Origin of the sequence: Erwinia sp. PPS120, from assembly GCF_047918655.1 — a bacterium.
Classification (GTDB): Bacteria; Pseudomonadota; Gammaproteobacteria; order Enterobacterales; family Enterobacteriaceae; genus Erwinia; species Erwinia tasmaniensis_A.
In genome coordinates this window covers 1-42,460 of sequence record NZ_JBLREF010000015.1, presented here as the reverse complement: position 1 = coordinate 42,460, position 42,460 = coordinate 1, and the positions used below count along the sequence as shown (strand labels likewise).

41 protein-coding genes and 2 tRNA genes are annotated in these 42,460 nt (G+C 54.6%); 5 read left to right on the top strand and 38 right to left on the bottom strand.

The features are described from left to right. The 37 genes from ACLRGG_RS10065 to ACLRGG_RS09885 form a co-directional block, all read right to left on the bottom strand. On the bottom strand, positions 1 to 919 hold a 919-nt coding region (locus ACLRGG_RS10065), incomplete at its 3' end, for a type VI secretion system Vgr family protein (RefSeq protein WP_416249644.1). Between the two features lie 47 nt (positions 920 to 966). Continuing rightward, entirely contained in the window at positions 967 to 2,442 is a 1,476-nt protein-coding gene (locus ACLRGG_RS10060) for a serine/threonine protein kinase (protein ID WP_416249643.1), read from the bottom strand. A 29-nt stretch (positions 2,443 to 2,471) separates the two neighbouring features. Next, entirely contained in the window at positions 2,472 to 5,087 is a 2,616-nt protein-coding gene (tssH, locus tag ACLRGG_RS10055; protein WP_416249642.1) for a type VI secretion system ATPase TssH, read from the bottom strand. A gap of 62 nt (positions 5,088 to 5,149) precedes the next feature. Beyond that, a complete protein-coding gene (gene tssG / locus ACLRGG_RS10050) occupies positions 5,150 to 6,184 on the bottom strand; it encodes a type VI secretion system baseplate subunit TssG (protein ID WP_416249641.1) in 1,035 nt (344 codons plus the stop codon). Next, positions 6,181 to 8,058: a type VI secretion system baseplate subunit TssF gene (tssF, locus tag ACLRGG_RS10045; protein ID WP_416249640.1), complete on the bottom strand. Its 1,878-nt coding sequence runs from the start codon at positions 8,056 to 8,058 to the stop codon at positions 6,181 to 6,183. The genes tssG and tssF overlap by 4 nt, the downstream gene beginning before the upstream one ends. 2 nt (positions 8,059 to 8,060) lie before the next feature. Beyond that, positions 8,061 to 8,639, bottom strand: coding sequence for a type VI secretion system baseplate subunit TssE (tssE, locus tag ACLRGG_RS10040; RefSeq protein WP_416249639.1), 579 nt, complete (start codon positions 8,637 to 8,639; stop codon positions 8,061 to 8,063). Further along, complete coding sequence (locus ACLRGG_RS10035; protein ID WP_416249638.1) at positions 8,636 to 9,463, bottom strand: type VI secretion system accessory protein TagJ; 828 nt, start codon at positions 9,461 to 9,463, stop codon at positions 8,636 to 8,638. Before ACLRGG_RS10035 ends, tssE begins: the two co-directional genes overlap by 4 nt. Before the next feature lie 23 nt (positions 9,464 to 9,486). After that, the gene (locus ACLRGG_RS10030) at positions 9,487 to 10,596 is read right to left on the bottom strand and encodes a hypothetical protein (protein ID WP_416249637.1); all 1,110 of its coding nucleotides are present in this window, start codon (positions 10,594 to 10,596) and stop codon (positions 9,487 to 9,489) included. 22 nt (positions 10,597 to 10,618) lie between these two features. Then, complete coding sequence (locus ACLRGG_RS10025) at positions 10,619 to 11,413, bottom strand: PP2C family protein-serine/threonine phosphatase (protein WP_416249806.1); 795 nt, start codon at positions 11,411 to 11,413, stop codon at positions 10,619 to 10,621. After that, positions 11,413 to 13,542, bottom strand: coding sequence for a type VI secretion system-associated FHA domain protein TagH (gene tagH / locus ACLRGG_RS10020; protein WP_416249636.1), 2,130 nt, complete (start codon positions 13,540 to 13,542; stop codon positions 11,413 to 11,415). The genes ACLRGG_RS10025 and tagH overlap by 1 nt, the downstream gene beginning before the upstream one ends. Positions 13,543 to 13,753: 211 nt before the next feature. Next, positions 13,754 to 14,458 (bottom strand): hypothetical protein, encoded by a 705-nt coding sequence (locus tag ACLRGG_RS10015; RefSeq protein WP_416249635.1) that lies wholly within the window; start codon positions 14,456 to 14,458, stop codon positions 13,754 to 13,756. A 206-nt stretch (positions 14,459 to 14,664) separates the two neighbouring features. Then, positions 14,665 to 15,489, bottom strand: a complete 825-nt coding sequence (locus ACLRGG_RS10010; RefSeq protein WP_416249634.1) for a lysozyme inhibitor LprI family protein — start codon at positions 15,487 to 15,489, stop codon at positions 14,665 to 14,667. Between the two features lie 468 nt (positions 15,490 to 15,957). Next, positions 15,958 to 16,356, bottom strand: coding sequence for a lysozyme inhibitor LprI family protein (locus ACLRGG_RS10005; protein ID WP_416249633.1), 399 nt, complete (start codon positions 16,354 to 16,356; stop codon positions 15,958 to 15,960). Positions 16,357 to 16,509: 153 nt separating this feature from the next. Next, on the bottom strand, positions 16,510 to 16,995 hold the full coding sequence (locus tag ACLRGG_RS10000) for a hypothetical protein (protein ID WP_416249632.1): 486 nt from the start codon (positions 16,993 to 16,995) through the stop codon (positions 16,510 to 16,512). Then, entirely contained in the window at positions 16,992 to 17,231 is a 240-nt protein-coding gene (locus tag ACLRGG_RS09995) for a hypothetical protein (RefSeq protein ID WP_416249631.1), read from the bottom strand. The genes ACLRGG_RS10000 and ACLRGG_RS09995 overlap by 4 nt, the downstream gene beginning before the upstream one ends. 291 nt (positions 17,232 to 17,522) lie before the next feature. Further along, positions 17,523 to 17,900, bottom strand: a complete 378-nt coding sequence (locus ACLRGG_RS09990) for a T6SS amidase immunity protein Tai4 family protein (protein WP_416249630.1) — start codon at positions 17,898 to 17,900, stop codon at positions 17,523 to 17,525. 206 nt (positions 17,901 to 18,106) lie between these two features. Then, on the bottom strand, positions 18,107 to 18,436 hold the full coding sequence (locus tag ACLRGG_RS09985; RefSeq protein WP_416249629.1) for a hypothetical protein: 330 nt from the start codon (positions 18,434 to 18,436) through the stop codon (positions 18,107 to 18,109). A 322-nt stretch (positions 18,437 to 18,758) separates the two neighbouring features. After that, positions 18,759 to 19,313, bottom strand: coding sequence for a hypothetical protein (locus ACLRGG_RS09980; protein WP_416249628.1), 555 nt, complete (start codon positions 19,311 to 19,313; stop codon positions 18,759 to 18,761). Positions 19,314 to 19,375: 62 nt separating this feature from the next. Next, positions 19,376 to 20,167 carry a lysozyme inhibitor LprI family protein gene (locus ACLRGG_RS09975; protein WP_416249627.1) on the bottom strand — a complete coding sequence of 264 codons (792 nt, stop codon included), beginning with the start codon at positions 20,165 to 20,167 and terminating at the stop codon, positions 19,376 to 19,378. Positions 20,168 to 20,353: 186 nt separating this feature from the next. Then, the gene (locus ACLRGG_RS09970; RefSeq protein ID WP_067703786.1) at positions 20,354 to 20,770 is read right to left on the bottom strand and encodes a hypothetical protein; all 417 of its coding nucleotides are present in this window, start codon (positions 20,768 to 20,770) and stop codon (positions 20,354 to 20,356) included. Continuing rightward, entirely contained in the window at positions 20,767 to 21,765 is a 999-nt protein-coding gene (locus ACLRGG_RS09965; RefSeq protein ID WP_416249626.1) for a hypothetical protein, read from the bottom strand. The genes ACLRGG_RS09970 and ACLRGG_RS09965 overlap by 4 nt, the downstream gene beginning before the upstream one ends. A gap of 39 nt (positions 21,766 to 21,804) precedes the next feature. Beyond that, entirely contained in the window at positions 21,805 to 22,251 is a 447-nt protein-coding gene (locus tag ACLRGG_RS09960; RefSeq protein ID WP_416249624.1) for a lysozyme inhibitor LprI family protein, read from the bottom strand. Next, positions 22,223 to 23,092 carry a DUF8812 domain-containing protein gene (locus tag ACLRGG_RS09955; RefSeq protein ID WP_416249623.1) on the bottom strand — a complete coding sequence of 290 codons (870 nt, stop codon included), beginning with the start codon at positions 23,090 to 23,092 and terminating at the stop codon, positions 22,223 to 22,225. Before ACLRGG_RS09955 ends, ACLRGG_RS09960 begins: the two co-directional genes overlap by 29 nt. Positions 23,093 to 23,202: 110 nt before the next feature. After that, positions 23,203 to 23,685: an Hcp family type VI secretion system effector gene (locus ACLRGG_RS09950; protein WP_416249622.1), complete on the bottom strand. Its 483-nt coding sequence runs from the start codon at positions 23,683 to 23,685 to the stop codon at positions 23,203 to 23,205. Between the two features lie 157 nt (positions 23,686 to 23,842). Beyond that, complete coding sequence (locus ACLRGG_RS09945) at positions 23,843 to 24,067, bottom strand: hypothetical protein (protein WP_067703806.1); 225 nt, start codon at positions 24,065 to 24,067, stop codon at positions 23,843 to 23,845. A gap of 82 nt (positions 24,068 to 24,149) precedes the next feature. Then, on the bottom strand, positions 24,150 to 25,649 hold the full coding sequence (gene tssC / locus ACLRGG_RS09940; protein ID WP_067703809.1) for a type VI secretion system contractile sheath large subunit: 1,500 nt from the start codon (positions 25,647 to 25,649) through the stop codon (positions 24,150 to 24,152). Between the two features lie 3 nt (positions 25,650 to 25,652). Continuing rightward, positions 25,653 to 26,183, bottom strand: coding sequence for a type VI secretion system contractile sheath small subunit (gene tssB, locus ACLRGG_RS09935; RefSeq protein WP_067703812.1), 531 nt, complete (start codon positions 26,181 to 26,183; stop codon positions 25,653 to 25,655). A gap of 48 nt (positions 26,184 to 26,231) precedes the next feature. Next, entirely contained in the window at positions 26,232 to 27,251 is a 1,020-nt protein-coding gene (gene tssA / locus ACLRGG_RS09930; RefSeq protein ID WP_416249621.1) for a type VI secretion system protein TssA, read from the bottom strand. 16 nt (positions 27,252 to 27,267) lie between these two features. Continuing rightward, on the bottom strand, positions 27,268 to 27,978 hold the full coding sequence (gene tagF, locus ACLRGG_RS09925) for a type VI secretion system-associated protein TagF (RefSeq protein WP_416249620.1): 711 nt from the start codon (positions 27,976 to 27,978) through the stop codon (positions 27,268 to 27,270). 16 nt (positions 27,979 to 27,994) lie between these two features. Continuing rightward, positions 27,995 to 31,609 carry a type VI secretion system membrane subunit TssM gene (gene tssM, locus ACLRGG_RS09920; protein WP_416249619.1) on the bottom strand — a complete coding sequence of 1,205 codons (3,615 nt, stop codon included), beginning with the start codon at positions 31,607 to 31,609 and terminating at the stop codon, positions 27,995 to 27,997. A 3-nt stretch (positions 31,610 to 31,612) separates the two neighbouring features. Then, a complete protein-coding gene (locus tag ACLRGG_RS09915; RefSeq protein WP_416249618.1) occupies positions 31,613 to 32,851 on the bottom strand; it encodes a DotU family type VI secretion system protein in 1,239 nt (412 codons plus the stop codon). 17 nt (positions 32,852 to 32,868) lie between these two features. Beyond that, the gene (tssK, locus tag ACLRGG_RS09910; RefSeq protein ID WP_067703827.1) at positions 32,869 to 34,212 is read right to left on the bottom strand and encodes a type VI secretion system baseplate subunit TssK; all 1,344 of its coding nucleotides are present in this window, start codon (positions 34,210 to 34,212) and stop codon (positions 32,869 to 32,871) included. Between the two features lie 25 nt (positions 34,213 to 34,237). Next, positions 34,238 to 34,750 (bottom strand): type VI secretion system lipoprotein TssJ, encoded by a 513-nt coding sequence (gene tssJ, locus ACLRGG_RS09905; protein WP_416249617.1) that lies wholly within the window; start codon positions 34,748 to 34,750, stop codon positions 34,238 to 34,240. Positions 34,751 to 34,774: 24 nt separating this feature from the next. Next, the gene (locus ACLRGG_RS09900) at positions 34,775 to 35,272 is read right to left on the bottom strand and encodes an SH3 domain-containing protein (RefSeq protein ID WP_416249805.1); all 498 of its coding nucleotides are present in this window, start codon (positions 35,270 to 35,272) and stop codon (positions 34,775 to 34,777) included. An 880-nt stretch (positions 35,273 to 36,152) separates the two neighbouring features. Beyond that, a complete protein-coding gene (yjjG, locus tag ACLRGG_RS09895) occupies positions 36,153 to 36,833 on the bottom strand; it encodes a pyrimidine 5'-nucleotidase (RefSeq protein WP_416249616.1) in 681 nt (226 codons plus the stop codon). A gap of 46 nt (positions 36,834 to 36,879) precedes the next feature. Continuing rightward, the gene (gene rimI, locus ACLRGG_RS09890) at positions 36,880 to 37,320 is read right to left on the bottom strand and encodes a ribosomal protein S18-alanine N-acetyltransferase (protein WP_416249614.1); all 441 of its coding nucleotides are present in this window, start codon (positions 37,318 to 37,320) and stop codon (positions 36,880 to 36,882) included. After that, positions 37,283 to 37,702, bottom strand: coding sequence for a DNA polymerase III subunit psi (locus ACLRGG_RS09885; protein ID WP_416249613.1), 420 nt, complete (start codon positions 37,700 to 37,702; stop codon positions 37,283 to 37,285). Before ACLRGG_RS09885 ends, rimI begins: the two co-directional genes overlap by 38 nt. Before the next feature lie 131 nt (positions 37,703 to 37,833). Here ACLRGG_RS09885 and rsmC point away from each other — a divergent pair, with 131 nt between their 5' ends. The 3 genes from rsmC to ACLRGG_RS09870 all read left to right on the top strand — a co-directional run bounded on the left by rsmC (position 37,834) and on the right by ACLRGG_RS09870 (position 39,257). Continuing rightward, positions 37,834 to 38,868, top strand: coding sequence for a 16S rRNA (guanine(1207)-N(2))-methyltransferase RsmC (rsmC, locus tag ACLRGG_RS09880; protein WP_416249611.1), 1,035 nt, complete (start codon positions 37,834 to 37,836; stop codon positions 38,866 to 38,868). A gap of 184 nt (positions 38,869 to 39,052) precedes the next feature. Beyond that, positions 39,053 to 39,139 (top strand) — tRNA-Leu (locus ACLRGG_RS09875). Between the two features lie 31 nt (positions 39,140 to 39,170). Further along, positions 39,171 to 39,257, top strand: a tRNA-Leu gene (locus tag ACLRGG_RS09870). Positions 39,258 to 39,298: 41 nt separating this feature from the next. Here the strand turns inward: ACLRGG_RS09870 and ACLRGG_RS09865 are convergent. After that, on the bottom strand, positions 39,299 to 39,583 hold the full coding sequence (locus ACLRGG_RS09865) for a DUF1435 domain-containing protein (RefSeq protein ID WP_416249610.1): 285 nt from the start codon (positions 39,581 to 39,583) through the stop codon (positions 39,299 to 39,301). 264 nt (positions 39,584 to 39,847) lie between these two features. On the opposite strand from ACLRGG_RS09865, the gene ACLRGG_RS09860 reads away from it, so the two are divergent. Together ACLRGG_RS09860 and fhuF are read left to right on the top strand one after the other, a co-directional pair. Then, complete coding sequence (locus ACLRGG_RS09860) at positions 39,848 to 40,948, top strand: GGDEF domain-containing protein (protein WP_416249804.1); 1,101 nt, start codon at positions 39,848 to 39,850, stop codon at positions 40,946 to 40,948. 499 nt (positions 40,949 to 41,447) lie between these two features. After that, positions 41,448 to 42,242: a siderophore-iron reductase FhuF gene (gene fhuF, locus ACLRGG_RS09855; RefSeq protein ID WP_416249609.1), complete on the top strand. Its 795-nt coding sequence runs from the start codon at positions 41,448 to 41,450 to the stop codon at positions 42,240 to 42,242. Positions 42,243 to 42,460: the final 218 nt, after the last annotated feature.

The window sequence follows — 42,460 nt, the reverse complement described above, 5'->3', positions numbered from 1 at the left end:
CGTTCAGCAGGGTGAAGGTGTTGCCCGGCGCCAGCCCCAGCGCGGTGCCGCGGGCGGCGATCTGCTGGTGCTCCACCTGCCACCCCTCCTGACGGATGCGGGCGTAGAACTCGCCGTGGTCGTGGTCCACAAAGTGTCCCGGCCAGTCGTAGACATCTATCTGCCCCGGCGACGGCGAGGCCGGGTTCTGCCGCGCCTGGAACATCCACGCGTTTGGCTTGCGGAAGTCGTAGTCGTCGATGCTGTACAGCCCCGGCGTCACCTTATCCTCCAGGCTCCACTGGCTGATCCCCTCCTCACGGGTGCTGCCCCCGGAGGGCGTGACGTGATAGGGAATGGCCTCGTAGCCCGCAAACGGCTGGTGCTGCTGCGCGCTGTCCATCAGCACCAGGGTATGTTTGTCCGCTTCGTGGCGGAAGAAGTAATAGATGCCCTCCAGCTCCATCAGGCGGCTGATAAAATTAAAGCTGCTCTCCTGATACTGAACGCTGTACTCCCACACCCGGTAGCTGCCGGTCAGCCGGTCCTCGACGTTCACACCGTACTCGCGCAGCAGCGTTTTGATGCTCTCCGGCGCGGTCTGGTTCTGGAAGATACGCAGGTTGCGGTCGCGCTTCATCGGCCACAGGTCCGGCTCCATGGTCAGGCGGTAGACCGCGTAGCGGGTGCCGCTCAGCTCGGTGCTGCTGACCGCCATGCGGGTGATTTTGCCATTCAGATAGCGGGTGCCGCCCGTCAGCCCCCGGGTGGGGATGGAGACGGTAAGCGGCTGGCCGAGCAGCGCCTTGCGCTCAATGCGCGCATCGGTGCTCAGCAGCTCCACGGTTATCTCAAAGGCGTGCGAGAGGGCCTCTCTGCCGCTCAGTTTCCAGAACAGCAGGCCCGCGACGGGCAGCTGGACGGTGATACGATCAAACATAGTGATTTCCCTGACTGGCCGCGCCCACCGGTCGGGCGCGGTAGTGATTAACTTTGCGGATCCAGCAGCCATACGCCTGCACGATCGACAGTGATGCGCCGATCGCGGGTTTTACCCTCGTTGCTGATGCTGAAACGGTAGTCACCCGGCGGCAGTTGCAGCATGGCGAAGCCATTCGGCGAGGGGACCAGCGCCTGCGGGTTACCGTTCATCGCGACCTTGTCGCCCGGCAGCAGCTTAATGTAAACCTGGGCAACGGGCTCCGGCGGCGGTGGAGCCACCGGCGCTTCGGCAGGCTGGCTGGCCTGCTCAGCAGACGCCGCACTGCCTGCCAGTTCCGTCGGCTGCCGCGTCGCAGCGGGCGCCTGAGCGGTAGACGACGCGGTCTGCGCTTGTGAGGTTTGCGCCTGAGTGGTCTCAGCCTGAGACGGCCGATCGCTTCCCCCACCCCCGGCCATCATCGCCCCCACGCCGATCCCCACCAGCACCCCGGCGGCAATCAGTCCCGGTACGATAAAGCGTTTCAGCGTGGTCGCCTGCGGCGAGGCCTCCGCCGCTGCCTCGACCGGCACCAGCATGGTGCCCGGGCCGTTTACTTTGACCTCGTGGATCTCATTGATATCGGTAGGTGACAGCTCCATCAGCGCCGCCAGCGCATCCACAGTCTGCGGACGATCTTCCGGCTGTAGCGCCAGCGCACGGTCAATCGCGTTCAGCAGCGGCAGGGAGTAGCCCGCCGGACGCAGCTTCACCAGCGGCTGGTAGCTGTCCTCAATGCTGCGCACCACGCTCACCGGCGGCGGTGAGCCGACGATCAGCGTATGCAGCACCGCCCCCAGCGCGTAGATATCGGTCCAGGTGCCCTGCTCGCTTTCGTTATCGTCGCTGTACTGCTCAATCGGCGCGAAGCCGGGTTTAAGCATGGTTTCCGTTTCATCGGAGAGGTTACCGATCGCCTTACGCGCCGAGCCGAAGTCAAGCAGCACCGGTACGCCATTCTCCTGGATCTGGATGTTATCCAGTGAGATATCGCGGTGCAGATACCCCTCCTGATGAATGGTATTGATCGCCCCGAACAGCGGCGGCAGCAGGCTGCGGATCCAGGCTTCGCTGATCATCTCCGGCCGCCGGCTGTGCAGCTGAGAGAGCGTGGTGCCGGTATAGAACGCGGTGCCCATATAGGCGGTGTCGTTCTGCACCCAGAAGCGCAGGACGTGCAGCAGGTTCGGATGGTTGAAGCGGGCCAGCAGCCGGGCTTCCTGGATAAAGCTGTTCAGGCCAGCGTGGAAGGTTTTACTGAAGCGATCGCTGCGCAGAACCAGCGTCAGGTCATCGTTACGCACCGCCAGCGAGGCGGGCATAAACTCCTTGATGGCGATGGTGCGTTCAAGCTGATGATCCCAGGCGCGGTAGACAATGCCAAAGCCGCCACCGCCAATCACTTCCTTGATTTCAAACTCATTAAAGCGGTAGCCCACCGGCAAAGCGTTGGGGACCGCGTGCGGATTATCGTGTTCTGACATATTGGACAACTCTCTGAGTGTGATGGGCCTTAAGCCTCAAACTGGCACTGGAATTCGCCCTGCTGCAGCGTGACGCGCAGATGGCGATACTGTTGGTCCTGCGCGCTGGCGGTGAGCAATATCTGGCTCATCTGCGGCAGGAGAGTATTGGTCAGGATGGCATCGACCATGCGGCCGCCGGACTCCACCTCGGTGCAGCGCTGGACGATCTGCGCGATAACGCTGTCGTCGACCTCCGAGACAATGCCGTGATTCTGCTCCAGGCGGCGCTGAATGCGCTTCAGCTGCAGGCGCACAATGCTGGCCAGCATCTCGTCGCTTAGCGGGTAGTAGGGCACCACCAGCAGGCGACCGAGCAGCGCGGGCGGGAAGACCTCCAGCAGCGGCGGACGCAGGGCGGCGGCCAGCGCATCCGGCTCGGGCATCAGTTCCGGATCGGCACACATCGCGCTAATCAGCTGGGTGCCGACGTTGGAGGTCAGGATGATCAGGGTATTGCGGAAGTCGATATGGCGGCCTTCGCCATCCTCCATCCAGCCTTTGTCGAACACCTGGAAAAAGATCTCATGCACGTCCGGGTGCGCCTTTTCGATCTCATCGAGCAGTATCACGCTGTAGGGACGGCGGCGCACGGCCTCAGTCAGTACCCCTCCTTCGCCGTAGCCGACGTAGCCCGGAGGCGCGCCTTTCAGGGTGGATACGGTATGAGCTTCCTGGAACTCACTCATATTGATGGTGATAATATTCTGTTCACCGCCGTACAGCGTCTCGGCCAGCGCCAGCGCAGTTTCGGTTTTACCCACGCCGGACGGGCCGCACAGCATAAAGACCCCCACGGGCTTGTTCGGATCGTCAAGCCGCGCGCGCGAGGTGCGTACGCGTTTAGCAATCAGATCCAGACCGTGACGCTGGCCGATGACCCGCTCGTTGAGGGTGTCGGCCAGGTTAAGCACCGCCTCAATTTCGTTTTTCACCATGCGTCCCAGCGGGATCCCGGTCCAGTCCGACACCACCGCGGCAACCACGTTGGCATCCACGGCGGCAAACAGCAGCGGCGTTTCTCCCTGCAGGGCCTTCAATGCCTGCTGTCGTTCGGCCAGCGTCTGATGAAGCGTCTCTACCTCTTCCGCTTCGTCTGCGTGCAGCTGCGCGCGCAGCGCGATAATCTCATCCACCAGCCCCTGCTCCTGCTGCCAGCGGGCGGTCAGCTGGTCGCGCTGCGTCGCCAGCTCCGCCAGCTGCGCATCCAGCGATGCCACGCGCGTGGCATCGCCGATTGCCACTCTGGCTTCGCGCCCGGCGATCTCTTTTTCAATTTCCAGCGCGTGAATGCGGTGCAGGCAGTCTTCCAGCTGCGGCGGCTGCGCGCTCTGGCTGACCGCGACGCGGGCGCAGGCGGTGTCCAGCAGGGCGACCGCCTTATCCGGCAGCTGACGCGCGGGAATATAGCGATGGGAGAGCGTGACCGCTGCCGCCACCGCCTCATCCAGCAGCAGGACGCGATGGTGTTTCTCCAGCGCGCTGACGGTGCTGCGCAGCATCAGCAGCGCTTTCTGCTCGTCCGGCTCATGCACCTGTACGGTCTGGAAGCGGCGCGTCAGGGCCGGGTCCTTTTCGATATATTTTTTGTACTCGGCCCAGGTGGTCGCGCCGATGGTGCGCAGCTGACCGCGCGCCAGAGCGGGCTTCAGCAGGTTAGCCGCATCGCCCGTCCCCTGCTGTCCGCCCGCGCCGACCAGCGTGTGGATCTCGTCAATAAACAGCACAATCGGCGTCGGGCTGGACTGCACTTCATTAATCAGCGCCTGTAGCCGCGCCTCAAACTCGCCCTTCATTCCCGCGCCCGCCTGCAGCATACCGATATCCAGCAGCCACAGCTGCACCTCCTGCAGCGGCGCGGGTACGTCACCTGCGGCAATGCGCAGCGCCAGGCCTTCCACTACCGCCGTTTTACCCACGCCTGCCTCACCGGTCAGCAGCGGATTGTTCTGGCGGCGGCGCATCAGAATATCGACCATCTGGCGGATCTCTTCGTCTCGCCCGGCCACCGGATCGATTTTGCCCTCGCGCGCCCGGGCGGTGAGATCCTGCGCATACTGCGCCAGGGTGCCCTTCTGCGGCGGCACCGCCCCGGCACTCTCCGCCGGGGCCGCCGTAGCCAGCTGGGCCTCTTTGCTGTTGGCGAGGATGGTATCGAACTGCTCCAGCAGCGTGTCGGCACTGATGCGGCCAAACTGCGGGGAGATGCCTTTCAGCAGGTTTGCCAGGTTGAAGGTTTTCAACAGGCCGATAATCAGGTGGCCGCCGCGAATTTGCTGTACGCCAAACTTCAGCGAACCGTAAACCCAGGCGCGCTCAACGGCGCTGTCGATATGTTCTGACAGGTCCGAGACCGCGCTGGCCCCGCGCGGCAGGCGGTCGAGCGCGGCCACAACGTCACGCGTCAGCGCGTCTTCGTCCAGTGAAAAGTAACGGATGAGCTGCTGGAGATCGCCCTCCTGATGCTGCATCAGCTGATGCAGCCAGTGCACCAGCTCCACATAGGGGTTACCGCGCAGTTTACAAAAGGCGGTGGCGCTTTCCAGGGAGGTAAATAACAGCGTGTCCAGTTTGCCGAACAGTACGGCGCGGCTGATTTCTGACATGATTTTTCTCAGTGAGTTAGATGACTGACAGAATGAATGGCTTAAGTGCGCGTTATTCGCGATCAAACGCCCGCGCTTTCTGCGGGTTCCGGGCTGAAAAGCAGTTCGCTGCGCGGCTGGGGAACCGCGGCCTTTCCGAGCCAGCAGCTCAGCCCCAGCCGGGACGGACCGCCCAGCGTGGCCCCCTTCACGTCCTCAGCCTGCAAAATTAAGCGGACGTCCCAGACAAACTCGATGCCCAGGTACTGCCTGACCCAGTCGCGCAGCTGCTCTGCCCAGGGCTCACCGGGCAGAAAGCGGTTATAAACCGCCAGCGACATCGGTCCCAGCGCCAGGCGAAACTTATGCTGCACGTCGCGAACCGCCACGCCGAGAAAGGCCGACTCGCCGAGGCGCGGCATATGGCGTCCGGCGCTGAGCCTGGCGCGTTCGCGCTGACCGATGGGCAGCCAGTGGGGCACGTTTTCAGTCAGGGTGACCGGCACCTTAAAGTAGTGACGGAGGATTTTTACCAGCCCCCCGGCATCGCGACCGTTGCGCGTCAGGTGGCCCGCCACCGCATAGCGCGCATGTTCGCTCAGGCTGCCTTTGCTTAACTGCCCCGGCTGACCCATGCCAATCAGGCTGGCCAGGTAGCGCTCAAAGTGCCGGCCGTCGGCGCGATCCAGCGAAACGGTGGGCTGGGCATCCGCCCAGGCGCGATAAAACAGCAGCGTCAGGCGATGATGAAACAGGTCGGCAAAGGCCGACAGGCTGTGGTCCTGATGGTGACAGATGCGCTCGCGAGCATATTCGGTCAGATGCAGCGGCAGCGGACCGTTCGGGCCAAACAGGCCAAAGCTGAAGATGGTGACGTCGTGCAGCGGGCTGTTCTCGCGCGGCGCGGCGCTGGCCACCGTCGCAGGGGCAAAGGCCAGCGACGGCTCCTGACCGATGCGCAGCGGCTCATGGCGCGGCAGCGGCGCGCGGCCCAGCGGATAGCGCTCCCCGCTCTGCGCATCCATCCGGCGCAGGAGCTGAAAGAGATCGTAGCGCCAGGGGGTGCGCGTCACCCGCTGCCAGAAGTTATCCGGCAGGCGCTGGAGTGAATGGATCATATCAGCGCCCTTTTGCCGCTGCGCGGCGCCCAGTAGCCCACTTCGCCACGCTGCTGGCTGGTCAGCGTCAGTTCGGTAAAGCTGTTCATCGCCACCAGCCGCGAAAAGACGCGCTCCAGCACGCTACCCAGCAGCCATGCGCTTGCGCCGGAGAAAGCCTGCTCGTCAACGCTCAGCTCAATGCCAATGCCGCGCATAAAGACAATCGGGCCTGGCTCCGGCACCCGCCGACAGGCGGGTTTAAGCTGACAGTGGCGGATACCCTCGATCTGGCGGGCCACGGGCGCATCCGCCAGGTTGGCATAGAGGCTGAGCAGCTGACGCAGCGCCGACGCGCCCTGGCCGTCATCGCCGTCCATCAGGCTGAGGTAGTTCATTTGCAGGTGGCTGATCAGCCGCCACGTGGCCATGCCTTCCGCCAGCGCGGCGCGCGGCGGCGTCGGCCCCTTGCGCAGCGTCAGCTGGCCCACCGGGATAGAGTCCGGCATCATAAAGTTGCCCTGATCCTGTTGCAGCAGCATCAGCGGGATATCGCGGCTGGTGCACATCACCTCGGCGGTCAGGTGCCGCAGCGCATCACTCCAGGGGGCATGTCGCTCATCGACCAGCGACAAAAACACCTCGGAACCGACGTAGCCAGTGCGCGTACCGAAGCGCTGGGCGTGTTCGGACAGGGTGCGCTGTTCACGCCGCAGCGAGAAGTAGGCGCCATAGTCGCCTTCATCGCGGCTAAAGGTGCTCCAGAACGGGCGAAAGACCTGTTCGTCGCGCTGCTTCTCCCCGGTAGCGTAGAGCTTCTGCACCGAGAAAATCTCATAGTCCAGCGGGCGGATGTTATCGACCACCAGATGATACTCATGCACGCTGTCGCTGATTTTTTGCCGCTCGGCCGTTTTGGGAAACAGATTGACGACCGGGGTGCAGTGCAGCGCCAGATGGCTTTTATCAATCACCCGCTCCAGCGAGGCGTCGGCCTTATCCAGCAGCAGGACGATTTCAAACGCCCCCACGCCCGCGCCGCAGGCGGCCAGCAGCGGTTTAAGCTGGCTGATGCTGATAAACTGAAAGCGCGCGGGGAAGGCAAAGTACTCCTGTAGCAGCCGGTAGCCGTCAAAGTTGCGCAGGTCGTCAGGCAGCAGCGCCTGCTCGGGCGCAAAGCCCTCCTGCTTTAGCGCATCATCCCCCAGCACCACGCGCTTTGGCTTCACCTCTACGGTCTGGCAGAAGCTGCCCACGGTATGCTGCATAATCAGCTCCAGCAGCTGCTGGGCCTGAATATCCGGGCCGCTGAGAAAAAACATCAGATCGTCAAAGCTCAGCTGATTCAGCATCACCTGGTTATAGCAGGAGAGGCGGATCCGCAGCGCACTGACCGCCCCGCGCTGGCTGAGGCCCATCGCCGCCAGCGGGATATCGGCCGGCACGCCGCCCAGCTCGACGCGCTCAATGCGCAGCGGCTGGAGCATCACCTCATGGGCCGTCGAGTAGCTACAGGTCACGCCGCTCTTTTTCAGCGTCTGGCTCTCCATCATGGTGCCGCGCGGCACCCGGAAGCCGCCGCTGATATCACCCTTTTTGCCGTCGGGATGCAGTTCGGCGATGGCCATGGATGGCGTCGGCGCAAGAAAATTAGGGGCGATCATCTCCAGCATCCGCTGTGAGAAGCGCGGGAACTCTGCGTCCATTTTAAGCTGCACGCGTGAGGTGAGAAAGGCAAAGCCCTCCATCAGCCGCTCCACATAGGGGTCGGCCACCTCAATGCCGCGCATTCCAAGGCGGCCAGCCACCTTGGGGTAACGCCCGGCGAACTCCGCGCCCATTTCGCGCAGATAAGCCAGTTCACGGTTGTAATAGTCGAGCAGTTTGCTGTCCATGATTACCCTACGTCTTTAAGCTCAAAATGACCGTTTTCCAGATCGACATCGGTGCGGAACAGGAACTCCAGCGGATAAGGCACGCACCACAGCCGCCCTTTGATCTCAATCGACAGCACGTTATGCAGATTCAGCGAACGGGTGTCCGACACGCAGCGCACCTGAAGCCCGGCGGGCAGGATGCGCGGCTCAAAGTCGAGGATGGAACGGGTCAGCTTGCGCTGAATGTCGCCCCACTCAATATCTGACATGCGCTGCCCGGCCAGGGGTGAAACACCGAAGTTCCATGTAGAGCGCTGAACCTGAGGGAACGGGGTCAGATCCTGCTGGGCCTCGTTGTTGATGCAGTTAAACAGCCACTGCAGATCCCGCAGGACGTTGCGCCGCAGCGCGCTGTGGGAGATAACCGTGCTGCTGGCCGCCTCCTGCTGCTTATCCGGCGCGTCATCGGTCAGCCGATCCAGCAGCGAAGGCTGCATTTTATCGCGGGCGTTTAGCGCATCCTGCCGGTTACGAAAGCGGTAGCCGCCGCGCAGCGCATCGTTACCCTGCTGTCCGTTCAGGTCGAAGTCGTTACTCATAGCGCCTCGTCAGCGGCGCTAAAGGCGATCAGCTCCAGCCCCAGCAGGGCAAAGTCAGCGTCTGCGCTCAGCCAGGTTTTCTGTCCGTGGCCGATAAACTGCTCGCCGTCAGCGTCCAGCGGCTGCCATTCGGTGACGCTGGCCAGCCGCACGGCATCGGCGGCGGCGCTATCGAAGGGGTAGCGTACCGGGATCTGACACACCTCTTCGCTGCCGTCACTCAGGCGCACCAGCACGTGCCGCCAGACCAGATCGGTAACGCTGGCCGGTGCCTGGAAGCGCAGTTCGCTGATGGCGCTGAACGGCAGCCAGGTGTAGTGCCCCTTGACGATCAGCTCGCAGATCGGCCCCAGACGGCCATCGCCGTCGATCAGCCACTCCAGCGCCTGCGCCTGCTCATCCCCCTCCTTCTGAACGCTGCATGGATTTACCTGTGCGGCGTCAAAGGCTCCGGTGCGCAGGGTTGCCGCCTGCTCTGTCTCCCCTGCGGCATCCGCGCGGAGAGCGGCCAGCAGCTGCGCGGCCCAGCCAAACGCCTCCCCCGGCATACGCGGCGTTGCCTGCCCGGCAAACACCGCCGCACGCGTTATTTCGCCCGCTACCGCCTGCTCCAGCAGGGTGACGGTAGGCAGCGCCTGCGGCTTGAGCGCCCGCCAGGATTTCAGCTGGATCTGCGCGCGTGACCAGTTACCCGCCAGACAAAGCAGCTGAACAAAGGCGGCGCGCAGATCGGCGTCGGCCGGGCGGCTTTTGATATCGGCTTCCACGCGCGCCAGGGTCTCGGCCAGCGTGCATCCGGCCATCAGTTGATTCAGAGAATTCATGTTCTTTCCTCAGACGGCGTGAACTAGTTAAGCGTGCGGAATGCACCGGCGGCCGGATCCTTCAGCTGCGGGTGTAGCGCCGTGACCAGGCGGATAGTCAGCGAGCCGCCATTACTCAGGTAGGGCGACCAGACCTTACGCACTTCGTTAAGACGCGCCTTCAGGGCGCTTTCGTCGTCGGCTTCGCTCCGGGTAATCTGCACCGCCACCGTGCCGTTCACTTTCCAGCCGTTCAGCTCCGGCGCCCAGGGCACCAGCATCCAGCTCTGGGGAGATTTCTCATCGGTCAGCACCATTCGCTCGTTATTTACGGTGGTGATTTGCAGGTCGCGGCCCAGCGCTTTCGCGTTCAGCCCGGCAACCGGAAATCCCTGGACGAAGGTCATATGCACCGTCCGTGGACCGCCCCTGCCGCTTTGTGAAATCTCGCTCGCGCCGCTCAGCCAGCCGTCGCTGCCGCAGGTTACGCCCCCTTTCGCCGGGACAAACAGCGCGCTGGTCTGGCCGCTGCGCCACCAGGTACGGAAGTGGCAGCCGTCCATCAGGCTGAACTGCACCCAGGGCGTCGTGTCGGCAGGCGGGGAGAGATCCTCAGCGGCGACCACCGGGGGCGCGGCAGGCGTTTCAGGCGTCTGTGTCGCTGGCGTCGTGCTGCCGGGATGGGTGTTGGTCGGCGCGGTTGCCGCCCCGCCGGTGGTCACTGCCTGAGCGGGGCTGCCCACCGTCGCGGCCTGAGTGGCGCTGGCTGCCGTTCCGCCGGCCGTCGCGCTGGCCGTGGCGGCAGGATCAACCTGCACGGCCCAGCGGTGCGCTTTCAGGGCGCTGCCCTTCGCCAGCGACCTGCCGGTGCTGTCGTTCATCTGCCAGTGGATAACGCTCAGCTTAGCGCACTGATTTGCCAGCAGGCTGCCGACGCGCGGCAGAAATGCATTCATTATGCTGGGGTTTTTCTCGCCGTTTGCCACAATGCGCAGCGGCAGTTCGCTGGCGCACCAGCTGGAGGGCGCGTTGCTTTTGATGTTGTCGATCCAGATATCCAGCTTAAGGGTGGGGGAAGAGACCACGCGATAATCCTGCGCCCAGGCGCTGGACGCGATAAGCAGGGAGAGCGCACCTGATAGCCAATATTTCATAGGAGTCCTTGAAGGCCTTATTTTAATCACGAAGGGGAAAAAACTGGGCTGCTTCTGAAAGCGAATGCAGCAGCGTCGTATCCTGCGGGTCGCCAACCCAGACGGCGACGGCGCTGTAATTATCCTGACTGGCCGCTGACGCCTGGTCATTCTTACGGATAACCTCATGCATCAGCGTCAGCCACTCATCGGGCGTGTTAACCATATGCAGCGACTGCTGCATATGCTGCTGCGACAGCCCGTGCCAGAAACCGTCGGTGCAGAGCAAAAACGCATCGCCATCTTCAATCGGCACCACGTCGCTGTAGCTGGCATCACGCTCTTTATCGCCCATCCCGAGGGCAAAATAGAGCAGGTTGCCGTTAATACCTTCGGTCTGGTGCCCGGCATCTTTCATCTGCTGCACCAGGCTGTGATCGGTGGTGACGTGATAGAGATAGCCCCGGCGAAAGAGGTACAGGCGGCTGTCGCCCGCATGCGCCCAGTAGGCCAGCTCAAAGTCGCGATCGATAAACAGGCTGACCATGGTGGTGCCCATGCGCTTATATTCGCTGTGCGCCTGCTGCTGTTCACGGATGGCGCGGTTAGCGTCGTTGACGTAGCGGCGTATGCACTGCGCGTCGAGGTGGTCATCGCCGTTAAAGCGCTCGAGAATGGTGTTGCGGGCCAGTTCAGCAGCGACGTCACCGCCGGGCAGACCGGCCACGCCGTCGCAGACCACAAAGCAGGCCGAACGCTCGCCGATGCTCTCCCCGGTCTGGTCCTGATTACTTTCGCGGTCGCCCTGATTCGACATGGAGGCAAGGGTGATATTCATCATTCTTCCGATCTGATTTGAGAGTCTTTGTACTGGTTCACTTCCATATCGTAGGCGTGTAAAAAGGCTTCGCCGAACAGGGTATGGAAGTCATCTTCGATTTCTCCGGCGGTTTCGCCGTAGCGCTTAGTGAAGTGTTCCCACAGCGCGGCTTTACGACTGCCGGGCAGCGACAGGCGCGAGGTGGCCCCTTCCCGGCGCGCCTCCTCCTCCAGCTGCTGCGGGTTAAAGGATTGCAGCATTGAGGCGATGATCGCGCGGATCCCGGCGATCATCCCCAGCTGGTGCGCCTGCAGATCAACCAGCGCATCGCGCACCGACTGCTTTGGCGGCATAAAGCCCGGCATCCGGCTGCCAAACATCTGCATCAATACTGACTTGCCCGACGGCAGCAGCTTGAACGGGTTGTTGGCCTCGTCGAGGATCACCGTCATTTCGGCCTTCACGCCGCGCTTGAGGATCGAGCGCGAAGAGAGCAGCGCCACCGTGCCCTGCGAGAACATGCCGAGCATCTGCCCCAGCTCCTCCATGGCGTCACGATCAAAGCGCGGGGTCGGTTGCAGATCGTTCAGCCCCATGCCGCTGATAAGCGCATCCATCAGTTCGCCGTCCAGCAGCTCGCCGCTGCCGGTTCCCGCCGCGCTGGAGGATGAGGCCGTATTCGACACCGGATCGATACGCAGTCGTCCCTTCGGCGGCGGCGTAGTGTTGCGCGCCACGGCCTGCGGCGTCGGCAGCGTAATGCCGCCGTAGTCGGGCTGGGTCGGAGCCTGTGCAGGCTCGTCGTCAAACAGCGGCGAGCTGGCAAGTTGCGAGATATCATCTTCCCGCGCATCGAAAGAGGATAAGGGATTGCTCTCCGGCGATTGATTAGCTGGGTCAGCCGGGCGATCGGCGGACAAGCGTTCAGCCTGAGACGCCGCTGCCTCTGACGCCAGATTGGGCTGCCCGGACGGCGAAGCAGCAGGACGCGGTGAATCATCAAACAGCGGCGAATCAGCGTAAGCAGCATCGCCAGGCTGCTGATCAAACCGTGGGGAAGATGCGTGGACGCCGCCGAACAGATCGAAATCGCTGTCTAACGTCGGGGGGCTGGATTGCCGGGCAGCGGATCCAGAGACCGGTGGCGTCCCCGGCTTTTGTTTGCCCGCAGCGAGCTCAGACTCATGACGCACCGTACCTTTTGTCGCCTGTGGCGATGTCGTCCCCTGCTCGTCCAGCGGCGTAAGCGGCACGGCATTGCCCATCATCAGCCCCAGCGGATCGTCGCTGTTGACCTTCGCGGCAGCGCTTCCCCCCCCGAACAGCGCCAGCGGATCCACTTCATCCTTATCCTTTCCTGACGGGGCCGCCTTTGCCGCCTGCTGCTGAAGCAATGAGCTGGGCGTGCTGTCGTTGAAAATGCTCTCCTGCTTAAACAGCTCGTCGTTGTTAAACAGCGAATCCGGCGTCGGGTTACGACGATCAAAGTTCAGCGCATCCGATCCGCTGGCAAACTGCGCAAGGGGGTCGACAGGGTTACGATCGGGCGCTGGACCTTCCGTCAGCGGGTTAGCACTGCTGCGCGCGGGTTTACTACGGTTAGACAGGCTGTCGGTAATGGAAAACTCCTGCGCCAGGCTCTCCCAAATCTCGCTGGGGATCGCGGCAGGGGAATTTTCTTTCGCCTCTGCGGGCGGTGCTGGCTGAGCCACTGGCGCAGCAGGGCGGTCCGAAGACGTGTCAGCAGGACGAGCCGTTGACGCGGCGGCGGCACGCGCCATCGACGCGGCAGGACGCGCGACAGGCGTGGCGGCTAACGGCTGCGCCCCGCCGTTGAGGTCACTGACCTGCAGGCGATAATCATCAATGGTCAGGATATCGCCGTCCTGTAGCTCGACCTGACGCCCGCGCTCCAGCGGAATATCATTAAGGTGTACCAGCGTCACGGTGCCGCGATTGGTAATGCGGCATTCGCCCTCGGCGGTGATATGCACAATCGCCTGCAGGCGGGAAATCGTGCGGTCGTCGTCCGGCAGTACCAGATTATTATCGGCACCGCGGCCAATAGTGCCGCCGGGCGGCAGAAAGTCACAGCTGCTCTGCGGCGGCTGCTGACCAGATTTGGTCGCTATTATCGTAAATCGCATAACGGATTCCTGCGTTAGAGGGAGTCCCAATAACATCCATAGGGATGAAGGACGTTCGGCGTTCAAGCCGCGCCCGTTTTAACAGTCAGCAGAAAACGGGTGTAGTTTGAACGCTAAAAGCGGATTAACAGACTCTCCCTTGATTAGCGTTGGGGAGAGGTAAAGGTCGTATTTGCCAGCAGAAGTCACACTAATTTATTCACTCGGTGTTCTACTTTATATCGGGCAGCAGGCTGAAGGTCCCTTCTTCCGGGTCATCTTTATCTGTGAGCATTTGATGGGTTACGTTATCGACATAAATGCTGAAGAGGCGGTGCTTAATCTGAATGTCACCGGGGCAGTGGCCGCCGTGCTTTTCCATCACATCAACAAGCGTTAAACCGGGCTCGCCATCTTTGGCCTGCTGGTACTCAACGCAGGCAGGGTCCTTAACCAGCTTCTGCTCTTCAACTGCTTTTTGTACCTGTTGCACCACGTTAAAACGCGCAGTCGCTTCTGGTGGCTTATGACCCTGGTACCATTGTTTAAGGCCTGCAAGGTTGGCGATATGTTGCGATCCGATCCCGGACGTTAGATCCCGATCAAGGCTTAATGTTCTCTTCGCTTTATCAACGGAAAAGATCGCTGATGCAAAGGCGTTAGCGCCAGAGGCAATCACCTCATAAATTACGCCGATCTTAATCTCCGCAGGGTTCTCCTCAGAAAGAACGCCAACCGCCAGGGTTCGCTTACAGGTCTGTCCCTGCCAGTTTTCTTTACCTATAGTGGGGATAACCGTGGTTAACCGGCCTTGCTGAGCACGCCAGGCTGCAAAACAGATCCCTGCACCCTGTTCGCTTTGGCCATGGCCTGAAATAAACACGCCTAACTTTTTTCCATCTGAGTTAATCGAAAAGCTTTGTTTATCCAGCGGCACGCCATTGCTAACAGAATATTTAGCGGCTTCCTCACGGACGGCATTGGCGTAAGGTTTACTGTTTTCCGGCGTTAGCAGAGTGAGTGCGCTGGCATTTAAGGAAAGCGCCATCAGGATTATCAGAAGCCATTTATTCATTTACTACGCCTGGGGTTTTATGATTGATATTAGGTTGATGTGTGGGTGGCGCGTTACTTCGCCAGAGATTATTTGGCCTGATCAACCAGTGACTCGGTACGTTTGCGCATGGTGCTTTTGAGACATTGACTATCTGAAGCACATCTGTTTCGCTCATGGAGCCAGGATAATTGTGCGGCTTTTAACTTACTGACCTTTGTCTCAACATTATCGCCGATATTTATTATCTGCTTAAGGACTGTTTTATACGCATCGCTGACACTGCGATCCCACGAAGAAAGTTCATATGAGGCACATATTGCTCTTTCGGCATCGTTGTTGTTACTCGCACACGTAAAACCCGGGTCAGGTTGAGGATTATTTGATAGTTTTTTCAATGTGAGATAAGAGTCGTTATCCCAGTTAGTAATCATCGTATTGTTATCAGTTTCCACAAGCCAGTTATCAACTGCGTGACCTCTGGGGCCTAATATTCCCTGACTGCATGACACAGTGACAGGTTGAACGACTGTATCTCCGGCGAACGAGAAACCATAACTTTTGGCACTGATTTTATCTATGTTGCTGCCGTCAGAGCCAGATGTTTTCTTAATCAGCTCGTCAAATTTCATCGCATTCGAATAGGTGTATTCAGGTTTTCCGCACCCCCTGGAAACTAAAATATCTCCAGATATATCATTCTTAGTGAAGGCGATTGTTCTTCCAACCAATGTAGGATCGTTAGTAATGATATCTGGTCTGTACGTCTGAAGGCTATTTATATGCACTTCCTGAATCTGCCATACGCCCTGAAGAGTGGATGAATAATCAACTACCGTGCTTTCCACACGAGAAAAAGATGACCACCAAAATATTAAAATTGAAAACGGTATAGTCATTATTATTTTTTTCATTATACATTATTCCTTATAAAAAATCTTCCTAATACGTTCTGGCTAAAGTTGAAAAATTATACTTCACGCACTCTCTCTGGACTGCCCTTTACGATATTTAAGCCTGATTTTTGAGGATGAAGTTAGATAGTAATATAATTTTTTAACGTTGACTTATTAGCGAAGACATCATCAACCCTCTTATTACCTGCTGAGTATTTCGCATTGATTACCAACTCAGCAGCCACACGACTCTTTTGAGCGCAGGTTGGTAGTTCAGCATCATGGGTTTTCTTTAAGCTATGGCCCACATGCATTTCCCAACGCTACAAAAATGAAGAGCGCTGAAGAAGAGTTGAAGAAAAAGATAACTCGCCAGGAGGTTAAAAGTAACATCAAATAATTAATTTAACCACTCTAACAATCATGCATTCGTATATTTAAAAGATATCCTAAGCGAATATCCAACGACATTCGCTTTTAAATTAATCAATATGGCATTGATTTTAAGTCTTTAATTCTTACACCATCAACTCTGGCAATACATTCATTAATCGAAACCGTATTAGCAAGTGTTCCTTCCTCTGCAACAAAAGCCTCTAGCTTGCACTGTGCCTCTCTGTATTTTAACCAACCTCTCTGCGCATCAAGCAATGTTTTTATATATTCATCACCTAACGATTTATCCGCTTTATAAGTAGTCATTATTCTCTGTTTTGCTGATGAATACTCTTTATTTAATAAGTTCTCTGCGTTAGCCTTCTTCTGAGCAGAACATTGTAGAATCTCACCTTCTGCCTGTGGGTTCAGGCAATCATCAGCAGCGAAGACCGAAGTACTTAGCGATAACACCGTAAATCCCAGTAAAAGACGCATTGTATATTTCATTACTCTTCTTATTAAGGATAAGCGTGATGGTGATTTTTAGTCTGCCTCACTCATCGCAAATATTAATATTAACGAGAGTGGGCAGTTCACAGCAAGATTCATAGATTCAACTAAATCAATGCATCACTTTCTATATTGGCTGTAAAAATCAGATCAATTAGCAACTTCAAGATCCTGGGTTCTAATATATCCCTTTATTTTAGACATATCGGCAGGCATAGTTGCATCATATAATGCGACATATTCCCATTCGTCATTGACAGTTTTGACTTTGACCAGAGGCTTATCAATTGGTTTTGATTCAATGTTTTCACTTTGTTCTGAAGGCCTGGACTTAATAAACACGTCTTTACGATTACTTTTAATTGTATACATTACTGAATAAGGCTGTGAGTCACATCCAGATCGAGACTCAATCTTTTGAAGATTATATCTTGTCGTCGAGCCGGAAATAAAAGAGTTAAGCTTTACAAAATTTTGTTTATTATCACATTCAGATAGAATAACTACACCTGAGTACGTAATAATGCCATATTGCTCAGCATGACCTTCCTTGAATTTAAAAAAATCCTCAGGGATATTTTTAAACTTTTCTTTGATAAAGTTTTCAGCTTTATTTTCTTCAAAATAGTCTTTCACACCTTTGCTGTTTTTACTTTCATAGAGGTAAAGGTTTTATTATGTTTTTCATTTGTTTCAAAAAAACGCATCATGATGTACGGACTTTTAGGTTGGCCATTTTCATCTGACTGGGGCATCCAGTAAGCCTGAAGTATTCCAGTAGCTTTAATCACGTCCTTAGCTGAAGCATCAACCATAAAAAAAACCGAAATCAAAGGAAAAAATACATTCACATAGTAAATAATTTTATTCATATGACCCTCTCAAGATCCCTATTATAGCCCCAATTTAATAGCACCAGAGAAACTTTTAACTCCACCACTTTTTAGACTGGCTTTTTTAGTGTTTAAATTTAGTGGGCTCATTATCAATAAAATATCAGATTTCATCACCTTACAAATAAAAAACTATCAGTATGTAATTCTTTATTGTTATTATGCGTAAGAGGCCATCTTATTGCAGACGCAACAAAATTAATTACCAGAACGCCTCGATTATACTAATTGCCAGTGATTAACTTTCACTTTATAGATAAAAAATATACACTAATCATGAGCGCGCAACTTACTATTATACTTATTAAAGATAATTCGCTGTTCGTTACCCTGGGAGATTAAATTACACTTAAACACCTTAAAATCAGCATCAACAGAACCCGTTAATTTTGTTTTTAAAGACTCATCGATAAGTTTGTCAGCATCATTGAAAGCGTCAACAGGGAGCTTGCTATATTCCAACCAGACAGAAGCACTTTTGAACGCATCATCCCTGAAACCTTTATCAAAGGTAATTTTTCCAGCACAGCGATCGAGAATCCAGTTTTGAAAAATTTGGGGTTGTGGAAGCCTGTCCAGTGCTGGTGGAGTAACCGCCTTAACCACTGGAGTGATAAATATGCAAGTAATCAGAAGGAATTTTTTCATTTCGAAGTCCAATGTGAAGCCATCGTTGGAATGAAGCTACCATTTTCTGAACTACCAGGAAATTGTTAGGCTTCAAATTATCAAATTGAACTTTTATAATATAAAGTCATTAATAATAACTCCATTTCTAAAGCATAGATAATCACTATAACCACTTCGGACTTGGAACTAATTTCACTTACAAAGCTTTCATTCTTCTATGACAATTATTCCATCTTACCAATATCAGTGGAAATAACCTTACCATTCTTGAAAATGTTAAGATCCCAAAGATTATTATTTCCAGATACAAAATAATATTTATATGCACCATTATGAAATTCATAACCTGCAAAATCACATACATCAGGACAATTTACGCCTACTGTCTTACCTTTAAGAACGATCCCTTTACCCGTCGCTTTGCTCCTGGAATCGAATGTTACATCTTCGCAAGAAACATTTCCTTCAGCACAATGCTGAGTGATTTTTGCAGTGTATTTTTTTCCATTAAAGACTGACGCACTCTCAGCACTAGACAGTGATGACCAGCCCAATATAAAAGCTAAAAGCGCTGTAGTAATTATAATCTTTTTTTCATTACCCTAATCTCACTATAAAAATCATCCTTATACAAATAAACCCTGGCTAAAGCAAAGTATATGTTCTTTTATTCATTATGCAGAATGATTACTAATACAGTTTATTCAAAGCCTTCCTCTCAAGGTAACGCCAGTACCCTGATATTTATTTCCACATTATCCATGATTACTTTTAAGAGCTTTAAAAAGCCCATCTCGATTTTAAAAATACTATAGCAGCCTACCCATATGATATATCAAAAGCAGGCTACCGTACTTTAAGCCTAAGAACGAAACTTTATTCTACCCGGTATTTTTTTCTTAATTCAGAGATAGTATTTACGTATGAGTTTTCAAAGCGAGCTGTTGTTCTTGAGTCATAAAAAAGTTCATTTTTATTTCTCAAACCGAAAATAACATAGTTATGCGATGCCTGCCCTCTGGTATCAACAGAATAGAAAACTGCGATTTTCGTATCACTTTCTTCAGGTTTAGATATCAAACCAACCGCGTCAATCTTATCACAGTCAGCCGTCTCCCAATCATCCACTCCAATGGTTGATTTGAAGAAATCAACATCTTTATTATTGGTTGACCAGGCTACAAAACAAACTGGATGAATATCTCTCTTCCAGCCTCTTCCCTGTACCAGAGTCCCTAATTTAGACCCACCACTAACGACATCAAAAGTCTGCTTTGAATCAAGTTCAACATTTGAAAGTCCATTGCTCTCTGCTTTTTCTGTTATAGCATTACTGGTAGCCGGGGCACCTGAAATCTTTAGAACTGTATCTGCCAGAGCTGATGAACTGATTAACGAAAAGGATAAAACCAGATAGGCGATCGTTTTCATTAAAAACACCATGAGTACGGTTATAATTTTTAAACGCAATAAAGAACACAATGATATTAACTTTACTGCCCGTCTGTTATTGAAGATAGAACATTGAGCCTTTCAACCATGCTTTTATTAAGACATTCTTTATCTGTCTCACAAGAATTACGTGTCTTTATCCAGGCTTTTTGAGAATTTTTGATTTTCTCCTCCAGTGCCTGGTCGCCAACAGAAATGGCGCCATGCTGAGCAGACTTCCATGCTTTATTGACACTTTTATCGAAGGAAGAAAGGTTATAATCTGAACAGATTGTTTTTTCAGTTGGTGTATAAGCTTTTGCGCAAGAGAATGATGGTTCAGGTTTTGCATTACTACTCACCGGCACAAGCGTCAGAATGGTCCCATCGAACCAGTTAACCAGCATTTTTTTATTATCTGGGAAACCAATCCATGAATTTTTTCCGGTATCGCCTCCACCAAAGCTACCAACATGACAGCTGAGATTCAAGACCGGAATATTTTTCTTGCCATCGACCTCCAGGTCATAAGCTTTGGCACTGGCTGAGTCAGCGCCCCCCATCGCTTCATGAATTAAACTATCAATCGAACTTATTGTTGATTTATACTGAGGCTGTTGAAAATTAATTGTTTCAGGTAAATTTGATGTGATGGAGTTCGTATCAAAACTTATATACCGACCAACTAAGCGATCATCATTGGATTGATAACTTAAGGTCCTTTCCGTAAGGTTGTTGATATCCACTTTGCTTACAACCCAGCTACTCTTAAAAATAATGGTAGAAACTGATGATGCTGGATAGCATATAAAAGAGGAAGTCAACGCAAAAAATAGCAGCACATACTTTATCATAATGAACCTTTTTGCATTACACCTCTAAAACCAGAGATTAAATATTAAATCTAAATTTTTATTATGAGTTAATCGATAAATAATTTTAAAAATATGATTAGATTTATAAGAGAGATTAAAGTTTTGATATTGTAAATATTAAAGCCCACACCTGCTTAAATTTTACATTCCAATTTTTGCATATCATTAATAATGGTATATAACACTATGAATATAAGCCATAAGCATTGCCATTATGAAAAATGAACTTTGTATGAAGTAATTACGTCGCCATTCCCACATCCATGCAATTTCATTCTTAGGTAGTGACTGCATATAGTGATAGCACCTTTCATCTACTAACACTCCTTTTTTAGAATACATTTTTTTCCTGCGCAGCAGACGAATAAAAAAGACGATCTTAAAATAAAAGAAAACAAAACCAAGATTCGACGCCAGAGTGGTTACAGTATCAACAAACAGGCCAGCCTGCTGATAATTCTCTAAAAACAACTCATATCTACTTAAGTTTTTTTTATAAGAAAAATAGGAAACAATTGTGGCAGAAATAGAAATTAAGAAAAGAAACAGCACTATGAAGAAAAACAAATGTTCTGTACTCATAAAATTAAATCCATAAGGTAATCAGTTCCTTTTTCAGCAACAGCTCCTGAAGCTGTTCCCACAGCAACTCCACCGATTATACCACATGCAAGCGTACCTAATCCTCCCGTGGGTACTCCAATTGCTACACATAAAGCAGTTGCCCCTAATCCTCCAAGGGCCCCACCATAAATACTAGCAGCAGTACTGGTTCCAAACTTACTGTATTCTCTTACCGCAACCTTATTACATTCGCTTTCCCGCCCAGTAGTACAAGCATGATGAACTTCATTTGTTGTATTCAGACCCGAAAAGCCAATTGCGATCCATCCTCCCAGCTTCATATACTTTGCTGCGGATGAAGCCCTATCTATGTAAGAGGAATAACCTTTAATAGCTCCTACCCCGGATGACTGCCAGTCATGTACAATTGATCGACTTGACAGATTCAAAGCTTTTTTCAGATCGTTATACGGACGCATTTTAAGAGCTAATTTTGAGATCTTCCCCAAGTGTTGATTTAAAATGTTGAATAGCCTCGCTCGTTCTGCGAAAAACTGCTGACTGATCAGAGAACCTTGTGTTCTAAACTGGTTCTGATAAGTTAACTCTATTTGCTTCAATATTTTTTCAACCTGATAAAAATGTCTTTCTGCCGCATCGCTAACGGTCCCAATTGTTTTATCCATAAAAAAAGTAAGTGCTGCGATGGTACCATAGTTAGCATTTAAGAAAGTAGCCGTCGACAAATCTGCCGTTGCAAGAGAATTATCCACCTTCTTTTTAGCATCGTGGAGTTTTTTTAACTGATAAGATTGATTCTGATTTTCAGGGTCCGCAATTATTAACATTTGCCCAGGTTTTACCCATTGGGTGCCATTATTAATGTGCATAAAAAAATCCGCAAGCTCCTGATTCCTTCCCTGGAATAACTGCTGTGTCTGAAATGCCAGAGTCCCGGGGTGCTGAGCAATACAAAAGCCCGGGTCAATATTCGAATTTTGGCGATTATCCATGACCTTATCTCCATTTTATCTACTTTTAGCGGAAGTGAATTAATCGTACGGAATCTCCTTTAATTCATTTGTTCTTTCTTCATCAAGTTTTGCGATACAATTGTTGGTAAAAACCATATAAGGATTACTATTTTTATTTGCTACATGTGCAAACAGTTTGCACTGACCATCACGATATTTTAACCAGGCACGTTGTGAATCTAGAAATACCCCGAGATAGTCTTTCCTTTCACTTTCCTGACCAGGAAATGTTTCATCTATTCTTTTTTTAGCAGCAGAGTACTCTGTATTTAGCGCTTTCTCAGCTACGGTTCGATTATGCTCAGCACAGGTAAATACTTCAGGATCACTTGTTTTTTTTGAGCAATCTTCGGCTGCTTGTGCTGTGCACATGAAGAAAAATGAACAGGCTACCATAGCGGGTAATATAATTTTCATTTCCGTTTTGACCTTAAATTTAGCGATTTTTCCTAAGATAATTAGCACGTTGCCGCCCACCTTCGTAACTCTGTACCTGAGCGTTATGTTCAATGAACTGAATCAACGTGTCAATATCATTACTCATACATGCCTTCATCGTTCTAACAAATCCGAGCCCCTGGTAGACAAAATCAACAGCTATGTCCCTGATCGGAGCTTTGAGATTTTCCCAGGCTGTTTGCTCAGGAAACTCTGCAGTTTTACTCAGATAGATTGCTTTTCCTCTTGAAGCGTAACCGGGATAAATAAGTTCAAACAGTCTAGCCTGAGCTTCACGAGTTATAATTCCGCACTCATTTTTATGCTCAATGACCCACTTTTGGGCAGATGTACCTGTTAGTTTCGTAGCATGGGAAAGCAGCTCAGCCTGATCTGAAGGAACACCCGCTCTGGTCAAGTCATGATAAATTGCATCCGGTGTACGCCCCCCCATATCGTAACCACGCCCAATAGTGACGCCTGAAACACCTTTAGGCCAGTGAATGTGGCGACTGAAAGAAGGGCTGTGAGGATTATCATTGCCTTCAGCATCAAATGTAACTTGACCCAAACTTACCGTTAACCGACCAGAGTTCAGGTGTCTGTTTTCCTGCGGAATGCCTGATGGTGCACCTTGCGAGTTTCCTGCTGCTAGTTTTCTAAACGTTCTGCCACCTGGATCTACCAACCCATCTGGGTTATTAAGGAATTTTGACTGGTAGTTTTTGATTGCCTGAAGAGTCTTTGGCCCATAAGCACCATCATCCTGAAGCTGAGGAAAACCGTTTTGTTTTAATAATTTTTGCACCGCTTTTACATCGGCAGGATTATTTTTACCACCCTGCCCCACAGACCCAGAGATATTCATGCCCCCCCCCCCTTCTTTGCTATATATTATCTGCAGGCATACTTACACCTTACCTGCAGATAATATCAATAAAGAAAAGCAATCTCCGTTAAGGAAATCGCTTGTTCCAATTACGCTTCTTTATTTTCTTTAATGTTCCAGCCAGCGCTGCTTTCTGCACCTTTGCCGCCGGATGAGCTCTGCTCCCAGTACTGCTGTTTAACTTTGGAAGCCTGGAAACCATAGGTCATTGCTACGGTATCTCCGTTATCAGCGCCGTTATATTGGACTGATGTGACCAGAACGTCTTCCAGCGTGATACGGGTGTACTCAACCTGAGTGCCACCTGCTTTACACACTGAAAGCTCAACTTTAGCAATATGCTTACCGCTGGCATTGTTCTTAAGCAACGCAGTAGTAGACTTGTCGATCAAAGCCTCTACATGCAGGTCATTAAAATTAACCTTACCCGCACCGCCGCCGCCGCCAACAGACATATTGCCCGGCTGAGTCGCGCCCCATGAGAAAGATGTAATATCGGTCCAGCCGGTATGGTTAGAGTCTTTAGACTCGCCGGTGACACCATCAACCTTCATAAACATATCAATAGCCATGATTATCTACTCTTGTTTAGTTAAAAATTTGCTTTAGATAAAGCACTGATATGGCAAACAGGAAAGCATGGGGCTGAATAAAACAGTCCATATTTTACCTCTGCCTCTATTCTGAATATCGCTACATGAGATTTTCAGATAAATAATGCCATTCACATCAGGTAAATGGACTGATGACTTTTTTCATTTTTTCTGCAACGCCATAAATGACAACAGACGCAGAAATAGCGACAATAATTATTACGGCGTTAACAGCAATGCCTGCGCCTGAGATATGCCAGTTAAAGATCAGACCGTAATAACCTACGCAGCAAATAAAGATAAACATTGCAAGCCAGGTCAGGGCCAGTCGCAGGAAGATTAAGCCTGTTTTTTTCAGCATGACTCGGCTTCCTCTACTGATTGAGTCTGGTGCACGGGGCCATCTCCGCCCCGTACACCCCTCTTCACCGCCGCGAATTGCCTCAGGCGTCGTTAGATTTCAGCGACGGCAGTTTGGAGACCAGGCGCAGGGAAACGGTCAGGCCTTCCAGCTGGTAGTGCGGACGCAGGAAGAACTTAGCCGCATAGTAGCCGGGGTTGTCCTCGATCTCTTCCACCAGCACCTCGGCAGAGGCCAGCGGCTTGCGGGATTTGGTTTCCTGCGAGGAGTTGGCCGGGTCGCCGTCGACGTAGTTCATTACCCAGTCGTTCAGCCAGCGTTCCATTTCGTCGCGCTCGCGGAAGGAGCCAATTTTGTCGCGCACGATGCACTTCAGGTAGTGCGCGAAGCGGCAGCAGGCGAACAGGTACGGCAGGCGCGAGGCCAGACGGGCGTTGGCGGTAGCGTCAGCGTCGTGGTATTCGGCGGGCTTCTGTAGCGACTGCGCGCCAATAAAGGCGGCAAAGTCGGAGTTTTTGCGGTGAACCAGCGGCATAAAGCCGTTTTTCGCCAGCTCGGCTTCGCGACGGTCGCTGATGGCAATTTCGGTCGGACACTTCATGTCCACGCCGCCGTCATCGCTCGGGAAGGTGTGGCACGGCAGGTTTTCTACCGCTCCGCCGGACTCCACGCCGCGAATAGAGGTACACCAGCCGTACTCTTTAAATGAGCGGTTGATGTTGGCCGCCATCGCGTAGGCGGCGTTGGTCCAGGTGTAGTTGGCGTGGTTCGCCCCTTCGGTCTCTTCCTCAAAATCAAAGGCGTCGACCGGGTTGCTGCGAATGCCATAAGGCAGGCGCGCCAGGAAGCGTGGCATCACCAGGCCGAGGTAGCGCGCATCTTCTGACTCGCGCAGGCTGCGCCAGGCGGCGTATTCGCTGTTCTGGAAAATCTTGGTCAGATCGCGCGGGTTCGCCAGCTCCTGCCAGGACTCCATCTGCATCACGCCCGGCGCGGTGCCGGTGATAAACGGGCAGTGGGAGGCCGCGCCGATGCGCGCCATTTCGCTCAGCAGTTCAACGTCCTGCGGGCTGTGGTCGAAATAGTAATCGCCCACCAGGCAGCCGAACGGCTCGCCGCCGAACTGGCCGTACTCTTCTTCATAGATCTTCTTAAAGATCGGACTCTGGTCCCAGCCCACGCCTTTATAGCGCTTCAGGGTGCGGCCCAGCTCCTGTTTGGAGATGCTCATAAAGCGGATTTTCAGCATCTCGTCGGTTTCGGTGTTGTTCACCAGGTAGCTCAGACCGCGCCACGCGCCTTCCAGCTTCTGGAAGTCTTCATGGTGAATAATCTGGTTGACCTGCTGCGACAGCTTTTCGTCGATCTCGGCAATCAGCGCCTGGATGGTACGGTAGGCGTCGCTGGAGACGGTGACGGTGTTTTCCAGCGCCTGCTGCGCCAGGGTTTTTACCGCGCTCTCTACCGCCGAGCGGGCCGAGTCGGTTTTTGGCCGGAACTCTTTATTCAGCAGCGCGCTGAACTCGTCCTGGCTCCAGGCCTGCTGCTCCTGCGACTGCTGCTGTTGGGATGGATTGCTCATCGGTTACTCCTCCTGACCTTTATCCGCTGATTCGTCCTGCTTCGGCAGGTGGCTCAGCGATTTCAGCAGCGTGGGATCCTGCAAAATTTTCGAAATAAGCTCTTCCGCACCGTTTTTACCGTCCATATAGGTCAGCAGGTTGGAGAGCTGTGTCCGCGCATCCAGCAGCTGGTTTAGCGGCTCAACGTTGCGGGCAACCGCGTCTGGGGAGAAGTCTTCCATGCTATTGAAGGTGAGATCGATATTCAGGCGGCCATCACCGGTCAGGGTGTTGTCAGCCTGGAAGGCGACGCGCGGCTTGAGCGATTTCATCCGCTCGTCGAAGTTGTCGATATCAATTTCAAGGAACTTGCGTTCGTCCACGGACGGCAGGCCCTCAACCGGCTTGCCGACCAGGTCAGCCATCACGCCCATTACAAACGGCAGCTGGATTTTACGTTCCGCACCATAGATCTCCACGTCGTACTCAATTTGTACGCGCGGCGCGCGGTTACGGGCGATGAATTTCTGCCCACTGGATTTACTGATTGCCATGGTGTTCTCCATTGGTATGCGCGGTAAAGAGAGAAATGAACGGGCGACTTAGCCGTCGCGGCGTCCGAAAATATTTTCCAGCTGATGGACGCCGTCGGGCGCCAGATCGCGAATGATGTCCATAAAGTCCATCTCGATCATCCGCTGTACGCGGTCGATCATCAGCGGAGCCGGATGACTGGGCTCGTGCTGTACAAAGTACTGCTTCACTTTTTCCAGCATCAGCTGCGCATCGGCCCGTGAACCCGGCTGCGCGCTGCGCCAGTCGGTGTGGCCGCTGACCGCTTTCACCTCCGGTGCTCCAGATACGGGCGGGGTCTCGCCTGGCGCGGATGCGGCAGGGATAAGCGTTGAGAGGTCGGTCACCTCGCAGGCCTGCGCCACGGTTGAGACCGTTTTTATTAGCTGCTCCATCTCGGGAACGCCGGTTTCACCCAGGTGCTGCACCAGGGTTTCGCGAATGGTTTGTAAACGCTCACTTATCTTAATAATGGCGTCCACGCCGGGTTGTCCACCCCGCGCCAGCTCGTCGATCAGCCGCGCGCGACCGCCGGGATAGTCGGGACATTCGGTTTTGCTGCCGTCAAGCAGCGCACAGGCGTCGCGCAGGGAGATTTCATCGGAGGCGCTGCGCAGAAGCGGTGCCTGACGCAGAGCGCCAGTGAGTGCTGACTTATCTCCTAACGCCGCCAGCGCGTTGATGCGGTAGAAAGGATCGCGTTCGCCGTCCTCCTCCAGCACCGGCCACAGCGGCTCCCACCAGGCCACCAGCGATCTTTCGATCAGCGCCAGGCCACTGGCGTAGCCGGTCAGGCCTTTTAGCTGGGTCCAGGCGCGGGTCAGCGCCAGCATAATGCGCAGATCCTTGCTGCGGGTCAGCAGGTCGCTGGCCAGCCGCTCAACCCGGTTCCAGTCTGCCGGTTCGGCCGGAATAATGGTGTCGCCAAACTGCTGTTCCGCCTTGCCCGCACTGGCCTGGTCCATCGCCATAAAGTCGGCGTCATATTCCAGGTTCTCACCGCAGGGCTGGTCGCTGCTGACCGGGGTAAGTAGCGCGTCGATATTCATAGTGCTCCCTTGCTCATTACTCAAACATCGGCGGATAAAGGCCGTGGCGTCCCGGTCGGGCACCTGCCGCCGGGTCAAACAGCATCGAAAATAGCTGGCCGGTAAAGTTGCCGCTGTGCACCTGGGTGTAGAGCGGGTAGCCATCGGTCTGGTTGGTCCACCAGAAGCTGGTGTACTGCTGCGGATCAAAGCAATCCGATACCTGCCGCCAGCTCAGGGTGGTGGGCCGTTCGGCGTAGCCAATCACGTCCAGAATGTCGGACTGTTCCTCTTCCGTCGGCAGCGGCGGCGCGGGGATGGCCAGCAGCGAGCGGTCGAGCTGTTCAGCCGAATAGCCATTGCGCACCGCATGAAGCAGCGCGCGCCCCAGCTGCTGATACCATTCGCCGGCCATCGCCAGCTGTGACGGTGACCAGCTCTGCGGCGAAAAGGTTAGCAGCGCGCAGACCGGATACTGGCGGCCCACGCTGTCGCAGGCTGGAAGCAGGCAGCCCATCTGCACCAGCTGGCTACCCAGCATCGGCGGCACGACAAAGTTCCACACCGGCGCGCTACTGAACTTACGTTCGCCCCCGGGCCGCTGCTCTTCGTTTTTCTGCCAGTTAAGCAGTCCCACCTGGAACCAGTTGGTCCACTGTTGCCAGATGGCATCGGGGAAGCGGCGTTTTAAGAAGTCTCCGGCACTGGGCAATTTCCCGTACCAGCCAATCGCAGGTGTCTGGCTCATCATCATTTCCTGACGGTTAGGGGCATGAGAACCCGGGTAGCTGAAACGGGTTGCGAATACTGTTGGGGGTGAATTCCAGCGTAATATGGTGACCATTGACGTTGAAGGCGGCCTGTTTGCTAAGGCTGCTGCTGCCGCCTGACCGCTCGGCGCGGTCAAAGAAGCGGTTTAGCGCCCAGGCACCGTTGGTGACCAGCGTGGCGGTGGTGCCGTCGGCCAGGCCGAGCTGCATTCTCACCTGGCTGGTGCCGCCCGGCCCCGGCCAGCTCATCAGCTGAACCGCCTGCGGCCCGTGGCTGTAGCGTAGCTGCTGGCCGTCGACATCCAGCGTCATGGTCAGGATATCGTTGTCCATCCGCACCGTGCGCACCGTCACGCGGAATGACGGCGTGGTCGCGCCGTTAGCAAAGAAGGCGTCGCGAATGCTCTGCGCCTGCTGGAAAGGCCGCAGCACCCCTTCGCCCCCCGGCAGCGTTTTGCCATCAATGCCCGGCGTAAAGCGCCAGGCCGCCTGGGTGGTATCGACCTTGTTCGCCAGGTTATCGCGGAAGAAGCTGTCCATCAGCCCGGTGCCCGGTGCAAACATCCGTGCCAGATCGTCCGGCGTCACTTCTGAACGCCCCGACCGCGACAGGGGATAGCGTCCGGCAATCGCCTGGCGGCAGAAGCTGCCCACCTCAACGTTAATGCGCTTGCGCACGTTGTCGAGGTCGCGGCGCTGGGTGTCGCTGCTGGCGCCGACGGCCATGCTGGTGAACATATTTTGCAGCGATCCCGGCAGGCGACCGGCGCTGGCCTGCAGATGGCTGATGGCATCACCAGAGGGTGGCGGCATGCCGCTGTTTGCCGCATCCTGCACCGCCGTCAGGTAGCGATAGAGGTCGTCGATCTGCTTCAGGAAGTCGTCAAAGGCGATGGTTTTACCGCCTTTCTCCAGCGGCTGCGCCAGCTCAATAACTGGTGCGAAGTGAGCAGTTACTGACTGCTCAGGCGTTTGCTGCTGGCTTGCGGCTGTGGATTGCTCGCGCGAACGGAACAGCGCATCCAGCGTGTTGCGGGCGGTGCTGCCCTTGTCCTCGCCCGCCTGGGCTTTGTCATCGGCCGGGGCGGCTTTCTCCAGCATCAGGTAGTGGCTGAGGTTGATCACCAGCTTACGCAGCGGCGAATTGTTGCCGGAGAGCACCCGCGCGGCGTTGATGCGCTGCGAGAGGTCAGCGCTGTTGTTCAGCTGGATATCCTGTAGCAACCCATCCCACTGCCGCATATAGTCGGCCATATAGAGCTGACGGACCGCGAGGTCGGTCTGCGCTTTGGTTTCCCCCTGCACCTGACCACCCAGCACCCACTGGTCGTCGTCGTGCAGTGCCGCCGTCACGCTGTCGATATTTTTATCGAAGCTGTTCCAGTAGCCCTCCGGCGTATACAGACCGGGTATGCCTTCGCTGACCGCCTTACCGCTTTTCCGCGACAGTACCAGCTCGCTTTGCGGACCGCCCAGCGAGGCCAGCGATACCGATGGCAGACCGTCGCTTTTTTCCAGCAGGCGCCGGAGTCGTCCATAGACGCGCTGCGACAGCGGCATCTGATTAATCAGCGCCTGCTCGCGCTTTACCAGCGCATCGTCCCGCGCATAGGGCGAGGCCTGTATCTGCGTCTCCAGCAGCTGCGACAGATGCCAGCCAAGCTGTTTGATCTGCTCGCGCGTGACGTTCTGCGGCTGGTTACGCTGGATATTCAGCATCACCCAGGCATGCAGGAATTTGCCATCGTAGTGCTTCGGCTGGTAAAGCATCTGGTAGGCTTTCAGCGCCTCGTAGCTGTAGTCGGCATCGCTGCCGTTGTCGTTACGCAGCCAGGTGGTGATCATCTGCGCGACCTGAGGTAGCAGCAGCTGCCGGAGCGATTTCTGATAGAGCGCCTGGGTCGCATCGCTGACCTCAACGCCGCGATACAGCCCCATTCGCCGGGTGATCGGCGGATGATTCAGATCGAAGGATTCGCTGTCCGGCAGGTGCAGCACGCCGTTCAGGAACGGCAGCAGCGCATACAGGTCAGTCAAATCGCCGGCCTGGAGGTTTTTGCTCTGCGCCACCACCTTCGGCACCTTCGCGTTCACCTCTTTCAGATAGGCTTTATTGTTGCTAAAGCTGGTTGCCCACAGCAGACCGGCAATCACCAGCGCGGCCACCAGCAGCAGATAGCCCGACCAGAGTACTGCCCGGTTACGCAGCTCCCACCAGCGGTTGCTGCCCGCCAGCCCGGCTTCCTGGAAAATGACGTTTTGCAGCAGGTCTTTCAGGAAGAAGCTCTGCCCTTTGTTCGCCGGGATAGGGGACTCTTTGTTGACGTTATCCCAGGCACCGCTGGTGCCCGCGTCCTCCTGCGGTAGCTGGAGCGCGCGGTTAAGCTCACCCATTACCCGGTCAAACGGCAGCCCTTCCTGGGTGCCGCTGGCAAAGTAGATGCCGCGCGGTGAAAACTGCGTTTCAAAATTGGAGCGGGCAAATACCGTTTCCAGATACTCAAACAGCAGCGGGCGCAGCGCGGCAAACTCCTGCGGGAACAGATAGCTTTCGGCGCGGGCTTTGCCATCGCTCTCCTGCAGCAGCCTGTCCGGCAGTCCGGCATCCAGACGCTGTTGCAGCAGGGCATACTCCTGGGTGCAGGCGCCGGGCAGGTCAAAGTCGGCGTGTTTTGACCGCTCCCACGGGAAGGTAAAGCCCCAGACCTGGTCACGCTGCGCCTTGTCGAAGTTGCCAAAATAGGCGCGAAAGCCCTTCAGCAGGTCGGTTTTGGTGACCATCACATAGACCGGGAAGCGGATCCCCAGCTGTTCATGCAGCTCCGTCAGCCGCTGGCGAAGAGAGAGCGCCTGCTGCCGGGTCGCCTCTGCCGACTGCGTCAGCAGATCGGCAACGCTGACGGTGACAATCACCCCGTTGATCGGCTGACGTCCGCGGTATTTACGCAGCAGCCCGATGAAGTTGTTCCATTCGCCCGCGTCCTGCTGCTGCTCGCTTTCCTGGGTGGTGTAGCGGCCTGCCGTATCCAGCAGCACGGCATCGTTGGTAAACCACCAGTCGCAGTTACGCGTGCCGCCAATGCCGCGCAGCGCCGCTTTACCAAAGCGATCCGCCAGCGGGAATTGCAGCCCTGAATTGACCAGCGCGGTGGTTTTCCCCGCGCCGGGTGCGCCAATGATCACATACCAGGGGAGCTGATAGAGATACTGGCGGCTAAAGCGCTGGGTCCAGCGGCGGTTGCTGCTGCGGCTGAAATGCGCCTTTTTCAGCATCTCCGAGGCTTCAGAGAAGCGCTCGGCCAGCACCCGATCCTCACTGGTCAGGCGCTGACGGTTGGGGTCATTCTCGTCGCCGGGGGTGGTTTTCAGGCTGCCCATCAGCTTGCGGTTCAGCCAGGCGTTGTACAGGCGCGGCACCAGATTGCTCAGGCCCCAGGCGATATACAGCAGTGCAATACTGATCTGTCGGTTAACTTCCGGCTCCAGCGGCCTGGAGTCGACGATGGAAAACACCGGACCAATCACCCAGATGATGAAGGAGAGCGCGGTGATACCGATAAATCCCCACATCAGCCGGTTGGTCATGATGGCAAAAAGAATATTCAGCATCCGTTAATTTCCTTGCTGCAAACCGTTCATTTCTGCCCGGGTGTTATCGGGTGAAACCAACAGCGTGATGTCCACCCGGCGATTGCGCGCGCGGTTCTCCGCGCTGGTGTTCGGCACCAGCGGGTTGCTTTCGCCACGCCCTTCCGCCTTCACGCGCTGCGGCTGGGTCAGATGCTGTTGCAGTCGCGTCTGCACCGACTGCGCCCGCGTCAGAGAAAGCTCATAGTTAGAGGCGAAGCGCGCGCTGCGGATAGGCACGTTATCGCTGTACCCCACCACCAGGATCCGGCCATTGACGTTATTCATCGCCTGAGCAATGCGATCCAGCACCGCTTCATAGCGCCCGCGCACGGCGGTGGAGCCCGAGGTGAACAGCCCGTCGCCCTTGAGGGTAACCACGCTGCGATCGGCTTCATCCTTCACCGCAACCAGTCCCTGCTCCACCTCCGGACGCAGAAACGCCTTCAGATTCAGGGATGCAGGCGGCGGCGGGGCCGGATTTTGAATGGTGACTTCCGGCAGCGGCGTCTGATAGACCGCCGCCAGCACCGGGCTGGTGGCATCGCCCAGCCGCCAGTTCAGCAGGATGTAGAACAGGCAGGCCAGAAAGCCGACCAGCGCACAGCAGGCCCAAAGCGGCACCACCGGACGCCAGAGCTTCCGGGTAACCGGATGGTCTTCGGGGTGCGGTGAGAGCGGCGGCGCATAGCCGCCGCGTACCGAGCGGATCATCTGGAGCAGGCGCTGCTTGATGGTTTCCAGCTGCGAGCGGCCATTATCCAGCACCCGGTAGCGCCCCTCGAAGCCCAGCTGCAGGCAGTAGTTGAACAGCTCCAGCAGCGCAATCTGCTCGCGCGGATTTTGTGAGAGCTTGGCCAGCAGCTGGAAGAACTTCTCGCCGCCCCAGGTTTCATTGTGGAACGTGACCAGTAATCCCTGCCCCGGCCACACGCCGCGGCTTCCCCACGGGGTAAGCGCGGCGGCCTCATCCAGCGCGGTGCACAGGCAGTAGCGCGCGCCGATAATCACTTCATAGGGTAAGCTGGCGCGCTGACAGTTCATTTCAAACTGGCGCATCTCATCGATCAGTCGCTGGCGCAGCCCGGCGGGGTCAGCATGCGTGACCGAGTGCCGTATTTGTGGGATAGCGTTAAGCAGCCCGTTAGCCGCCGCCACCAGCGGATTATTACTGCTCGCGCCTGAAAAGAGATCGTTCTGCGCGGTAGCCTGTCGTTCGTGCATGATTGTTGCTCCCTGCGTCAGGCTGACTGACTACGAATGGCCCAGAACTCCATCGCCAGTCCGGGAAAATCACCGGCCAGGTGAAGCGCAAAGGTGCCGGACTTTTCCATCTCCTGCCACAGCTCGCTGCCTTTCTCTAACTCAAAGTAGCTGTAGCCTGCATGCCAGGGGATTTGCGGCGGTGCGACGGGCATAGCGCGCAGCACCATACCCGGCAGCTGAAGCTGTACCAGATCGCGTATTTTGGTCACCGGCGCCACCTTCATCTGCGCCGGAAAATGGGTCTGCAACGCTTCGCCCGGCACGTTGGCGCGCACGGCGAGCACAAAACCAAAATCGCGCACCATGGCGGCATCCGGTACGGTCGCCACGTTCAGGCCGTGGGAACGTTCGGTAAGCGGCAGCTGGATGGCGTTCTCTTCCATCACCAGCGACAGCCCCTGGCGCAGCATCAGCATCAGCTTGCTGAAGGACCAGGCCAGATCGTCATGGTTGTAGACCGGCAGGGCGGCGTCCGGGGAGCGCTGCGGCGTGTAGGTGGTCAGCTCACTGGCAAAGGCCAGCCAGGTGGAAAAGAGCTGTTCCGGGTGCAGCAGCGGCAGGTTTTTCAGGTGGCTGACGTGTCCGACATGATGATTCACCAGCGCCAGCAGCATAAAGTCGACCATCTCAGCGGTGTTAAAACGGCCAGGCTGTTGCAGCCGCTGACCTATCTGCTGGCTGCGCTGCTCTAACAGACCCAGCATATCGCTCAGGTAGTCGAACAGCTGCTGATGGGCAATGCAGTTGAGCATCGGCGGGATGTAGCTGCTGTCGAGCCGCACCTGGTTGTCACTGCGCTTTTCCAGTACGCGAAACACCGCCATGGCGGTCCATTCGGCGGTCAGCTCGCTTTCGAGCATCAGCCGCAGGCGAAGCTGACCAAACTGTACCGTGGCCGACCCTACCGACAGGGCGTTAAAATCATCCACCTCCTGCTCGAAGCTGACGTAGCGGGCCAGCGAGTCTGCCGCTTCGCTGAAGATCACCTCTTCACGGCCGTTGCGCCGGGCAGGCAGTGCCAGCACCACCTTTTCTGCGCCCTGATTATCACTGATTGCCAGCGGCGGCGGGCCGTTGCGTCCGTCGCGAAAAGAGAAGAAGGTGCCGTCCGGCAGCAGCCCGCTGGCGGAGCCCAGCGCAATTTTGCCCTGACGCAGCATGGCTTCATCGATCTCAAAATCAAGAAATCCCCACAGATAAGGCCGCTGGGTCAGTGACCAGTTGCGCAGGGTGCTTTGCTGATAGCTTTCTGACTGCTGGAAATGATGCGGGCGCAGAAACATGCCCTCGGTCCAGACCACTTTTTCGATTTTATTCATAATGGCTTCCGTTATCAGTCAATGCTTATTCGCTGACGGCGCGCAGCCCGCTTACGTCTGCAATGATGTCGGCCTTCAGTTCGTCTGACGAGGACTGCCAGAATTTGTACGCGCTGCCGCTGCCGGGCGTAGGTAACGGTAGTGAGATCCGCCACTTTTTACCGTCCAGCGACTGGTACTCGCCCAGAATGCCGATATAGCGCGCGTCTGACGTGCTCTGCCCGCTGATTTTTTTATTGAGTTGTCCCGGCATCAGGAAGAACTGCTCGCTGTTAATGTTAAGCAGGTTGTTACCCAGCAGGGCGGGCGCATTGTTTTGCAGCGAATAGAAATCGGCAGACATAAAATCGGCGTCCGACTTCAGCAGCATGACGCGGACCTTAAGCGGCGCGCGGTCATTGATCTGCGGATTAGCCCGAAAAAGCAGGCTGTATTGAGAAGGTTCGCTGTGTGAAGAGGAGGAGCAGCCCGTTATGGCGCTCAGCGCCATCAGGAAAAACGCCTGGAGGACCAGGCGAAAAAATACCATTCTGTTCATAATGATGCGGCCATTAGCGCGTTATCAGTCGATGATCCAGGTTCCGCCATTGCTGTTCTGGCAGGCCTTGCTGTCGCCAGCGACGGCCACACAGGTCTTTTTAGCGGGGGCGCGAGCGCGTTTGCGACGGGAATCGGCCTTTACGGTTTTATCGTAGAGATCGCTTTTTACCACGGCGCGTAACGGCACATAGCCAATCAGCTGCTCCTGACCCTGTTCGGCAAGGGCAAACCAGTTGTTTTCCACCGTACCCAGCACGGTGTAAGGCTTGCCGTTATCGAGATAGCTCACCAGCTTGCCGCCAAAGTCCGGACGCGTCATCACCGAGGCGTTGTACAGCGCGCGGTACTCTTCGTTAACCGGGGTAAAGGTGGCTGGCGGCTGCACAGCGTGCCGGTAGGTCAGCTTTATGCCGTCAACGGTGCTTGAAACGAGGGTGTCGTCCGTCAGGGGTGGCGGGGGAGCCTTACATCCTGCAACGGTCAAAATAAACAGCAGACTTAACGCGATTCGAATTTTCACCATGATCCTCATGAAGTTTAGATAATAAAAGGCGGAGTCCAGTCTGGCGCTTCGCCATCAACAGAATTAAGGGGGTATGTACGCGGCAGCGACGCAGAAGCACGTCGCTGGCGAGCTGAGAAAGCACGTTTCACAGCCCGATAAAAAATACTTACCAATGTAAACTACAGATAAAGGGGCAGGCGGCCGGGAAAACGGAGGAGGCATTACAGCTTTCATTCCAGCTCCTTACCCTTTTTTTGGGAAAAAACCAGAGAAAACGACAATAACGCGTACGTTGTACCCAATCCACTTACTGAAACGCGTAATAAGATTAAGTGATAATAACCTTAATGAAACTTATCACATTTAAAAAACATTATATTCCCAACCAGGCGTACAAATAACCTAATCGCTTAATTGTAGTTAAATCAATAAGTTTACTGCTGAATTCTGGCATAGCTACCGCACGAGCCTGCGCGCTCAGTCGCGACTCTTAACTAAAGGATTATTTGATTTAGGAATTTTCGGCAAGTTTACAGCGTCTTTGCATTTATTCAACATTGAAGTCTCACGGCAGGAGAGTTAAGAGATACTTAAGTGTTAAAAATAAGTGAAATTTCCTAAGACTGGACCTAAAAAGGCAGATAATTCTTAATAAAAATCGTCTGGAAAAATTTTTTTAGATTGAATTATCTAAATTTTCGCTATTTTTAATTACCAATAAGTATATATGGATACCCCAAAAGGAGTATGAGAGAGGAGAAATGAGATGGGGTAAAAAAAATGAGACTAGCGTCTACAGAATAAAATATCGAAATATCACTTTAAATGCGGATTAAGCAGAGCTTAATCCCGCATGAAGCCCTATTTTATGTATAAAAAAGGTAAAAAAGTAAACTTAAGCATTTAGAAACACTTCCAGCTCACGTAGCGTTTTCACCTCCAGGGTCGGCACGATTTCTGCTGGCAAGGGGCGCTGGTGGGCGTTCAGCCAGCAGGTTGCCAGGCCCGAGTTAATTCCTCCCAGAATATCGGAGTCAGGATTGTCTCCCACCATCATCACCCGCTCACGGGCCGGGTCCCCCATCTGGCTGAGCGCATAATCAAAGATGGCCGGATGGGGCTTGGCATAGCCCACCTGCTCCGATACCACCAGCAGATCGAAGGTGTTCAGCATGCCGTTATGCGTAAGCCTGATCTCCTGTAGCGCAGTAAAACCGTTGGTGATAATACCCAGTTTCACCCTGCCGCGCAGGCTGTTAAGCAGGCTGACTGCGCCCTCCAGCGGTACGCAGATTTCGGCCATCGCACGCAGAAACCCGCTGTTTAAATCGTGCGGGGTCACCTTAAGCCTGTCGGCCCAGCTCTGGAATCGCCGATGCTGAAGCTGGATCGCGCTGATGGCGCCATTCTGGTAATCCACCCACAGCGGCTGATTGACGGCCTGGTATTCGCTGTAGTCGTCGGCGCTAAAGGCAACGCCATACTGCTGAAAAAGATGCGTTAATCCTGCCCGGGCATCAAAGTGAAACAGCGTGTCGTCAGCGTCAAATAAGATCCAGTCCCAGTTTTTCAACATCGTGATACATCCTTAAGGGCGTGTTGGTGGCAGGCACGCTGCGGCGTTATACCGTTAGCGCCATAATAATCGCGTCTTCTTTGCCGTTGGCGGTGGGATAATAGTTGCGGCGCACCGAGACTTCGTTGAAGTCGAGCGAGGCATACAGCGCGATAGCCGGGCGATTGGATGCGCGAACCTCCAGCCACAGGGTCTGAATTCCCCGCGACTCCAGTTCAGCGACCGCGTGCTGAAGCAATTCGCGCCCCAGGCCCCGACGCTGAAAATCGGGATCGACCGCCAGGTTGAACAGCGTCGCCTCGTCCAGCACCACCTGGATAATGGCAAAAGCGGCCATCTGCCCTGCCACATCCAGCCGGAAATTCAGATAGCGTTCGCCCTGATTGGTGATAAAGGTTTTTTCGCTCCAGGGAAAGGCATGGGCGCGCTGCTCAATAATAAAAGCCCGCTCAAGATCGGTCGGGGTCAGTAAAGAAATCTGATTCATAGTGTGAGATCTGCTGCCACAGGGCGCGTTTTGCACCGGCGTTATCGTAAAGCTCCGCAAGCGCGGGCGAAGCAATATGTGAACCTTCCCAGGCTGCTGACGCATCCAGCCCAAGAGACCAGCTAACGCAGCGGGTGTCATCAGGCAGCATGGCACTCTGGTCGGGCGTAAGCACAACCACTTCATGTTCGTGCATCATCATCGCCCTGAGTACGTCGCTAATCAGCGGGTCGGTCAGCGGCGGAGGAACGGCGGCCACGATCAGCAGGCGCGTTTCCTGTCTGATAGAGACGGCTACCTCACCATGCAGGGCGCGCGGACGCCGCAGCGTATACTGCGTTATGCCCATTTGCTGTAATAACCAGTCACGTCTGGAAGACATCATTTTTCCCGTCTGGTCGCCCGATTGCGTCGCTATGCTAACAAACCCTCCGGGCTGCGCCAATAAACCTCTCTCCCCTTCTTGCCTGAAATTTGCGTATAATCGCCACTCTGATTCGTAAGGAGCCACCGATGTCTGCATTTACCCCGGCCAGTGAAGTGATACTGCGCCACAGTGATGAATTTTCTCAACGCCGCGTACTCTTTGCTGGCGATCTGCAGGATGACCTGCCCGCCCAACTGGATACCGCGCTGAGCCGGGTACATACCCAACAGTATCATCACTGGCAGATCCTTAGCCGTGTGCTGGGGGAAGAGGCCCGCTACGGCCTGGTGGCAACGCCCGAGTCGGCAGCAGAGTGCGATACGCTGGTGTACTTCTGGCCAAAAAGTAAGCCCGAGGCGCTGTTCCAGCTGACCAATTTACTGTCGCTGATGCCCGTCGGCAGCGAGCTGTTTGTGGTTGGTGAGAACCGCAGCGGCGTGCGCAGCGCGGAGCAAATGGTCGAAGAGTGGGTCACGCTTAACAAGATTGACAGCGCCCGCCGCTGCGGTCTCTATCACGGACGGATTGACGCCGTGCCTGCGTTTGATGCCGATGCGTGGTGGGAAGAGTATCCCCTTGGGCATCTGACGGTGAAAACGCTGCCGGGCGTGTTCAGCCGCGACGGTCTGGATGCGGGCAGCAATCTGCTGCTTTCCACGCTAAAACCGCACACCAAAGGTAAGGTACTGGATGTTGGCTGTGGCGCAGGCGTACTGTCCGCCATGCTGGCCAGCTTCTCACCGAAAGTCCGCCTGACGCTGACCGACGTGAATGCCGCCGCCGTGGAGGCCAGCCGGGCAACGCTGGCGGCTAACGGTCTGGAAGGCGAGGTATTTGCCAGTAACGTCTACTCCGACGTCGCAGGCCGTTTTGACATGATCATCTCCAACCCACCGTTTCATGATGGCATGCAAACCAGTCTGGATGCAGCCCAGACGCTGATCCGCGGTGCGGCAAAGCATCTCAACATGGGCGGCGAGCTGCGTATTGTCGCTAATGCGTTTCTGCCTTACCCGGCGGTGCTGGATGAGATTTTCGGCAGCCATGAGGTGCTGGTACAGAACGGTCGCTTTAAGGTCTACCGTGCCGTGCTGTCGCGTCCCAGCAAGACCAAACGCTAATAGCCCGAACACTGGCGTCCCACCCTGTCCGCAAAGCGGCAAGTTGCTGATACGCAACAGGCCCGCAGGCAGGGGGTTTTTCAGGTAAATGCCGCAGGGGACTCAAATAACTGTTGACGTCCCCTGGAAAATCTCTAGAATGCGCCTCCGTGGTTGCAATACAGCATTGTTGTATTGCGGGTATGCGAAGGTGGCGGAATTGGTAGACGCGCTAGCTTCAGGTGTTAGTGTCTTAACGGACGTGAGGGTTCAAGTCCCTCTCTTCGCACCAACAACCACGCTATTCATAGAACACACAATGCGCGAAGGTGGCGGAATTGGTAGACGCGCTAGCTTCAGGTGTTAGTGTCTTAACGGACGTGAGGGTTCAAGTCCCTCTCTTCGCACCACGTTGAATCTGTTTTCCCCTCCTTTTGTCTTTCCCATTGCATTACATCAGCCCAAAATTAAGCGATATAGCCGCCATTCCCCCCGCCAGCGCCAGACATGATGGCAGCAGCAGGTAGTGACGTAGCCGCTTGTGGAAAAGCATTACCACGGTCGACAGCAGCGCGATGACCACCACCACCCGCCACCCGGAAAATGTCAGATTCATCAGTGCAATCAGCGGCATCAACGCGCAGGGAAGCAAGACGCCCCACGCACTGTCGAGCCGTTTCCCGAACAGTAAACTCACTCCCCAAAGCCCGCATGCCGCGATCATCGCTATGACCATTGTCGTAATCCGCACCGTTATGGATGATAATGATAACCAATAGCATATAAGAACTTTTATCACTTTGCAGCAACAATTACGCCTGTCGTGCTTTAAACTTCACCGCCACGGGTGACAGTAAGCACACGGCATGTTAAATTAACGCGGAATTAATATTAAGATAATTAAAATAGTAACGTCCACAAACTATTCCAGCATAGAAATAATCCGTTAATTTCGGTTAACGACGTTTGTTATTTCAAAGCAGTCATGAGTAGAAAAATAATGATATTACAAAGCTATGATGAATTGCTTCACAGCAGGCATCGACTGTCGCTGATGCTATTTCTTTTTCTAAACACAGCAACTTCACTCTTTTTTTTATGCAGCAATGAGAAAAGTATGCCCCTGGCGCTGACGCTACCCACCGTTATCATTGCGGCGATCGGTCCAGTTATATTGCTCTGGATGATATTAAAGCCCTCAGGGAAATTTCCGATATTAAATATGGCGGCATTAATTACGGGTTTACTCTGGACCTGGCAAATTGTCCTTAAGTATTCATTGGTGTTTTATTTCGACGGCAGTTTTTTAGTTATAAGCCTTGTGGGCGTGTTTTTTATCAGCACCATCACGCTGGGCGATCACCTCCTGGCCTTTTGTCTGCACACCGGCCCCGCTTCGCTGGCGATTCTGCTGCTGGATCACGGCCAGCATACGCTGCTGATTCTGTTCACCATTGCCCTGCCGCTGTTTGGTTTTACCCTGCACCACCTGATGCAGCGCCGGGGTGACCGCTTTACCCGTCGTCTGATGCATCAGCTGTACGTAGAGAAAGAGACCTACAGCGATCTGAGTATGCTGGATCCGCTGACTGGTCTGTATAATCGCCGTGGGCTGAAAAACCGGCTGGAGGGGATCCTCGAAAATCATGCGGGCAGCCACTATGTGCTGCTGCTGGATATTGACCACTTTAAGGCCTATAACGATAACTACGGCCACGCCATGGGCGATCAGGCGCTGGCTCGGGTTTCCGTGGCAATCCGTGATGCAGTGCGGTCACGCGATATTGTGACCCGCTTCGGCGGCGAAGAGTTCCTGGTGTTGCTGACTAACGTAAACGAATCCATTGCGATGAAGCTCTCCGATCGCATCCGCCAGTACGTGCTGGACCTGAAGATCCCGCATCGGTTTAACGAGCAGGTCGCCACCCACGTCACCCTCAGCGCCGGTTTCGCCCCGCTTTTTGAGAATGATTTTGATGGCGCACTGGCGAATGCTGACCGCGCACTCTATCTGGCAAAAAACAGGGGGCGCAATACGATACTCTCCTATGAAGATATTGGGCGAAGCGCTCTTTCGCAGCCCGCAGATGCTCTGCAATAACGCAAATGGCCCACCCGCGGGCCAGTAAATTATTAATGTTATGAACCTAAAAAATTAATTCCTGTCTCAGTTTTTTTATCTACGCCCTGCATCTTTGCATCTGTAATAATAAACAACAGCACAAGCCTGAAAATTAAGAATCCGCAGGTGAGAATTTTTTTTCGCCAGGCATAACCGGCTCTCAGTTTCGCTTTATATCCTGAAAAAGTGCATCATTATTCCCCATAAGGGAAATTATCTTTCCATAACTAAATATTGACCAATGAATTATTCTTCACTACCAATGCGGGGGATTCTCATTTAACGTCTTTTATCACCCTTCTATTAATAAGGATTAAAGCGCTATTTTTTGCATTGAGGCACTCAAAAAAAGTGTTCCCTTTATCTTATTGATGCTGCTGGCCTGGCGACTGAAAAATGATGCTTGTTTGTCCGTTTTTGCTCAGATACAATCAATAACGATTATCATTCGTAGTCAAGAAATCTTAAAGGACTGGTCATGGCCCCTGGTATTCGTCAGGCAGCTGAGCGGGTTTCCTTACCGCCAATCTTTTTACAGAGCAATCAGCCGCTGGCGGTGTCGCTGCGCGCGCTGTTTAGCGAGCATCGGGATTACGTCCTGGAAACCGTCAGGCTGGGAGAGACGCCGCCGGCTACCAGCATGACGCTTGCACACTGGTCTGAACCTGCCAATTTTGCCCGCCTAAATGCGCTATACAGTGACTTTATTTACCGTGAGCATCCCGACCTGACGCGCGAAAACAAGCCACTGCAATCCCTCTGGGCGCAGTGGTATTTCGGGCTGATCCTGCCGCCGATGGTAATGGCGCTGCTGCTTGAAGACCGCGCCCTCGACTGCTCACCTGCCTACTGCCGTATTGCTTTTCATGAAACCGGCCGCCCGGCCACATTTTGGTTTGACGTGCGCGAAGACAGGGATGCTCGCCACCTCGGCCCACGCCGTCGCCTGGACAGGCTGGTGCTGCGCCACCTGCTGCCGGTGGTTGAAGGGATTGAGCGGCACGGTGATATTAACGGCAAGCTTATCTGGAGTAATACCGGCTTTTCCCTTTACCACTGTCTTGATGAGTTAACGCCAATGCTGGGTGAAAAACTGCGTACCGAACTGGAGCACGCCATGTTTTTCAGCAAAAGTCTGCTCGACGGCTCTGATAATCCTTTTTACCGGACCATGCTGCCGCGCGAGGGCGAGATGCAGCGTCGCACCTGCTGCCAGCGCTACCGGCTTCCGGACGTTCAGCGCTGCGGAAACTGCACGCTAAAATCCGTCTGAGCCTATACGGATGTGCCTGGGGCGTGTCCGCATGACAACGGTCCCCGCAGGGCTTAGCACCCGGCCCCCGCAAAAACAGTAAACATCACAGATGCCAGTCACAGTTCCCAGTCTGGGCTGGATCTTAAGTTCAAAACCTGCTCAGGTGAGACGGCTATGTTGCGGCACTTAAGTTTAAAACCTACTCCGGTGATCAGGCTATGTTGCGGGTCAGAACG

Bases quoted from the DNA above. Each gene is read 5' to 3' on its own strand.
- ACLRGG_RS10060 (WP_416249643.1), bottom strand. From the start codon at position 2,442: ATGTCAGAACACGATAATCCGCACGCGGTCCCCAACGCTTTGCCGGTG.
- tssH (WP_416249642.1), bottom strand. From the start codon at position 5,087: ATGTCAGAAATCAGCCGCGCCGTACTGTTCGGCAAACTGGACACGCTG.
- tssG (WP_416249641.1), bottom strand. From the start codon at position 6,184: ATGATCCATTCACTCCAGCGCCTGCCGGATAACTTCTGGCAGCGGGTG.
- tssF (WP_416249640.1), bottom strand. From the start codon at position 8,058: ATGGACAGCAAACTGCTCGACTATTACAACCGTGAACTGGCTTATCTG.
- tssE (WP_416249639.1), bottom strand. From the start codon at position 8,639: ATGAGTAACGACTTCGACCTGAACGGACAGCAGGGTAACGATGCGCTG.
- ACLRGG_RS10035 (WP_416249638.1), bottom strand. From the start codon at position 9,463: ATGAATTCTCTGAATCAACTGATGGCCGGATGCACGCTGGCCGAGACC.
- ACLRGG_RS10030 (WP_416249637.1), bottom strand. From the start codon at position 10,596: ATGAAATATTGGCTATCAGGTGCGCTCTCCCTGCTTATCGCGTCCAGC.
- ACLRGG_RS10025 (WP_416249806.1), bottom strand. From the start codon at position 11,413: ATGAATATCACCCTTGCCTCCATGTCGAATCAGGGCGACCGCGAAAGT.
- tagH (WP_416249636.1), bottom strand. From the start codon at position 13,542: ATGCGATTTACGATAATAGCGACCAAATCTGGTCAGCAGCCGCCGCAG.
- ACLRGG_RS10010 (WP_416249634.1), bottom strand. From the start codon at position 15,489: ATGAAAAAAATAATAATGACTATACCGTTTTCAATTTTAATATTTTGG.
- ACLRGG_RS10005 (WP_416249633.1), bottom strand. From the start codon at position 16,356: ATGAAATATACAATGCGTCTTTTACTGGGATTTACGGTGTTATCGCTA.
- ACLRGG_RS09995 (WP_416249631.1), bottom strand. From the start codon at position 17,231: ATGAATAAAATTATTTACTATGTGAATGTATTTTTTCCTTTGATTTCG.
- ACLRGG_RS09990 (WP_416249630.1), bottom strand. From the start codon at position 17,900: ATGAAAAAATTCCTTCTGATTACTTGCATATTTATCACTCCAGTGGTT.
- ACLRGG_RS09980 (WP_416249628.1), bottom strand. From the start codon at position 19,313: ATGAAAACGATCGCCTATCTGGTTTTATCCTTTTCGTTAATCAGTTCA.
- ACLRGG_RS09975 (WP_416249627.1), bottom strand. From the start codon at position 20,167: ATGATAAAGTATGTGCTGCTATTTTTTGCGTTGACTTCCTCTTTTATA.
- ACLRGG_RS09970 (WP_067703786.1), bottom strand. From the start codon at position 20,770: ATGAGTACAGAACATTTGTTTTTCTTCATAGTGCTGTTTCTTTTCTTA.
- ACLRGG_RS09965 (WP_416249626.1), bottom strand. From the start codon at position 21,765: ATGGATAATCGCCAAAATTCGAATATTGACCCGGGCTTTTGTATTGCT.
- ACLRGG_RS09955 (WP_416249623.1), bottom strand. From the start codon at position 23,092: ATGAATATCTCTGGGTCTGTGGGGCAGGGTGGTAAAAATAATCCTGCC.
- ACLRGG_RS09950 (WP_416249622.1), bottom strand. From the start codon at position 23,685: ATGGCTATTGATATGTTTATGAAGGTTGATGGTGTCACCGGCGAGTCT.
- ACLRGG_RS09945 (WP_067703806.1), bottom strand. From the start codon at position 24,067: ATGCTGAAAAAAACAGGCTTAATCTTCCTGCGACTGGCCCTGACCTGG.
- tssC (WP_067703809.1), bottom strand. From the start codon at position 25,649: ATGAGCAATCCATCCCAACAGCAGCAGTCGCAGGAGCAGCAGGCCTGG.
- tssB (WP_067703812.1), bottom strand. From the start codon at position 26,183: ATGGCAATCAGTAAATCCAGTGGGCAGAAATTCATCGCCCGTAACCGC.
- tssA (WP_416249621.1), bottom strand. From the start codon at position 27,251: ATGAATATCGACGCGCTACTTACCCCGGTCAGCAGCGACCAGCCCTGC.
- tagF (WP_416249620.1), bottom strand. From the start codon at position 27,978: ATGAGCCAGACACCTGCGATTGGCTGGTACGGGAAATTGCCCAGTGCC.
- tssM (WP_416249619.1), bottom strand. From the start codon at position 31,609: ATGCTGAATATTCTTTTTGCCATCATGACCAACCGGCTGATGTGGGGA.
- ACLRGG_RS09915 (WP_416249618.1), bottom strand. From the start codon at position 32,851: ATGCACGAACGACAGGCTACCGCGCAGAACGATCTCTTTTCAGGCGCG.
- tssK (WP_067703827.1), bottom strand. From the start codon at position 34,212: ATGAATAAAATCGAAAAAGTGGTCTGGACCGAGGGCATGTTTCTGCGC.
- tssJ (WP_416249617.1), bottom strand. From the start codon at position 34,750: ATGAACAGAATGGTATTTTTTCGCCTGGTCCTCCAGGCGTTTTTCCTG.
- yjjG (WP_416249616.1), bottom strand. From the start codon at position 36,833: ATGTTGAAAAACTGGGACTGGATCTTATTTGACGCTGACGACACGCTG.
- rimI (WP_416249614.1), bottom strand. From the start codon at position 37,320: ATGAATCAGATTTCTTTACTGACCCCGACCGATCTTGAGCGGGCTTTT.
- ACLRGG_RS09885 (WP_416249613.1), bottom strand. From the start codon at position 37,702: ATGTCTTCCAGACGTGACTGGTTATTACAGCAAATGGGCATAACGCAG.
- rsmC (WP_416249611.1), top strand. From the start codon at position 37,834: ATGTCTGCATTTACCCCGGCCAGTGAAGTGATACTGCGCCACAGTGAT.
- ACLRGG_RS09865 (WP_416249610.1), bottom strand. From the start codon at position 39,583: ATGGTCATAGCGATGATCGCGGCATGCGGGCTTTGGGGAGTGAGTTTA.
- ACLRGG_RS09860 (WP_416249804.1), top strand. From the start codon at position 39,848: ATGATATTACAAAGCTATGATGAATTGCTTCACAGCAGGCATCGACTG.
- fhuF (WP_416249609.1), top strand. From the start codon at position 41,448: ATGGCCCCTGGTATTCGTCAGGCAGCTGAGCGGGTTTCCTTACCGCCA.